We start from the raw sequence: 57,671 nt of genomic DNA, 5'->3' as shown, positions 1-57,671 counted from the left end.
CACATCACGCTGTCGGCGCAGGGCGCAGGCTCGAGGCGTCCATCACATGGGCCCGCGCGCGGCTGCGGCCGGGGGGGCGATTGATTCTGGCGATCGACAATGCCCTGTCGCTGAACGGGTTCGCTCATGGCGCCGAGGCGCCTGGACGGGGCGGCTTTCCGAGTCTCGAGGGATCGTCCGGGCCGAACGGTCTCCGACTGCCGACGCGGGTTGGTCTTCGACGGTCGCTCCAGACCTGTGGCCTGATCCATCAGGCGTGGTGGTTTCCGTTTCCGGACCGGGCGCAGCCCGTGAGCCTCGTCGCCGAGCGGGGTCTGGCTCGGCAGAGCGGCTTCGATCCCGGAGCGCTTGCCATCGGTGCGGCCGGGCCGGAGCCCGGTTCCGGCGACGAGGCGCTGTTTTCGCTGCGGCGCGCCTGGAGACAGGTGGTCGATGAGGGGCTTGCCGCCGACCTCGCGCCCGCCTTTCTGGTCGCTGCCTCAGAGGAACCGCTGCCGCAGGATGATCGTCTAGCGATCCATATCGGACTGCGTCGGCGTCCGGAATTCGAGCGGCTGGTGACCTTCGTGGCAGCGGGGTCGCAGATCCACGTGCGCCGGACGCGTCGGTATCCCGACCTGCCCCCGCACGTCGACGGGGTGGCGAACCTCCTGCCGTCGGAAGCCTACATGCCGGGGCCGCTCTGGTCGTCAGCGCTCGACACGCAACTGGCACGGGACGGTTGGTGCCTGGACGCAGTGGCTGCCTGGGCCGGGACCTGGCTCGAGGCCGTGTCGCGCAGCTTCGTGGCCGGCGCAGCGCTGAAGCTCGAGACGATCCTGCCGGGATCAGCCCTCGACGCGATCCCGAAAAATCTTGTTGCGGGGCCCATCAACACCTTCATCGACCTGGAATGGGACCTCGGCGCCCCTCTGGATCAGGGGCACCTCGCCGTGCGCGGCCTCGTCAACGCTCTGATCGACGTGCCGGACTGGGGGCGATCCGGATCGTCCGGACTGACGCTGCTGGACGCCCTTCAGGCCTTGCTGCCGCGGCTCGGGCTCGCCCTGGATGACGCGCAGCTTGCCGACCGTCTCGCCCGGGAGAGCCGCTTTCAGTCGATCGTCAGCGGCCATGCGACGGAGCGCGGCCTCGGCTGGGCCGCTGCGACGCGCCTTCACGCCGGCGGCTCGGCGGAGGCCCGCGCAGTCCAGGCGGGTTCGCCCAGGGCGATCGATGACGCCGCCGCGGAGATCGCGCGCTTGCGTGAGGAGAACGATGCCTTGCGCGCAGCGCGTGCGCTCGACGCCGCAGCGCACGAGGCGGCCGGACTGGAGAGCGCCCGCCGCACCGACCGCGTGATCGCCTACGCGGCCGAGCTTCATCGCGCGCGCGACCAGCTTGAGGCGACGCTTGCCGCTCGTCTCGCGCCATCCGGCCGCGTCGGCCGCCTGCCATTACGCCTCCGGCGCCTGCTTGGAAGAACGACCTGATGCGGCTGCTCGTGGCCTGCGATCACCTTGCGCTGACCGGCGGCCTTTTGCGCTTCGAGCGGGTCGGGCGCGTCCTTGTCCGCCGCGGGCACGACCTGGCCTTCCTGGCCCTGGGCTCAGGCGAGGACGGCTTCGAGACACAGCTCCGTGTCCTGCACCTCGAGGACGCGGCCCGTGAACATTGGGACGCCGTCATGGTGCCGGGAGGCGGCTTTCCGGATGCCACGATCGCGCGCTTCGCGGATCTGAGGGCCCCTCATTTCGGCGTGCGCGTGCAACATCTCCTCAACGGCCCGGTGCGGCGGGATGCCTACGCGCGCGTCACGCGGACCTTCGCGCCGGATCTCATCGTGGCGAACAACGACCACTGGGGTGATGCGGATCTCGACGCCTTGGGGCATCCGTGGCGCCGTCTCATCGGTGCGGTCGATGCGGGCCTGTTCGCGCCGCCTGTCCTGAGACCTGCGCGAGGTGTCCGCCACAGGCTCGGAGGCATCGCCAACAAGCGCCCCGCGGCCCAGCTCGCCGCCCTCGACAGGCTCGGCGATGCATGGGCATTGCACTGGTTCGGACGGCCGGACTGGGGGCTCGTGGGCGCGCGTGCCGATCTGGTCGCCTCGGGCCGCCTCAACGTGCACGGGCCGCTGCGCGAGGCCGACCTGCCGGCGTGGTACCACGGGCTCGACGCCTTCTGCAGTGCCGAAGCGCATGCCGGCTGGTGCAACCCGGCCGCGGAAGCCATGGCCTGCGGCACGCCGCTCGTCACGACCGTGCACGGCACGCTGGCCTTCGCCAAGGACGCCGTGACCGCCCAAGTGGTTCCGGACGGTTCCGACGAGGCACTCGGGGCGGCCATCGCGGAGGCGGCGGACCGGATCGTCGCCGATCCGGCTGGGGCAGCGGTCCGCGCGGAGGCGGGTCGCGCGCGCATCCGGGCGCTGGACTGGGACACCTACGCCGATGGACTCCTTCGCGCCATCACAGACGCCGTGTCCTCGCGCGCGCAGCGGGCCGCCGCAGCCAGGCCGCCCGAGACGCCCACCCGCGAGACCGTGCAGCGCCTCTCAGACCTTGCGACCGCCGAAGGCCCGTTGCCGGACGATTTCGATGCGCTGGGCTACATCCAACTGCATCCGGACCTCGCGGCGCTGTTCGAGCATCCCTGGCAGGGGCGGTTGCATTACCTTGAGCACGGCCGGCGAGAAGGGCGGATCTACCCATCGAACCTCACGCGGGCACAGCAGAAAGCCGCTCAGGCCTCGCGGATCGCGCTCGCCGTGGACGGACTGGACGGCTCCGGCAAGTCAAGCATCGCGCGGCACGTCGCCGAGGCTATCGGCGCGACCGTGCTGCACCCGTTCGGCGGTCAGGTCGGCGCCATCATGGTCCACCTCGCCCGGACCGGTCAGCACGCCCTCGCCGACGACGTGGCTCATGCCGCGGTTGCGACGGCGATTGCCAACGCACCGCCGGGGCCCGTCGTCTTCGATCGGCACTGGTTCACGGCCTCGCAGCTCTTGTCGCCCGCCTTCCGTCCCGGCTGGGACCCGCGCCCGTTCACCGTCATGTGCTGGGCCGATCGACCCACCACCATCGCCCGGATGGTCGCGCGCGGCACTCCCAACCCGTCCCAGCACATGACCGAGGCCCGAATCGTCGGCTACCGGGCGCTCGCGGACGAGTTGAACGTGCCGCTGCTCGACACCTCACGCATCACGCCCGAGGAGGGAGCGGCGCAGGTGCTGGCAATGCTGGCAAGGTCCGCACCGCATGCCCCGGCCATCAGAAACCGGTAACATCCTGTCCGCTGTTCTGGCCGACCTCCCCTGCAGTGAGCGGTCGGTTTTCGGCCAGACTAGGCCATGCCGGATCGCCGGTGCGCGCAAGACCTGTCGTTCGGCTTGCGCCCATACCGGACACTCTAGTCGTCCAAATCACAGCCCCGGAGCAGACGGCACGATAGGTGGAGGTCACGGTGCCGGACAGCGCCTCATTGCGCGGGGGCCCGATCCCGATTGATCGCCCTCAGGGCACGGGGATGCCGCGCCGCCCGGGTGCGACCGGCCGGTCGGGATCGACCTGCCGTCGGCCGGCTGCCCGAGATCCGAATGCCCGCCCGATCAGGACGTAGAAGAGCGGCGTGACGAAGACCGCCAGCACGGTCGCCGTGACCATGCCGCCGAGTACGCCCGTCCCGATAGCCCGCTGGCTGTTCATACTGGCCCCGGTCGCGACGGCGAGCGGCACGACGCCGAGAATGAAGGCAAACGAGGTCATCACGATGGGGCGGAAGCGCAGCTGGCACGCCTCCAGCGCCGCCTCCTTCACCGATACGCCTTTCGCCACGAGATCCTTGGCCACCTCGATGATGAGGATCGCGTTCTTCGCGGTCAGGCCGATCACCGTGATCAGGCCGACCTTGAAGTAGACGTCGTTCGGCATGTCGCGCATGAGCATCGCGAAGACCGCACCGACCACGCCGGTCGGTACCACGAGCAGCACGGCGAGGGGGATCGACCAGCTCTCGTAGAGCGCAGCGAGGCAGAGGAAGACGCAGACCAGGGCCAGCGCGAGCAGGTAGATGGCCTGGGACCCCGATAGCTTCTCCTGTAGCGACTGCCCGGTCCAGGCGAAGTCGAACCCCGGCGGGAGTTGCCCGGCGAGGCGTTCCATCTCGGCCATCGCGTCGCCACTGGCGTAGCCCGGCGCGGCACTGCCGGAGATCTTGATGCTCGGGTAGCCGTTGAAGCCCACGACCTGCGACGGTCCCATCGTCCACTCCACCCGGGCGAAGGATTGCAGCGGCACCATCTGCCCCTTGGCGTTGCGGACGTTCAGGTCGAGCAGGTCCTCCGCCTTCATGCGCCGGGACGCCTCGGCCTGGACGATGACCCGCTGCATCCGCGCCTGGTTCGGGAAGTCGTTGACGTAGGCCGAGCCGAGGCTCGTCGAGAGCGCGTCGTTGATGTCGGCGAAGGTCACGCCGAGCGCGTTGGCCTTCTGCCGGTCGAGGATGAGCTCGATCTGCGGTGCGGTCGGCAGGCCCTCGACATAGACGCCCTGCAGGATCGGGCTCCGGCTCGCCGCCTTCAGCAACTGGTCGCGCGCGGCCGCCAGCGCCGCATGGCCCTGCTGGCCCTTGTCCTGGAGGCGGAAGGCGAAGCCGCTGGAATTGCCCAGCGAGTCGATGGCGGGCGGCGACAGCGACATGGCGATGGCGTCGGGCAGGCCGCCGAGGGCGGCGTTGGCGCGGGCCGTGATGGCGTCGGCGCCGTCGTCCGGCCCGCGCTCGCCCCAGGGCTTCAGTCCGACGAAGTTGAGGGCCGCGTTCTGTCCCTGGCCCGAGAAGCCGAATCCGAGAAGCAGCGTCTGGCTGTCGATGCCGGGCTCTTTGGCGAAGTGCTCCTCGATCCGCTTGGCCACGTCGAGGGTGCGGCCGGTGGCCGATTCCGGCGGCGTCTGCGCGTCGACGATGACGTAGCCCTGGTCCTCGATGGGCAGGAAGCTTCCCGGCATGCGCAGGTAGCCCCAACCGAGGGCGGCGACGAGGAGGGCGTAGACGAGCAGCGCCCGCACGGGCCGGCGCAGCACGCTAGCCACACCCGACCGATAGGCTTCCGTGCCGGAGCGGAAGCGGCGGTCGAACCAGCCGAAGAAGCCGCGCTTGTCGTGGCCGTGACCCTTCTCGACGGGCTTCAGCAGCGTGGCGCAGAGGGCGGGTGTCAGGGACAGGGCCAGGAAGGCCGAGAAGGCGATGGAGGTCGCCATGCTCACGGCGAACTGCCGGTAGATGACCCCGACCGAGCCCGGGAAGAAGGCGAGCGGCACGAAGACGGCGATCAGAACCGCGGTGATGCCGACGATGGCGCCGGTGATCTGACCCATGGCTTTCCGGGTCGCCTCCCGCGGCGGCAGTCCCTCCTCGGCCATGATGCGCTCGACGTTCTCGACCACGACGATGGCGTCGTCGACGAGGATGCCGATGGCCAGCACCATGCCGAACATGGTCAGCACGTTGATCGAGAAACCGGCGACGAGCAGCACGCCGCAGGTGCCGAGCAACGCCACCGGCACGACGATGGTCGGGATGAGCGTGTAGCGGACGTTCTGCAGGAACAGGAACATCACGGCGAAGACGAGCGCCATCGCCTCGGCGAGCGTCACCAGCACCTTCCTGATCGACGCCTCGACAAATGGCGTGGTGTCGTAGGGCACCGTCACCCGCACGTTTACCGGAAGGGTCCGCTGCAGCTGGGCGAGCTTTGCCCGCACGCCGTTGGCGGCGGCGAGCGCGTTGGCGCCCGGGGCGAGCTGAATGCCGATGCCGGCGGCGGGTCGCCCGTCGAGGCGGGTCTGCATCGCGTAGGACTGGCCGCCGAGTTCGACCTCGGCCACGTCGCGCAGGCGCACGAGCGAGCCGTCGGGGTTGGCGCGCAGCACGATCTCCCCGAACTCGGCGGGCGTGGTGAGTTGCCCCTTCACCAGCACGTTGGCGGCGATGCGCTGGTCCGGCGTCGCCGGCTGCGCGCCAACGATGCCGGAGGCGACCTGCGCGTTCTGCGCGCCGACGGCGGCCGTCACGTCACTTGGCGTCATCCCGAACCCGACAAGCTTGACCGGGTCGATCCAGATCCGCAGCGCCTTCTCGGAGGAGAACAGGGTGGCGCGGCCGACGCCCGGCACCCGCCGCAACTCGCCGAGCAGGCGGCGGGCGGCGATGTCGCCGAGGTCGGTCTCGCTGAGGGAGCCGTCCTTGGAGGAGACGGTGACGAACTGGAGGAAGCTGGTGCTGGCCTCCTCGACGGTGACGCCCTGCTGGGTCACCGCCCGGGGCAGGCGCGCCTCGATACGCTTGATCCGGTTCTGCACCGCCACGGTGGCCTTCGACGGGTCCGAGCCCGGCGCGAAGGAGGCCGTGATCTGCGCCATGCCGGAGGTGTCGCTGGTGCTCTCGAAATACATCAGCCCCGGGATGCCGTTGAGCTCCTCCTCGATGATGCGGGTGACGCCGTCGTAGAGCCGCTCGGGCGGGGCGCCCGGGTAGGTCGCGGTCACCTGGATCGTGACCGGGGCCACGTCCGGGTATTGCGAGACCGGCAGGGCGGCGATGGAGATCGCGCCCACCAGCATGATGAAGATGGAGATCGCCCAGGCGAAGATCGGGCGCGCGATGAAGAAGCGGCTCATGTCGGTTCGATCCCGGCGACGTCAGGGCTTGGTGGCGGCGGCCGTCCGGGCGGCCTGCCAAGGCATGGGGTTCACCGCCATGCCGGGCTGCAGCCTCTGAAAGCCCTCGACCACGACGGTGTCCCCGGCCCTGAGGCCCTCCTCGACGACCCAGCCGGAGTCCGTCAGCGCCCCCGCCCTGACGGGGCGCAGGGCGGCCGTCCTGTCCTCACCGACGACGTAGACCTGCGCGACGCCGGCGCTGCTGCGCTGGATGGCCTGGGCCGGGACGATGACCGCGCCCGGCAATTCCCCCTGCGCGACGCGGACGCGGACGTAGGTGCCCGGCAGCAGGGCGACCTTCGGGTTGGGGAAGCTCGCCCGCAGCGAGACCTGCCCGGTGCCGGGGTCGACGCTCACATCCGTGAACAGCAGACGCCCGGCGTCGGGGTGGAGCGAGCCGTCCGGCAGGACCAGGCGTACCTTCGTCTCCCCCTGTCCCGGACCGAGGCCGGCGAGCCGCCCGGCGTCGGCGGCGGAAGCGTTGAAGTCGGCGAAGATCGGGTCGACCTGCTGGATCAGCGCGAGCTTCGTCGCTTCGCCCTGGCCCACGAGGGCGCCCTCCGTGACCATGGCCCGGCCGATGCGGCCGGCGATGGGCGCGCGGACGGTCGCGTAGTCGAGGTCGATCCGGGCCCGAGCGAGTTGCGCCTTCGCGCTCGCGACGTCGGCCTCGGCCTGCCGCAGGGCGGCGGTGGTGATGTCGTGCTGGGCGGTGCTGGCCGCCTGGCGCTCCAGCAGCGTCTCGGTGCGTTCCGATTGCCGCAGTGCCTGCACTCGCGTGGCCTCGGCCCGGTCGAGGGCGGCGGACTTGGCATCGACCTCGGCCCGGTACACGGCGGGGTCGATGCGGAACAGGACGTCGCCCTTCCTGACGAGGCTGCCTTCCTCGAAGGCGCGCTCCTGGATGATGCCGGCGACCTGAGCCCTGACCTCGGCGACCCGCGTCGAGACGAGGCGCCCCGGCAGGTCGAGGGTGCGCGGCACCGTCGCCGCCTCGGCCGTGACGGTCGAGACATCGGGGGGCGAACCCGCGATTCCGGAACCGCCCGCCGCCTGGCCGTCCGCCGCCGGCTTGCAGCCTTGCAGGATGAGGGCGACCGCGAGGGCGAGGGCCGGCATCCGCCGCATGTGTGTGCTCGGAGACATGGAATCCGTCCGTGGGTCGAGTCCGTCAGGCCGCCTTGCGCACGAGGCGCGCGTAGGCGCCGTCGCGGGCGAGCAGGGCTTCGTGCGTCCCGCACTCGACCACCGTCCCCCGGTCGAGCACGACGATCTGGTCGGCGCGGCGCACGGTCGAGAGGCGGTGGGCGATGGTGATGGTCGTACGGGGCTTGGCCGGGCGGGCGAGGGCCTCGACCATCGCCCGTTCCGTCGCCGTATCGAGGGCGCTCGTCGCCTCGTCGAGCAGCAGCACGCGCGGGTCGCGCAGGATCGTCCGGGCCAGCGAGAGGCGCTGCCTCTCGCCGCCCGAGAAGCGGTGACCCCGCTCGCCCACGGCGGTGTCGTACCCGTCGGGGAGCGCCGCGATCAGGTCGTGCAGTTGGGCGATGCGCGCCGCCTCGACCATCTCGGCCACCGTCGCCTCGGGCCGGGCGAACAGCAGGTTCTCCGCGACGCTGGCATGGAGGAGGAACGGGTCCTGCGTCACCACACCGAGGATGTCGGAGAGCGAACGCGCGCTCAGGTCGCGCACGTCGACGCCGTCATAGAGCACGGCGCCCGCGTCGACGTCGTAGAGGCGTGCCAGGAGATAGCCGAGGGTCGACTTGCCCGAGCCGGTCGCGCCGACGATGGCGGTGTGCGAGCCGGCAGGGATGTCCACCGTGACGCCGCGGAGCGTGGCGGGTCCCGACCGGTCGTAGGAAAACGTCACGCCGTCGAGGCGCACGTGGCCGGCGACCCGCGCGGGTTCGAGGATGACGGGATCGGGCCGCTCGGTGATCCCGGCCGGCTTGTCGAGGTACTCGAAGATGCGCGCGAACAGCGCCCGCGTCTTCCGGACCTCGACGCCCGTGCGCAGCACCTCCTCCAGCGGGAACAGCATCTGCTCCTGCAGCGCGATCATGGCGACGAGCGTGCCGACCGTCATGGCCGTCCCGGCGTTCATCATCCAGCCGCCGAGGAACAGGGTCAGGGCCGGCAGGGCCTGCAGAACGAGATCGATGACCGACCACTGCCACTGGCCCGCGGTGTGCGAGCGGACCTCCAGGGTCGCCACCTCGCGCGAGGCCCGCGCGAAACGCTGCGCCAGGTGCGGCGTGCGCCCCATCGTGCGGGCGAGGACGATGCCCGAGACCGACAGGGACTCCTGCACCGCCGCGGTCATCTCGGCGATCCGCTCCTGCTGCGCGTAGGTGGTCTCCTCGCGCATCCGACCGACGCGGTTGCTGATCCAGGTCGCCAACGGCAGAACCAGGAACGAGAACAGGGCAAGCCGCCACTCCAGCAAGAGCATGGCGGCCGCGGTCATCGCGACAGCGCTGGCGTTGCGCGTCGCTTCGCCCGCGGTGTGCGTGACCAGCGCCTGGAGGGCGCCGATGTCGCTCGCGATGCGCGCCTGGATGTCCCCGCCCCGGGTCGCCGTGAAGAAGCCGAGCGGCAGCGACTGGAGGTGGGCGTACACGCGGACCCGGAGGTCGTGCATCAGCGTCTGCCCGACTTTCGCGGTGACGAGGGCTTGGAGCACGCCGATGCCGGCTGCCAGCGCGGCGAGGCCGACGAGGCTCCCCGCGAGCAGCCCGAGCAGGCGCACGTCGCCCCGCGGCAGCGCGACGTCGATGATCTCCCGGAGCAGGAACGGGGCGGCGAGCCCCGCCGCCGTCGCGAGCGCGATCAGCCCGAGGACGAGCGCGATCCGGCCCGCGTAGGGGCGGAACAGACCGAGGACGCGCCCAGCGGAAACGTGCCGGGCGGCCAGGTCGCCGTATCCCGTGAGGTCATCCGGCCCGTCCGTCCCGTGGGCGGGGGCGAATCCGTGCATCGAAGTCGATCCCATCGCTCAGCCCCTGTCCCCGCCCGAGGCTGGCTTCGGTTCGGCCAGGGTCATCGCGATGAGCCGTGCGCGGAGCGCGCCGAGTTCCGGCACCGGGTCGGTCGGCTTCTCGCGCACGAGGTAGGCGATCCATGCGCCGTCGGCGGCGAGCCGAACGAACTCCAAATCGGCGTCCCCGTCGGTATCCCGGTGGCGGTGAAGGCGCTCCGCGAACCAGTCCGACACCATCCGGCGCAAGGTGGGCTCGGCGAGAATCGAGATGTGTAGGGCAGCCCACTGGCCGCCCTCGGTGATCATCGGGTCGTGCAGGGTGATGTCGACGTAAGCCCGCGTGTACCGCCCGTACGGACGAGGATCCTTCGCCATGGCGGCGTCGATATCTGCGTCAAGCTGCGCGATGAGGTCGGCGACGACGCCCTCGACCAGCGCCTGCTTGCTTGGGAAGTGGTGGAACAGCGCCCCCTTGGTCACGCCGGCGGCGTGGCTGACCGCCTGCACCGTGACGGCGGCCAAGCCCTGTTCCAGCGCGAGCTTGGCGGCGCAATCGAGGAGCGTCCGCCGGACGAGCTCTGGCTGCTTCTTGCGGTTGTAGGCGGTCGCCATGCCCCCTCCTTGACGCACGGCAAATCGGCGCCGCCTCAAAGATACCTACCCAACGGTATCTTTCAAGTCGAGTGCTCCATCCAGTGCTTCCCAAGGCTTCCCCCTCGGCGAGCGAGCCTGCCGATGTTCGCACTGCGTGACGTGACGAGGAGTTTTTAAAGCCCACCCGACTGCATCCAGCCGGTATCTTCTGGCGTCCGGAAGCCGCCGAGTGGCTCGGATCGGCCATTTTTTGGCGCGTCAGGTTTCCGGCCAAGCTGCGCGGTAGTTGCCGGAGCAGATGAGCCAGAGGACGCAGTCAACTGCCTCCTGGGGTTGTGTCGCCTGTCGGTTCTGGCCTGTCGCTCGCTGTTGCAGCAGCAGTCCTCGTGAGGGGGGGACGGGATGCTGACGCAGTCCATCACAGGGATGACACGGCGGCGCTGGCAGGCTGACCGGCCGTTTGAAGGGCACACCAAGGCAAGCCTACAGCGGAAGCTCAAAAACCCGGCCGTGCGTGTTACCGATAGGGAGCAGGTGCACCAAAAGATCGACGCTTCGCGAGCGGGACCCGATCTCCACGTAGCGCGTCCTGGTCCGCGCTGCTCTTCGGCGTCCGTGTCCGCTTTCGAAACTAAAACATAATGATCCAAGCGGCCGGGTCGGGTTGGGTCGGGAGCGAGAGGACGGCTTGAGGTGGTTTTCTGCCCGTCCGCTTCCGCTCGAAGATGAGGCGGAAGCGGACGTTCAGGGATTCGGTCGGCCTCTTACGTGCTCGCGACGAGAGGCTCGTCTCAGGCGGCACGCACGGTTGCGAGGAAGCGGCTGACCTCGGCGCCGAGATACTCGGATTGCCGCGACAGCTCCGAGGCCGCCGACAGGACCTGCGAGGCCGCCGCCCCCGTCTCCTCCGACGCCTGCGCTACGCCGGCGATGTTGCCCGTCACCTCGTTGGTGCCGGTCGAGGCCTGCGCAACGTTGCGCACGATCTCCTGGGTCGCCGCACCCTGCTCCTCGACGGCGGCGGCGATCGAGGTGGCGACGCCGCTGATCTCGCGGATCCGCCCGGTGATGCCCGCGATCGACGTGACCGCCTGGCCGGTCGAAGCCTGGATCTGGGCGATCTGCCCCGAGATCTCGTGCGTGGCCCTGGCGGTCTGCTCGGCCAGCGCCTTCACCTCGGAGGCGACCACCGCGAAGCCCTTACCCGCAGCCCCGGCCCGCGCCGCCTCGATGGTGGCGTTGAGGGCGAGAAGATTGGTCTGGCCGGCGATGTTCGAGATCAGGCTGACGACGTCGCCGATGCGGGAGACGGCGGCGCTGAGTTCCTGCACGCGCAGGCCGGTCTGATCGGCCTCGCTCACCGCGAGATGGGCGAGGCTGGCCGACCCCTGCACTTGGCGGGCGATCTCCTGCACCGACGAGCCGAGTTCCTCGGCCGCCGCCGCCACCGTGCTGACGTTGGAGGCGGCCTCCTCGGCCGCCGCCGCCACGGTCGTCGACTGGCTGGCGGTCTCGGTGGCCGTGGCGGTCATCGCCTGCGCGGTCGCCTGCAGCTCGGTCGCGGAGGACGACACCGTGCCGATGATCCCGCCGACCGCGGCCTCGAAGCCGTCGGCCATCTGCCGCATGCCGGCCTTGCGCTGCTCTTCGAGGGCCGAGCGCGTCTGCGCGGTCTCCTCTTCGAGCCGGCGCGTGCGGATCAGGTTGTCCTTGAACACCTGAACGGCCGCCGCCATCGCGCCGATCTCGTCGCGGCGCGCGCGGTGGGGCACCGCGCCGCTCGTATCGCCCGCGGCGAGGATCGTCATCGTGCCGGTCATCGCCTGGATCGGGCGGGACACGCGCAGCAGCACGAAGGCGGTCGCGCCGCAGGCCGCCAGCAAGCTCAGCACAATCGAGAGATAAGCCGTCACGGTCGCGGAATCCGTCGCCGCCATGGCGCTGTCCGCATCCGCGCGCGCGCCGCGCTCGTTCAGGGCGACATCCTTGACCAGGGTGTCGCGCGCGGCGTTGTAGAGGTCGATGTTGGCCGGGTCGGCCATGAGCCGGGCACCGTCGGCGCTCTGGCCTGCCTCCGCCAGGCGCGCCGCCTCGCGGCCGACGGTCTGGTAGCGCTCCCAGGTGGCGCCGAACGCGTCGTAGAGAGCCCGCTCCTCGGCGGACGAGATCAGGGGCTCGTAGGTCGTCCGGGCGGCCGCGAGCGCCACGACGGCCTCATCGATCTGCCGCGCGTTCTCGGCCCGCTGCTCGGGGCTGCCGGACAGGGTCAGAGTCCGCAACTGCTTGATGCGCACGTCCGCGGCCGCGGCGCGGATGTTGGTGATCGCCACGACGGAGGGGAGCCAGTTCGTGGCGACGCCCGTGACGTTGGCCCGGATGCCCGAGAGCGTCAGAGTCGTGAGAACGGCTTGGCCGGCGCACAGGAGCGCGAGGAGGCCGAAGGCGGCGAGGAGTGACGCTTTGACTGTCAGGTGAAGGCGCATGATCCGGTCCTGGACGGGGCACCCCGCACGGCCGCCCAGCGCCTGCCGGAGTGGAGGCGGTGACGCGGCCACACGGGCAAGATGGGGGAGCCTGGATCGGCTTCCCGCCCTCACAGGCAGCCCACCAAGCAACCTGCTCTTCGCCGGGAGAGCCTTAATATTTATATTCGAACCGGCTATAGGTTGCTTCTTCGGCGATCAACCAATGGTGATTGACCCCGTCAATGTCCTGCACTCAGATCTTATTAGATCCATCAGAAGTTGTTACCCGTGGAGCCGCGAATCGACGCGCAACCGTCATCCGATCGGCGCTCGTGCGCGTCTAGGGGATGAAGCTGCACCTTAGCGTCGAAGCAGTCGGTCATGTGCCGGCATCAAGCGTCCGCTTGAGGAGTGCCTGACCGGCAGCTTGAATGCCTCCACTGGGCCGGAAGCGGGAGGGCCTCTCAGGATGGGTTCGGGACGATCCGCTCCCCGTTCTGTCTGGGGCGTAAGCGGACGCCCTTCAGACGTGCGCGGTTTATCGCGTCGGCCGAACGGCAGCGCGGGCGGTTGCACGGAAGCGTGCAACCGCGTCACCGACAGACTTGGACCGGCGCGACAGCACCGAGTCTGCCGACAGGATGGCCTGCCGCCGACCTCGTTTCTTCCGACGCCTGCGCGCCGTCAGCGATGGTGTGGAGCGCAGCATCCCTGCCGGGTGAGGCCTGCGCGACGCAAGGCATCAACGGGCAGTCAATGCGGCCGGCATGTCTTCCCTGATCCTCAGCCCGAACCGATTGGCAAAGATGTCAGCCGGCATCGGCTTGCCGAATAGGTAACCCTGCCCCTCTTGGCAGCCCTTCGTCCGCAGGCGCGTGTACTCCGCCTCGGTCTCGATTCCTTCGGCGATCACGTCCAGCTTGAAGCCGTGGCCAAGCTGCAGGATCGCCCGCACGATCGTCATGTCCTGATGCGATGCCAGCTTTCCCGTGACGAATGAGCGGTCGATTTTTAAGCGTGTCAGCGGGAAGCGCTTCAGCAGGCTGAGGGAGGCGTAGCCGGTGCCGTAATCGTCGAAGGCGATGCCGACCCCGACCTCGCGGAGGTTGCGCAGCGCGACGACCAGTTGCGCGTCGTGGCGCAGCACGATGTTCTCTGTAATTTCCAGTTCGAGACCGTCTGCCTGCAGTCCGCTTTCGGCCAGAGCGACTTGAACCGTCTCGGCGAGGTCCCCGCGCTGCACCTGGGCACTGCATAGGTTCACGCCGATCCGGAAGCGTGCGGCGCCCACTGCGCGCCACGCCACGGCCTGTCGGCAAGCGGTGCGCAGCACCCAGTCACCGACTTGTGCGGCGTAGCGACTCTTGTCCAACACGTCCAGAAACGCCCCGGGCGCGAGGAGGCCGCGCTCGGGATGCTGCCAGCGGATCAGCGCCTCGGCGCCGGTCAGTGCTCCGTCCCGCATGCGGACCTGCGGCTGATAGAACAGCACGAACTCGTCATTCTCCACGGCACGGCCGAGCTCGTCCCGCAGCGTACGCGTGCGCTGGGCCCGCTCTCGGAGCATGGGGGCGAACAACCTGTAGCAATGTCGCCCCTCGCTCTTGGCTTGGTACAAAGCAAGATCCGCACAGGAGAGGAGATCGTCGGCATTCTCGCCATGGGCCGGCGCGAGGGCGATGCCGACGCTCGTACCGACCCGGAGGGTCTGCCCCGCGTGCTCGAACGGCTCCGCGACCGCCGTGATGATCGCTTCGGCGACCGCGGCCGCACGCAGAGGATCCCCGATGTCAGGCATGATGAGCACGAACTCGTCACCGCCCAGCCGGGAGACCGTGTCGATGGGGCGCACGCAGGCCAGCAAGCGTGCAGCCATCGCCTTGAGGGCGGCGTCGCCCGTGGCATGCCCGTGGCTGTCGTTGATCTCCTTGAAGCCGTCGAGGTCGAACATCAGCACGGAGACGGCCCGCATGGCCGTGACGATCTCGGTCAACCGCTCGCGCAGCACGGCCCGGTTGGGCAGTTCGGTCAGGGGATCCAGATGGGCGAGGCGGAACAGGCGCTCCTCGTTGGCGCGCCGCTCGCGAATGTCGCGGATGATCGCGCCGAAAGCGGGTTGTCCCTGCTCCTCCCAGCGCGACAGCGACAGCTCGATCGGGAATTCCGTCCCGTCGCGGTGCCGCGCGGGCAACTCGACGGTCTTGCCGAGGAGACGGGGTTCACCGCCGGCGGCGATCCGGTGCAGACCGCCGTCATGGCCCCTGCGCATGCGCTCGGGCACGACCAGATCGATCGATTGCCCGACCGCCTCGGTGGCACAGTAGCCGAACAAGCCTTCGGCGGCATCGTTCCAGAAGGTGATATGGCCCGCAGCGTCCGCGCAGACGATGCCGTTCGGCGAGGTGGATGCAATCTGGAGGAAGCGCGCGTGACTTGCCTGCTCGGCAACCTGCAGCCGCCGCAGTTCCATGCGGTCGAGGGCGAGGTCCGCCAGATTCCGCAGGATCGTCTGATCCGCGGCGGAGAAGCCGTGATGTGGCCGCGTATCGACGAGACACAATGTGCCGACGGCGTGGCCCGACGGTGCGACGAGCGGGATCCCGGCGTAGAAGCGAATATATGGCGGTCCAACAACCAGCGGATTGTCGCAAAAGCGTGGGTCGAGGGTGGCATCGAGGACAACGAGAGTGTCGCGCTGCGCGATGGTATGGGAGCAGAACGCGACCTCCCGGTCCGTCTCACACAGGTCAAGGCCGACCTTGGCGTGAAAGATCTGCCGGCTGCGGTCGACCAGTGAAACAAAGGCGGTAGGGACGTCGAACAGGCGGGTGGCCAAGCTGACGATCTGCGTGAAGGCAGGTGCCGGCACCGTATCGACGAGATCATACGCGGCGAGTGCTGCCACGCGGTCGTCTTCTTCGATGAGGACAGGTGGCCTCATAATGGTTTCCGAGTGTGTGTTCGTCTGTTTCTAATTTAAAATTGTTAAAAAAATACCTAAGGTAGGCAGCGCCGCGAGTGTCGCGGACGCTGTAGCGGTCGCAGAATTGCCTCCAGGACTTTTGCATCAATCGGTATAAAGCTTGAATTTTTCAGAAATAGGTCAATTTTGATTCAACAAGCTGGCGAATGATCTAATGCATGTTAGGTCATGACCCCTTCAGTGAATCATTTCGACGATGGCAATCGGCGCTTGCGAGCCGCCGAAACCTCGCTCCACGGTGCATCGGATACCTCCCGAGAGGATAGAATCCGCACGCCGTTTCGTAGCCCTTCCTCCATCAGTCTGCCGGAGTTGTCGGTGGTCTAGCGGGGCGTCTGCTCACGGAAACGACAGGGAGCCGTCGGGGCGGCCGGGTTGGGTCGGACACGGGACGGCCGCTCAGGGTGATTTCTGCCGGTCCGGTTCTGAGCGCGACGGCATCGAAGCGGATGTTGCCGCTCGCCCACTAAAAGCCTGCCCCGATGATCAGAAGATCAGATTACGGACAGCCCGATCCCGACTGTGCTCGATCGAGACTGAGGCTGACTTCCGAAATACCAAAGAAGCAACGGAGAGAGTCGACAGGCCTGTTTGACCCAACCCGATCACGGAAATTTGAACCACACTACTTGTAGTAGACTTGGTAAACACCCAAGAGGTCCAAGAATATAGTTTTATAAAGGCTTTATATAAGATTTTGGGGCGATAGGGGCGAAAGAATCTCTACGACCCATACATGAAAGAGAATGACGCAGGCTCGGCCGATTTTTGACCCGCCCGGACGACCCATTCGACCGAGAGGCGCAAACAGCATCCTCGTCGGCGGCTTCATCCTTCTCTGTGGGCTCGGCCCTGCCACCCTGTCGCTCAGCCCGCGGCACGATGAGCCTGTCGCGGTCTTACGCCTCAGCCCTGATGAACTGACGCCTGCGGCGATCGCTGGTGTCGACGTTCGGATTCTGTGGATGTCGCCGCGCGGGCACATCCTGATCCTCAGCTCTGCCCCACCGAATCTTGTGTGGGCGCTCTACCGAGAGGGCGCGACCCTTGTCGTTGCAGCTACCGCGGTGAGCGGCTGCTTGCCCAAGGCCTCTGCGTCATCATCCACGATTGGAACTCACCAGCTATGACGCCTGTCAGTAACCTCGCGGCGCTGCGCCACGCCTTCATGCCTGTGATGCTTGGGGGGCTGGGCCTGCTCTATATCGTGGCCGTCCTCACGGCCTGGGCCACGGACGCCAATCTTGCTGCTGCGGCTGCTTTTGGAGGCGCACTGATCGTCGTTGTCGGACTGGTCGCACGCGTCAATGGCCCAGCGGCGATCACACGCCAGCTCTCTTCCGCTGCAGCCATGTCGCTCGTTGGCTTGGTGGTGTTCGGCACGGCAGGAACGCATCTGCAAATCGACATGCACATGCTGTTCTTCGCTGCTCTCGCCGTCGTGGCCGGCTGGTGTTGCTGGAGCGCCATCCTTGCAGCCACGGGTGTGGTCGCTATCCATCATCTCGCTCTGAACGTGCTCTATCCGGCAGCCGTATTTCCGGACGGCGCTGATTACACCCGCGTCGTCATCCATGCCGTGATCCTTCTTGTCGAGGCCGGCGCGCTCATGCTGGCGGTCAATCAATTGGCGAAGGCGATGACGGCATCCGAGCATGCCACGGCGGAAGCCACGCGCAACGCTGAACTCACCCGGAAACTTGCTGAGGCGCAGGCTGTCGAGAACGAACTCAAGTTGCGCCGGGTGAGCGTGCTGGCCGTGATGATGACGGAGTTCGAGCACAACGTCTCCGCCCTTGTTCAGGGGCTGGCAGGCGCGGCCACCGAAATGGAGGCCACCGCGAACGCTATGGCGGTTACGGCTGCCGAAACCACAGAGCAGACTGTGGCCGCCGCCGGCTCGGCGCTCCAGACGTCGGTCAACGTCCAAACAGTCGCCGCAGCCAGCGAGGAGATGTCCGCGTCCGTGCAGGAGATCGTCCAGCAGGTCGGCCATTCAGCCGGTGTCGCCTATCAGGGCGTCGACAAGGCGAAGCAAACGGACCTTACAGTTCAGAAGCTTACCGTCAGCGCCGAGCGCATCAGCTCAGTCGTGTCGGTAATCTCCAACATCGCGTCGCAGACCAATCTGCTGGCGCTCAACGCCACGATCGAGGCGGCACGCGCTGGCGAGGCTGGGAAAGGCTTCGCCGTCGTCGCCGCGGAGGTAAAGCACTTGGCTGGTCAGACCACGAAGGCAACCGGTGAGATCGGTGAGCAGGTCGCCGAGATCCAAGCCGTGACGCATCAAGCGGTCTTGGACATCCAGGACCTGGAACGCGTCATCGGCGAGATCTCAGACACATCCATTGGGATCGCAGCAGCAATGGAGCAGCAGGGCGCCACGACGCAGGAGATCGCGCGGAATGTGGCTCATGCCGCGCAGGGGACGAGCCTCGTGACGGCGGCCATGACCAACGTGCGCGAGGGTGCAGGCCAGACGAGCGCCGCGGCAACTCAGGTGCTCGGTGCGGCCCGGGAGCTTGCACATCATGCGGAGAACCTGACGCAGGAAGTCTCGCGCTTCCTGGCAGGCGTGAAGGCCGCCTGATCTGCGCTCACTGATGGTGTCCGATGTCTCGCGCTGTTTGTTTCGAGACGACAAGTTGAAGTCGGCTCCCACCCCGAGCCGAAATTGCCGGACGGCCGACGAAGGGCTGCTTACGGGAAGGGCGCATGGCGCTCGATCGGCGACGGGTTTTCGCTCTTGGAGAAACGTGAGCGGGAATTCGGCGCCTTCGCTCGCCTGCAGGCACTGGTGGCCACGAAGGATTTCGCGGCGGGGCACGACAGCGAACGCGATGCACGCCTGAAACGCGAAGGCTTCAGCTTGACGGAGCGTGGAACCATCCGGCGGTGCGTCGAGAACGGTTCTCTGCGTGATCTCGGGCGCTCGGACGAGACCGGTCGGCAGCGCATCCACGCCGTGGCTCTGCGGTATGGCGACCAACGCGGAGGAGGGCGCGAACGGCTTCGAGCTCCGGCACACCCCCTGCTCGGCCGACCAGATCTCCGTCGTCCTCCGTCAGGTCGTCCGGAGCCGCCGGAGGATCAGGTCGGGCGGCCGGCCCATGTCGGCAGGCCAGGCCGGTCGCGTCACGAAGACCTGACGCGGCGAACGCCCAGGACAGGAGCAACCCTCTCTTCCATCGACGGCTCGCCTCCGTTCAAGCAATGTTCATTTTCGTCATCGCGGAGCATCGACGCGAACGGATCGTCATTCTGTAGTATGCCTCGGAAATTCAAGTGGTGAAATTCATGGAAATTTGCACCACGGCATCTTCATGACGCGCTCTGAATACCCAAATCGTCGTTGCGGCCACGGAGATGCCGCGGAGGGAAGATTATCATGATGAAGCGTGTCGCTGTGGCCGCTGTGGCGGCGAGTGCCCTTCTGGCCGCCGGTCAGGCGGCCGAGGCGAAGGGCTGCATCAAGGGTGCCATCGTCGGCGGCATCGCCGGCCATTATGCCGGGCACGGCGTCCTCGGCGCCGTCGGTGGCTGCGCCGCCGGCCGCGCCTTGGCCAACCGCCAGGCCGAGCGCCAGCGGGCAGCCCCGTCCGTGAATACCGGCGGCCGGGTGCGCCCCTCTCAGGGCGCCGGCGGCTACGTCAGCTACTGAACCGGAGTCGGCGCCGCGCCAGCGCGGCGCCGCACGGGCGCGGCCTCGCTCTGCAACACGCAGGCGGCTGGAGCATCGACAAGATGCGTCCATCGCACGCGCCCGGACCGTCGAAGCCGACAGAGAGGCGCCAGGGGCCGGCACGGAGTGCTCGGCAGCGCCTGTCGATGCCATCCGGCCCTGTCACGTCGCACAGGTCCGATTGGTCGCTGTATCGGACCGGCCTAGCGGCGTCATAGCCGTCCCGAACCGAGGTTGACCCGCCGCCCAGACGAACCCGGACAACCCCGCCCACGCGGCGAAACCAGTCTTCGCAGCGTGGGAGATGACCTAGTCAGTCGCGCTTGCCGGTCTGGCCGGCGTCGACGACGTCCTTGTCCGGGAGCACGAGGACCTGTCCGGGATAGATGAGGTCCGGATCGCGGACTTGGTCCTGGTTGGCGTCGAAGATCAGCGTGTAGCGTTCGCCCTCGCCGTAGGTCCGGCGGCTGATCGTCCAAAGATTGTCGCCGCGCACGATGCGGGCTGTCTCGATCCGGGGGACGTAGACTTCGGCCGAGTCCGCCATGGCCCCGGACGGAACGTCAGCCGCCAAGCTGCCGGTGCCGGTGGGTCGCGCCGGGTCCGCGCGCAGCGCCGCGGCATCTCCGGGGGGCCCTCGCTCCGACGGGTTTGGCACGGTGGTCTGCGGAACTCCGCCCTGTTGGGTCGCCGCGTATTCCACCCCCTCGTCGTGGCCGGCACCGGGCGCCGTGAACGGCACCTCTGCCCGATCCCGGACCTTGCCCGTCACGGGATCGACCAGATCGAGCCGGACCCTGTATTTGCCGGGCTTCACGCCCTGGCCGATGGTGAATGTCACGGTGCCGTCGCGGCCCACCGTTGCCGGGGCGACCGGCGAATCGTTCAGGTAGAGCCGCAGGCTGGCCCCGGGGGCTGCCCGTCCGGTGACGAAGAGCTTGCCTCCGTCCTGGGCATCGATGCTGACGACCTTGGGCGATGCCGTCGTCGCGTCGGCGACGGGCTTCTCGGCCGGGCGAGCCCCTCGGGGTGTGGGATCGGTCGGCGACGTCGCCCCGCCTGCTCGGCGCGCGCCGGTCCCGATACCCGTCGTCGGGATGCCGGCATCGGCGCCCGGCTCGTCTCGCCCGGCGTTCGGCGCATCCCGACCCGGCACCGTCGTGGGAGCCGGGTTACCCGGGGCCGGGCCATCCGGCCGGGACAGGACCTGGGTCGGCGCGTCGGGCGACGACAGGGCGACGAGGGGTCTGGCATCCCGGGCCGGCGCGACCACCACCGCGACGCGGGTCGACGACCGTTGCGTGTCGCCCTTCGCATCCGTCGCACGCAGCCCGATCTCGCTGCTCCCGGCCGGGAGGGGCGGTGGCGTGAGGGTGAAGTGCCCTCCGGCATCGGCCTGCGCGCGCGCCACGGGTTGGCCATCGACGAGCACCTCGACGGACGCGTTCGGCGCCGCCCGTCCGGCGATCACGGCGTCGCCGTTCGGCTCGACGCGCACGACGTCGAACCCCGGCGCGGCCGATGCCGACGGGCGCGAAGGCGGACGGTTGGCCGGTGGGCCGGACTCTTCGCGCGTCCGCGCCGACTGGGTCGTCCTCTCGTCCGCTTGGCTCGGCGTGCGGGCGGTCCCGGCGTCGGCCGGCGGCAGGGCGGCGAGCGGCTGGCCCGCGCCGTCCGGCGCGCGAGCCCCGACCCCGAAGGTCGCGTCATGGCGCTCGTAGACGAGCCCGGCCAGCCCCGTCAGGATCAACAGGCACACGAGCCCGATAGCCAGCCCCCGCCCGCCGCCGGTCGTGCGGGGGGCCGGCACGGGAGCCGCAACCGGGACCGGGACCGCGGTCCGTTGCATGAGGCGTGTCCGCGGGCGCCGGCCGAGCAGGGCCACGACCACCCCGAGGCCGGCAAGCGCGGCGATGAGCGCCGTGATGAGGATGCGACGCAGGGCGGTGATCATGGCGTGACGGTTCCCCCGCATCGTGCAAGCTGCCGCCTGATGCCGGCCCTGGTCGGCTGCCCGACCGCCCCATGGGACGACCGGGACGTTCGGGTCCCGCTGTCAGGCGAAGCGGCGGCCGTCCGTCGCGTAGCGGTCGATGGCCGACGGCAGTTCGCGCGACAGGCGCGAAAGGATCTCCGAGCGGCTCAGGCCGGTCTGCTGGGTGAGGTGCTCCAGGGTCAGCGGGCCGATGGCGCGCTCCAGGTCCGGCTCGGCGATGTCGCGGTTGGCACCCTGATTGACCCAGGACTTCGCCGTCTCGCCGTGGCCGCCCTTGGTGAAGTGCTCGACGAGCTCGGCCAACCCGCTGGCCAACAGGCCGCCGACCCCGGCCGAGCCGACCCCGCCGAGCACGCGCTCGAGGTTGGAGGGAGCCGCGGACCCGGTCGCCGGGGAGGTCCGCGCCACCGGCGGCACGACCGACCCATGGGCGTCCCGGGCGGGGGTGCCGAGCCACTCCGCGATCTTGTCCCTGTTCTGGTAGCCCGCCACCGCGAGCAGGCCCAGCAGGGCGGTCATCGAGGGGTATCCCTTGCTCATGTCGCGTCCTTTCCGTGATGGATCGGCAGAAATCGCCGGGCTTGGCGGTCAGTAGCCGCGACGTGGCGGCGTGGTCGCCCGGCCGGTGACGCGGCGCGTGACGAAGGCGATCACGCGCGGCAGCAGGAAGGCGGTCAGAAGCTTGCGGATCATCGGGATCTCCAGGTTGGCGCGGTGTCAGCGCGAGGAACGGGCGAGCCAGCCGAGCGCGAAGGCCACGCCGACGAAGGCGAGCAGCGTCGTGGTGCGGTTGGCATCGGCATAGCGGATCGCGCGGCGGCCGTGGGTCTGCACCCGGCGGCGGGCCTCCTGGGCGACATGGCGGCCGTCCTCGACGAGGTCGTCGGCGCGCTCCCAGACCTCGTGAGCGAGGTGACGGCCGTCCTCGGCGAGGTCCTCGGCCCGGTCGCGGGCGCGGCCGTAGGCGTATTGTGCGCCGCCGGCCACTTGATTGGCGGCGCCGCGCACTTGGCGGATCGGATCACCGGTCAGGCCGCCGACGGCGGTCTGGGCGCGACCCTGGAGGTGACGGGACGCGCCACGAATCTGGTCGCGGTTCATGGTTCACTCCTCTGCTCATCGGACACGGCTCTCTCGGGCGGCGCCGGCCGTACCGGCGCCGCTGGAGTCGCGATCAGTGCTTGCCGGTGACCTTGTCGGCGAGGTTCTTGGCGCCGTCCTTGACGTCGCCCACGGTCTTCTGCGCCTCGCCCTTCAGCTCCTGCGCCTTGCCCTCGGCCACGAGCTTGTCGTTGCCTGTCACGTTGCCGACGCTCTGCTTGACGTTGCCGACGGCCTCGTTGGCCAGACCCTTGAGCTTGTCGGTGGTGCTGCTCATCGTGCGCTCCTGCTTCGCGAGTGAGGCCGGATGCTCCGGCCGGTGAAGACCCCCGCCCGTGGGCGGGGGCCGGTGAAGGGGTTCAGACGCGGCGGGCGTCGTAGGAGGAGAGGAGCGTCGCCGGCTTCGGGGCGCCGAGGCGACCGCCGAAGAAGGCCGCCAGCGCGCCGAGGATCAGGGCGATGGCAGCGTAGAACGCGCCCTGGGTGGCGGCCGACTTGGCCGTCACGGCCGCGGCCTCAGCCTTCTGCTTGGCGGTGGCCACCGCCTGCTCGTACTGCTTCTGGTAGTCGTCGATCTGCGCCTTGGCCTGGTCGGGCGAGATACCCTGGGCCTTGGCCAGCGCGTCGGCGGCGCGGTTCTTGGCCTGCTCCTTCTGGGCGGGGTCACCGGTCAGCACGGCGCGCACCGCCGCCACCGCGGCATCACGAGCCGCCTGCGGGTCCTGGCCGGCGGCCTGCTGGCGGACCTTGTCCTCGATGCCGTCCAGCGGGTTCGAGATCTTCGACAGCGACGGCGCCGCCGCCTGGGCCGCCGTCTGCACGGTGCCGCCCACGAGGTTGCCCGCGCCGCCGAGCGCCCCCGAGACCGTGCTCAGCGTGCCGCCGACCAAGCCGCTGGCGGCCGAGGTCAGCAGGTAGAGCACGACCAGCGTCGTCACCGCCCAGGAGACGAGACCGTGCAGGGCGGCGGCGCCCGGCAGGGGCTTGCCCGAGAGCCGGCCCGCGATCAGCCCGCCGGCCAGCGAGGCGACGATGCCCGAGGCCACGAACCAGATGCCGGCGCCCATCGAGACGGTGGAGGCCGACGGGTTGTCGGCGGCGGTGGTGCCGACGGAGGCCAGGCCCACCCCGACGCCGACGAGGTTCACGATGACCTGGGTCACCAGGGCGGTGACGGCGCCGGCGAAGATGGCCCCCCAGGACACTTGGTTGAGCAGCACGGCACGCGTGTCGGCCTGCGTGGCTGTCGTGGCGAGGGGGGAAGCGGTCGTCTGGATGGTCACTCTTTCACTCCGGGTCTTGGGTCGTTCGAAGTCGTGGGTCGGCGGCTCAGTCGCGGGTGCCCGAGACGAGCAGGCCGAGGCCGAAGCCGACGGCGCCGGCGATCAGCAGGGAGGCGAGGGGGTACTCGGCGACCTGGCCGCTCACACCGCCTTGGCCATGGCGCAGGGCGCGAGCGCCGCGCTCGTAAGCGTCTTCCGCGTAATCGGAGGCGTCGTCGGCGGCGCGGCGCACGGAGCGACGGGCCCGGTCGAAGTGATCCTCGGCGGCGCCCTGCGCGCGGCGCGCCCGATCCTCGACGTCGTCGGAGCCGACGAGGCCGCCCACGGTCTCGCGAATTCGGCCGCCGATATCGCGGGCGGTGTCGGCGACGTGCTCGGCCGCGTCACGCACGGTGTCCTTGGCCTGGCCGTAGAGGTTCTCGGCCTGGCCGGCCGCCTCGCGGGCGCGCCCCTCGACCGAGTCCCGCCGCGAGCCGGTCAGATCGCCCACCGCGCCCTGCACCTTGCCGCCGATTTCCTTGGCGGCGCCCGTGATCCGATCCGTGTCAACCATGTCGTTCTCCTTGCGTGATAATGGTGTGGGTCGGCGCCTCCGCGTCGGGGCGCCGGTCGAATTCGCGTCAGTCCCCACCCGGCTTGGCGGGCTGGATCCCGACGGACTTGGCGGCGCGGGCCTCGCGCTTCTGCCGTCGCCCCTCGGCCTCGACCCGGATGTCGCCGGTGAGCTTGCCGAGGGCTTCTTTGACCGAGCCCTTGAGGTGCTCGGCGGAAGTGGAACTCCTGTCTTCGGCCATGGGTGCTCCGTCGTGTTCGAGAAAACCCTGCACCGACGATGAGATGATCGTCCCGTCTCCGTGTTCAATGAGCAAATTATACCAGTACGGTAATCATTTTGCTCCAGAGACTTGTATCGGAAATCCGTTTCCTCGACCCCAGACGACCGCCTCCGACCCTTTGCGGACGCCGATCTTGCGGTGGATCGCGGCGTCGTGATTGCGTGAGAGGTTGAGCGTGCGGGCGTTGGCTGCGTTATTCCGGCCCGCGCAGACGAGGTTCAGGATCTGGCGCTCGCGCACCGTCAGGTTGACGGCGGATATCTTCGCCCGACCGACCTCCCGCCTTCGCAGGTTGGCGAGATTCTCGATGGCGCCACGGTCGCTGCGGTCGCGCAGGCAGAACCGGTCCCGGTACGCGTCCATGGTCGGCCCGAGCTCGTTCAGGCTCTCGGCGCCCTGCATCGCCGGTGCGGCCGCGTTGGCACACCACGCCATGGCCCGGTCGGGCTCGACGAGGATCTCGCCCTCACTCAGGCCGGCGATGATGGGCCGGAGTTCATGCCTGTCGACGTCCGCCGTCACCGCTTCCCAACCCCGTCCCGCGCTCACTGCCCCTCCGGCAGCCGGGCACAAACGGGTTGCGCACAAGCAGGTTCCAAAATTTATGTTATTATCCCGGTACGCACGTATCATTGACGCGGGGATTTGCGACTCAAGATTGATGCACATCGCGCCTGCGGGACCGCCGGATGGTCCTGGGCGCCGCCCTCAAGACGACGGCGAGCCCACTCGCGTGCCCCATGTCGCCGAACAGTTTCGCTCGCCTGCCGTACACGGTGCCGTGATCTCGCCTGCGCGCGACGAACTCCGGCGAGGTCTGCGGAATTACTACTTAGACGTCGCGCTGCCCGATGAGAAATTCCCGTTGGCGGCCTCTTTCCGGCGCCCCTTGGAGGCGCTGGACACGGCCGAGACGCCGTCGGGCCACGGCTTCGCGGCCGAACTTGTCGCGGGGGTGCCGCATCTGCGCCGGTCTGCGCTGTCGCTGAACCGCGACGCCACCGAGAACGACGACCTCGTGCAGTACACGTTGCTCAAGGCCCGGGAGCATTGAACCAGCTAGCGGCCCGGCGCTGCCTCGAAGGCGTGGCTTTTCACGATCCTGCGCAACAGGCACCGCGACGACCGGATCAGGCACCGGCGGGAGGTTCCCGACCCGGACGGTTCGCACGCGGCGGGATTGTCGAGCCTCGCCGATTAGCAGCACCGGCTCACCGTGCAGGACGTCCAGGGGTGCGCGACCGGCTCGAACTGGCCGGGGGAGCTGGCCCTCGTTTTCCGTCTCCAGCGGGGCCGGGATACTCAGGATGAAGGCGCTCGCGTCGGACTTGGCCCTCGCGCCTTCCCGGCCCGCAATCCTTCATCAGGGTCCACGACCCCGAAGCGCAGGTTGACGGCGTCTTTCGTGTCCCTCGGATCGAAGGCGCCCGCGTCGCCACGCGCGACCGCGCAAAGCCATCCGATTCCGAACACGCGCAAGCCGTGGCCATTGGTCCGCGCCCGACATCCATGGATGTCCGCGCTCGATCCATGTGGATGCAGCCTCGGTCGAACGCAGCTCTCGGAACATCCGTCGATCAGCCGCGCGCGGTCATCACTTCCTCAGCGGCACGCCCTTCGTGGTGAAACGCGGCGCACCCGGATGGCGCATGGGGCGCGGCTGGCCACCCGCCTTGCCCGCACCGGCGCCCGTTCCCGGCGGCTGCGAGAGCGGAACGAGCTGGTCCGGCCTCGGCCCGATGAGATCCGCGCGACCCATCGCCCGCAGCGCCTCGCGCAGCAGGGGCCAGTTCTCGGGATCGTGGTAGCGCAGGAACGCCTTGTGCAGCCGGCGCTGCCGCATCCCCTTGATCGCGTCGACCGGCTCGCTGCCGCCGCGCCGCACGCCCTGCAACGGGTTGATCTCGGTGTGATACATGGTCGTGGCGGTGGCCATCGGCGAGGGCAGGAACGTCTGGACCTGATCGGCGCGATAGTCGTTCTTCTTGAGCCAGAGGGCGAGGTGCATCATGTCCTCGTCGGTCGTGCCCGGATGCGCCGCGATGAAATACGGGATCAGGTAGTATTTCTTGCCGGCCTGCTTGGCGGCGGCGTCGAACATCTCCTTGAAGCGGTCATACGTGCCGATGCCCGGCTTCATCATCAGGTCGAGGGGGCCGCGCTCGGTGTGCTCGGGCGCGATCTTGAGACGGCCGCCGACGTGATGGGTCACGAGCTCCTTGACGTATTCGGGGCTCCGGACCGCGAGGTCGTAGCGCACGCCGGAGGCGACCATGACCTTCTTGACGCCCTTCACCTCCCGGACCTTGCGGTAGAGCCGGATCAGGTCGTCGTGCGAGGTGTTCAGGTTCGGGCAGATATCCGGAAAGACGCAGGACGGCAGCCGGCACGCCGCCTCGATCTTCGGGTCCTTGCACGCCATCCGGTACATGTTCGCCGTCGGCCCGCCGACATCCGAGATCACGCCCGTGAAGCCCGGCGTCTTGTCGCGGATCTTCTCGATCTCGCGCAGGATCGAGCCCTCCGAGCGGTTCTGGATGACGCGGCCCTCGTGCTCGGTGATGGAGCAGAAGGTGCAGCCGCCGAAGCAGCCGCGCATGATCGTCACCGAGAACTTGATCATGTCCCAGGCGGGGATTTTCGCGTCCCCGTAGGACGGATGGGGGGCGCGGGCGTAGGGCAGGTCGTAGACCGCATCCATCTCCTCGCTCGAGAGCGGGATCGGCGGCGGGTTCAGCCACAGGTCGCGGTCGCCGTGGCGCTGGACGAGCGGGCGGGCATTGCCGGGATTGGCCTCCCGGTGCAGCACCCGCGAGGCGCGGGCATAGGCCTCCTTGTCGTCCTTGACCTGCTCGTAGGCGGGGAGCCGGATCACGGTCTCGCCGGGGCGACGGGCGGCGGCCTCGTCGGTCGAATCGAGATCGTCGGCGGGCAGCTCGGTGTAATGCGCGGGCACGCGGCGGAACAGGGCGACGCCCCGGACGGCGTCGAGTTCCTGCGGCGCCTCGCCGGCCGCGAGGCGGTTCGCCACCTCGACCACGGCGCGCTCGGCATTGCCGTAGATCAGCAGATCGGCCTTCGCGTCCGCGAGGATCGAGCGGCGCACCTTGTCGGACCAGTAATCGTAGTGGGCGATGCGGCGCAGCGACGCCTCGATGCCGCCGAGCACGATCGGCACGTCCTTGTAGGCCTCGCGGCAGCGCTGCGTGTAGACGATGGTCGAGCGGTCCGGCCGCCGGCCGCCTTCGCCGCCGGCCGTGTAGGCGTCGTCGTGGCGCAGCCGGCGGTCCGCCGTGTAGCGGTTCACCATCGAGTCGAGATTGCCGCCGGTGACGCCGAAGAACAGCTTCGGCTTGCCCAGAACCTTGAACGGCTCGGCCGACTGCCAGTCCGGCTGGGCGATGATGCCGACCTTGAACCCCTGCGCCTCGAGCAGCCGGCCGATGATGGCCATGCCGAAGCTGGGGTGATCCACATAGGCATCGCCCGTCACCAGCACGATGTCGCAGGCGTCCCATCCGAGCGCCGCCATCTCGGCGCGGCTCATCGGCAGGAACGGCGCCGCCTTTCCGGCGGGCGGCGGTTGGCAGACGATGGGTGCCAAGGGTCGGTTGGCGGGCGCGTGGAGTTCCATGGGGTCTATGCATAGGCCGCCGAGGCCGCGAGCTCAACGAACCGCCAGAGGGAAGGCGGCCGTCGCCCCTGCATCAAACGCCAAGAGGCCGCCGGCACCGCCGCGGCCAAGGTCACGCGCCGATCCGGCCATGCGTGGGCGACGACGCCCCTCGCCGAGACCGCGCCTGAAGCGGGACCGGAACCTGGGGCTCTCCCGGAAAATGGCGCGATCCCTCCCGACCGTGATGCCCCCTGCCGTCGGCGCGGCTGCGCCCGACACGGGCCAGGGCCGTCGGGGGCGGCGCTCGAACGCCTCCGGCGTGTGGTCATCACCCGGTCGGCTCCGAGGCCCGTCTTGCCCCTCAGGCCTGGCAGGAAGGCCGCTCTCGGGCCGAGCGGATCGCTCAGGGCACGCGCAGGCCTAGCTGCGCCTTGTCCGTGAGCCTTTCGTTGCGGAACGTGAGCGTGAGATTGGCCCCATACGTGCCCCGCCCGGGCCAGGAATAGGTCGCGCGCCGGACCCGGCCGATCGTCAGGTGCGAAATGCGACGGCCATCGCAACCCAGGCGTGCCCGCACCTGCCGATAGGTCATGCCTGTCTTGAGGGCCGCGTACCGCGCATGATCGACACGGCAGCCCGCCGCCGCCGCCGTCGAGGCCGATTGCGCGGCCGATGCTTGCAGGAGCGCCAGGGTCAGCCCGAGCGGGAGGATGGCTCGCATGGCGCGGTCAGCCCCGATCGTCCGCATCCCGGACCCCCGTCTTCGTCGCCGGAGGCTTGGACGGGCCGTCGGCCTCCGCGGACCGGATCTCAACCTTGAGGTCCTGCCGCATGTCCTGAAGGTGGTCGGTCACCACCCGCTCGCCGGCCTTGAGCCCGGCCAGGATCGCGGTGTCCTCGCCGAAGCTGTCGCCCGTCGTCACGGGCTTCTGGCGTACGACACCCTGATCGTCGACCACGTAGACGATCTGCTGAGCGAGTCTGGCCGACAACGCGATCGTGGGGACCAGAAGCTTCTCCTCGGTGCCGGTCTTCACCCGGGCACGGATGAACTGACCCGGCAGGAAGCGCTCGTCGGTGTTCGGCAATAGGGCGCGCACGAGGCGACGGGCGGTGCGGGGGTCAAATCGGTTGTCGAGCTGATAGACCTTCGCGTCGCGCATGGGTTTGCCGGCCTCGTCCAGCACCTCCACGGTCACGGGGCCCTTCTGCATCGCCTCGCGCAGCGCCTCGGAATCCTCGGAGGAGAGCGCCATCTGCACGTCGATCGGGTCGAGCTGCACCACCGTGACCAGCTGCGTCTGGTTCTCGATGACGAGGTCGCCGGGGTTGACGATCGACAGGCTCGCCCGCCCGTCGAAGGGGGCGTTCACCACCGCGTAGTCGAGGTTGAGGTTCTGCCGCGCGATCGCGGCCTCGGCCCCCTGGACCTGGGCGGCGGCGGAGGCGGCGTTCGACTGAAGCTGCTGGAGGCGCTGCTCGGAGGCGTAGCCCTTGTCGGCCAGCGTGTCGGTCCGGCTCACCTCGGCCTGCGCGAACTGGAGCTGCGCCTTGGCCTGCGCCTCCTGGGCCTGCGCCTGGGCGAGCGCCACCTGGAACGGACGCGGGTCGATCCGGAAGAGCACCTGCCCCTTCTTCACGTGGCCACCCGGCTCGAAGGGGCGATCGGTGACGTTGCCGGTCACCCGGGCCCGCAGGGCCGCGTCCTGCTGCGCGATGATCGTCCCCGTATAGGTGAAGCTGATCGGCACCGCCTGCGTCCGCGCCGTCGTCACCGTCACGGCGATCGGCGGCTCGGCCTCAGCGGTCTCGGGCGGCCGGTCCGACCAGGGCAGGGCCGCCATCAGCACGGACGGGTCCGGTCGGCCCATCGCGAACCAGCCGCCCGCCGCCAGGACCAGCGCGGCGCCACATCCGAGTAAGCCGTACCGAATCCCCGCCCGCACGCCGCCTGCTCCCCGCTGCGGCGCGCTCGACGCCGAACCGGACAGGGAACACGCCAAACGCGCTCGCGTTGCACGCCCGGTCCTCGCGGCCACCGACCACCGTCGAGGTCCGATGTTCGCCCGCTTCGTCGATCGGCCGGTCCTCGCGGTCGTCATCTCGGTTCTGATCACCCTGATCGGCGCGGTGGCGGGCCTGACCCTGCCGATCGCGCAGTTTCCCGAGATCGCGCCGCCGATCATCAACATCCAGGCGACCTATCCGGGCGCGAGCGCACAGCAGGCCTACGACGCCGTCACGACGCCCCTGGAGCAGGAGATCAACGGCGCCCAGCACCTCCTGTACATCGCCTCGACCAGCAACACGGATGGCAGCGTCAACCTCGACGCGACCTTCGAGATCGGCTCCGATCTCGACGCCGCCGCCGCAGAGGTCCTGACCCGCGCCAACCGGGCCGAGTCGAAGCTCCCGGCCTCGGTGCGCGCGCAGGGCCTGGAGATCCAGAAGAGCTCCCGCCAGCGGCTCGGCAACATCGTGCTCTACGCCGATCCGGGCTCGCCCTACGACGAGCTGTTCCTGGCCAACTGGGCCGAGACGCAGGTGATCAAACCCCTGCGCCGGGTCGACGGCATGGGCCGGATCCAGAACTTCTCCCAGAAGCGCTACGCCATGCGCATCTGGCTCGATCCGGTGAAGATGGAGGCCCTGGCGATCAGCCCCGATGCGGTGATCCGCGCGGTGAGCCAACAGAATGAGCAGATCACCACCGGATCCCTCGGCAAACCGCCGACCGATGGGCAGCCCACCGCCTTCGAGCTGCAGGTCGTGACTCAGGGGCGGCTGAGCCAGCCCCAGGAATTCGCCAACATCCTGCTGCGGGCCAACCCCGACGGCTCCGTGGTCCGGGTCCGAGACGTGGCGCGGGTGGAGTTGGGTTCGGAGCAGTACGGCGTGCGCTCCGGCTTCGACGGGAGGCCCTCGGCGACGCTCGGCCTCTACCAGACGCCCGGCGCCAACGCGGTCCATGTGATGGACGGGGTGAAGGCCACCATGGAAGAGCTGGCCCGGCGGTTCCCGCCCGGGCTCAAGTACAAGATCGCCCTCGACCGCACCGAGTTCGTCCGCGAGGCGATCCGCGAGGTGGTCCACACCCTGTTCGAGGCGCTCCTCCTCGTCGTCATCGTCACCTACCTGTTCCTGCAGAACTGGCGGGCGACGCTGATCCCCTCCATCGCCGTGCCGGTGGCGCTGGTCGGGACCTTCGGCCCGATGGCGCTGCTCGGCTTCTCCTTCAACACCCTGAGCCTGCTCGGCATGGTGCTGGCGGTGGGCCTCGTGGTCGACGACGCGATCATCGTGGTCGAGAACACCGAGCGGCTGATGGACGAGGGGATGGAGCCGCGGCCGGCCGCCCGGGAGGCGGTGAACGAGGTCGCCGGCCCGGTGATCGCCACCACCCTGGTCCTGGCCGCCCTGTTCGTGCCGGTGGCCTTCATCCCGGGCCTGACCGGCCAGCTCTACAACCAGTTCGCCCTGACCATCGCGATCTCGGTGATGATCTCGGCCGTCGTCTCGCTGACCCTGACGCCGGCGCTCTGCGGCCTGATCCTGAGGCACCGGCCGGAGGGGGCGCAGGCCCGGCAGAGCCGGTGGAAGGCGCCGCTGCGCTGGTTCAACCGGACGCTGGAGCGGGCCGCGGGCCTCCTCACCGCGATGATCGGGCGGCTCAGCCGCCATCTGGTGCTCGTCGGCCTCGCCTTCGCGGCCTTCGCGGCGCTCACCGTGCTCCTCGTGATGCAGCGCCCGACCGGCTTCGTCCCGAACGAGGATCAGGGCTACTTCTTCGCCGACGTCGCCCTGCCCAAGGGCGCCGCCGTGGCGCGCACCGACCGCATGGTCGAGCGGCTCGGCAAGAGCCTGCGGGACATGCCGGAGGTCGATCACACGATCGGCGTCGTCGGGCGCAGCATCCTCGCCGACGCGGTGGCGCCGTTCTACGGGTTCCAGATCCCGGTCCTGAAGCCCTGGGGCGAGCGGACGGCCTCGGCCGACGCCATCATCGCCCGCGTGCAGAAGCAGTTCCGGCACGATCCGGACGGGACGGTGCGGGTGGTCAACCCGTCGCCGCTGCCCGGCCTCGGCACGCGCAGCGGCCTGACCCTGGAGATCCAGGACCGCAGCGGCACCGGGGGCCTCAAGCTCGCCGCGGCGGCGCAGCGCTTCATCGACGAAATGGAGAAGAGCCCCAACATCGCCCAGGCGCTCCCGACAACGAGCTACGGCGTCCCGCAGATCCGCCTGGAGATCGACCGGGCCAAGGCCGAGCAGCTCGGCGTGCCCCTCCAGAACCTGTTCGACGCGCTCGGGACCTATGTCGGATCGAGCTTCGTCAACCTCTTCAACCGCTTCGGCTTCGTCTACCAGGTCTACGTGCAGAGCGAGGCCGCGGGCCGGCGCACGATCCAGGATCTGGAGGCCCTGCCGGTCCTGAACAGCCGGGGCGAGCCGGTGCGGATCGGCTCCCTGGTGCGGGCGGAGTTCACCACCGGCCCCACCGCGGTCCTGTCCTACAACACCTACCCGGCCATCGAGGTGGCGATCGAGGTGGCCTCCACCGCGAGTTCCGGCACGGTGCTCAAGGAGGTCGAGGCGCTCGCCAAGAGCCGCCTGCCGGCCGACTACGCGGTGGAATGGACCGACGTCGCCTATCAGGAGAAGGTCGCGGGCGGCTACGCGCCGCTGATCTTCGGCCTCGGCGTCCTGATGATCTTCCTGCTGCTGGCGGGCCAGTACGAGTCGCTGCGCCTGCCCTTCGTGATCCTGCTCGCGACGCCGATCGCGATCTTCGGCGCCGTCGGCTTCCTGGCGGTGCGGGGGCTCGAACTCGACATCTTTGGCCAGATCGGGCTCCTGCTGCTCGTGGGCCTGGCCGCCAAGAACTCGATCCTGCTCGTGTCCTTCGCGGAGGATCTGCGCCAGCAGGGCGAGGACGTGCTGAAGGCGGCCCAGGACGCGGCGCGCCTGCGCATGCGCCCGATCCTCATGACCTCCTTCGCCTTCATCACCGGCTCGATCCCGCTCGCCATCGCCAGCGGCGCCGGGGCGCATGCGCGCGTCTCCATGGGGACCGTGGTGATCGGCGGCCTCGTCGTGGCGACCTTCATCACCCTGTTCATCACGCCGACCTTCTACGTCGCCTTCGAGCGGCTGTTTGGGCGCCGCGATCCGGCCGCGCCCGAGCCGTCCGGGGCCGGAGACGCGGCACTGCCGGCCGAGTAGCGGCGTTGGTCCGTCGCAGGATCGGTGGCGCGGACATCGGCGCGGACATCGGGATCGGCGGCGGGAGGGGGCCGAAGCGCGCATGAAGACCGTCATGCCGCGCTGGCGGCTGATCCTGTCCCGAACCCTCCGCCAGGCCTGGGTTCGCGCCGCGCTCTACTGCGTCGGAAGCGTCCTGGCGGCCCTGGTGGCGTGGCGCTTCCAGTTTCACGTCGAGGAGAACTTCGCCCTCAGCGTCGGTGCCGACGCCGTCGGCAACGTCCTGAGCATCCTGGCCTCCTCGATGCTGACGGTGACGACCTTCTCGCTGACCGTGCTGGTGAACGCCCTGGGGGCCGCCTCGTCGGGCGTGACGCCGCGCGCCACGATCCTCTGGAGCGAGGACCGGCGGGCACACGACGCGCTCGCCACCTTCCTCGGGGCGTTCCTGTTCTCGGTTGTGGGGATCGTGGCCTTGTCGACCCGCCTCTACGGGCCGGGCGGGCGCCTCGTCATGCTGGGCGCGACGGTGGTGGTCATCGGCCTGATCGTCGTCACCCTCCTGCGTTGGATGCAGCAGCTCACGCGCTTCGGCCGGGTCGGCGAGACGATCCGGCTGGTCGAGCAGGCGGCGGCCCAGGCGCTGCGCTGCCGGCGCGACCAACCGCATCTCGGTGGCATCCCCCCGGATCCGGCGCACCGCCACGCGCGGCCGGTCCTCGCGGATCGGATCGGCTACATCCAGCACGTCGACCTGGCGGTGCTGACGCGGGCCCTCGGCGGCCGCGACGCGATGCTGGACGTGGCCGTGCTCCCCGGCGCCTTCGTCCACGCCGCCACGCCCCTCGCCTTCGTCGACCCGGAGATGGAGGCCGCCGCCCTGGCGGCCGTCCGCCGGGCCTTCCTGATCGCCGACGATCGTGCCTGGGAACAGGATCCGCGCTTCGGCCTGTCCGTCCTCGCGGAGATCGGATCGAAGGCGCTTCCGCCGACCGCCGCCGATTACGGGACCGCGATCGCGGTGATCGGTGCAGGCTTGCGCGTGCTCTCGGAGTGGATACCGGACCCGGACCGGCCGCCGCCTGAACCCGAACATCCGCGCATCCGGGTCCCGGCCCTGTCGACCGATGACCTGATTGCGGATTTCTTCCATCCGCTGGCCCGTGAGGGCGGCGGGATCGTGCAGGTCGGCGTGCGGCTGCAGAAGGGCCTGGCGGCCCTGCGAAGCATGTCACCGGAGTGCTTCTCCGCCGCAGCCATGCGCGCCTCGATCCTGGTCACGGAGCATGCGGGCTTCGCCCTGCTGGTCCCGTCCGAGAAGGCCGCCGTGGAGGCCCTGACCCTGCGCTGATGCCCAAGCGGGCTCGGCCGTCTCGACCGCCGTTCGCCTCATGCGCGCAGGGTGACGCCGAGGCGACGCGCCGGAGAAGCCTCGGCGCGGCACCGGTCATCGCCGGTTCGGAACTGCCGATGCGCTGATCCATTGGCTTACCGGACGCGGAGCGACCGGCTTTCGAGGATGACTGGATTGATGATCCTGATGCACGCTCTCCCTGTCGGCTTCGCACGGACTGCCATGCGCCGCGCGGCCATGGGGGTTTGCGCGCTGATCGCGCTCTCTGGACCGGTGCTCGCCCAATCGGCGGCGAGCCGGATCGATCAGCCGACGCCGGCGACGCTGCCCCCCGGGGTCAGCACCACGCCGGGCGGCCCTTCCCCCGCCGATCGACCGAGCGGCCCTGTCTCACCCCCGAGCGCCCTCTCTTCATCGACGGACGTCATGCGCGGGGGGAGCACCGGGACCGTATCCGGCCGGAACAAGGACGCGCGCACCAACCCGCTCGATCATCTCTCGCCGGAATACAGGCGGTAGATCGAGGGTTCCCTCGGGGGACGTCTCGGGGTCCCGAACGGCACCGGCGGTCGGATGTGCGGTCCATCGTCGGTCGCCGCACGCCGCCGATGACGGCACGGCGTTCTGGACCGGCCCCTCTGTCGGGTTCTCGTTCCGGTGTCTCTCGGCTGACATGCTTTCGCCGCCTCGCTGTGCGACGGGCTGCGCGAGCGGCATCACAGCCTCGCGGGCCGATCGCGCCCGCGGCAGCCCGAGTTCGAGAAGCAACGATGAACACGCAGGTCGAGAAGGCGGGGGGCAGGCCTTCGAAAGGCATCGACCGGAACAAGGTGATCGCGCACTCGCTGCGGCAGTTCGCACGCCTGCCGGGCCTTCCCGACACCAAGAAGGGCGTGCGCTCCTACCAGAGTCACGTCAAAAGCGATCCCTGGCTACCGCTCCTCTTCGTCGTCTGCTTCGTCCTGCCGACCCTGGGCGGCGCGATCTTCTACGGCCTGATCGCCTCCGACCGCTTCGTGACCGAGGCACAGTTCGCGATCCGGCCGACCGTCGGGACGGCCGACAAGGCGACGCCGGACACGGTCGGCACGAATGCCGGCGTGATCAAGGCGACGGTCGCCCAGGAAACGCTCATCGCACAGGAATACATCCACAGCCGGCCGCTGGTCGAAGCCGTCGCGGCGGAGCTTCCGATCCGCGACTGGTTCGGTCGCGACAGCATCGACATGTTCTCGCGGTTCAGCCCGGAAAAGCCGGTCGAGAAGTTCCTGAAGTACTGGAAGCGCCGCGTCGACGTCGACGTCGAGTCGGCGTCCGGCATCATGTCGCTGACAGTCGAGGCCTTCGACCCCGACGAGTCGCTTGCCATCACGAAGGCCGTGATGGCGGATACCGAGCGGATGTTGAACGACCTGAGCATGAGGTCCCGCCAGGACGCGCTGGACGTCAGCGCGCGTGTCCTGAAGCTCGCCGAGGAGCGGGAGGCGCAGGCCAACGCCGCATTGAACGATCTGCGCAACCGCGAGGGCGTGCTCGACGTCGTCAAGTCGAATACCGCCACCATCAAGGCGATGTCGGAGCTGCGGGACTCGCGCACCAAGCTCGCCATCCAGCTCGCCGTGCTTCAGCGGGATCTCGGCCCGCAATCCCGCAGCATCATCGACCTGAAGCAGCAGATTGCCGATCTCGATGCCAACATCGCCAAGGTTCGGCAGCAGCTGGCCGGCACCGCACCGACGGAGAAGCGGCGCCTCTCGGACGCGCTCACGCGGTTCGAAGACCTCGAGCACGAGCGCGAGAACGCCGAGAAATACCACCGCGACGTGCAACTGGCCTATGACCGGGCCCGGATCGTGGCCCAGCAACAGGTCGTGGCCCTCGTGCCGATCGTCGAACCCGTCAAGGCCGGCTCTTCCACGGAGCCGAGACGGATCCTGATGACGAGCCTCGTCACGGCCGGCGCCGCCGTGCTGTTCGCGGCCGCGATGTTCACCCGCCGGATGATCACGAGCTGACGGGGGCCCGGATCGGTTCTCGTCCGTGACGGTGGACGAGCCGATCGCAGCGGAACCTGCCGTGCAGCCGGCGGCGGTATCCCGCGTCGCACCGACGAAAAGGCCCGCCGCGGCGAACCGGGCGGGCTGAGGGAGTGCTTGGGAGGAAGCGCAGCTTTACGAGGCTCGTATCTGGCATACCAGCCCTGGGAACGCAGGGCAGGTCTGCGAAATCACGAGGCATTCCTCAGGGGCATTGGCGCCCACTGCCCCGCGGGTGGGCGACGGCGGGCGACCGTGACATCCCCCAAGCGCCCCGCCTCCAACGGGCCGGCGGATGCGCGGATCGGCTGAGGGGCGGATGTCCCGGGCGGAGCGGGCCCCGCTGCTCCGGCCCATCGGCGCAGGACATCGCCGATCCGGTGTCGATCTCAGGCGGCCACCGCCTGGGCGCGCGTCCGTCCCTCGAGGTCGCGGATCGTCGCGGCGAGAAGGGTCTCCAGCCCGTCGCAGGCCTCTTGCGGCTCGGCGCAGGCCGCGTTCCGGGCGGAATCCTCGATGGCGCGCAACCGCGCGACGAGGGCGCGGGCGCCAATATTCGCACTCATCGACTTGAGGCTGTGGGCCGCCCTGGCGATGGCAGGCTGATCCGAGACGGCGAGGGCCGATCGGAGGGTGGCGAGCGCGACAGGGCCTTGCGCCCGGTACAGATCGAGGACGCGGTCCAGGAAGGCACCGTCTCCGAGGCCGAGGAGCCCGTCCAGCACCTCGGCGTCGAGCAGATCGCTATCTGGCGATGCTTCGGGTGCTGCTCCGGGTGATGCTCCGGTCGGCAAGGCGGCCCGGGCCTCTTCCGATCCCACCGCAGCCTCCCGTGCCGCGTCCCGGAGGGACGGGACATGCGCCTGCAGGAGATCGGCGAGCTGCCGCAGGGTGAAGGGCTTCAGGAGCGTCCCGTTCATGCCGGCGGCCTCTGCGGCTTCCGCAGCCTCGCCGAGGACGTGGGCCGTGAGCGCGACGATCGGGGTGCGCCGGTCCGTGGCCGCCTCGCGCTGCCGGATCGTCCGGGCGGCCGTGAAGCCATCCAGGATCGGCATGCTGCCATCCATCAGGATCAGATCGAAACGCTGCGCCCCGGCCGCCGCCACGGCCGCGGCCCCGTCCTCGACGGTCACGACATCGGTCACGCCGCAACGGGCCAGGGCCTCGAGGGCGACCTCGCGGTTGACCGCGCTGTCGTCGGCGACGAGCACCCGCGCGCCCGAGAACTGCGGCAGCAGATCGGTCGCGACGGCGACCGCCGCGGACGCGGTGAAGGGATCGCCCGCGGCCAGCGCCGCCAGGAGGGGCCGCCACTCCGCCTGGATCACGGGCCAGCGCAGCACCGCGTCGGCGAGGCCGGACCGGAGAGCCTGATCGGCCGCATTGTCGCCCGCCCCCGCCAGGACGAGCACGCGCCCGGCCCGATCCGGCCGGCGACCCGCCGCCACGAGGGCGGCCGCGTCGAGGACCCAGTGGGCGGGGGCCGCGCCACGGTCCGCCGCGACCGGCGCGAAGCCGGCCCCGCTCAGGCTGGCGGCGAGGGCAACCCGGGTCGCGGTACCGGCGGTGTCCAGCACGATCGCGGCCGGCACCGTGCCGTGGCGCAGGATCGGCCGGGCGGGTTCGGCGACGGTCACGGGAATGCGCGCCGAGAAGGTCGAGCCCGCGCCGACGCGGCTCTCCACCGCCACGGTGCCGCCCATCGCGGCGATGATCTGCTGGGCGATCGAGAGCCCGAGGCCGGTCCCGCCGAAACGGCGGGTCGTGGATTGATCGGCCTGCGAGAAGGCCGAGAAGATCGTGGCCAGCTTGTCCTGGGGGATGCCGATCCCGGTATCGGTGACGGCAATGACGAGGCATCCGTCCCCGGCATCGAGCGCCATCCGGACGGAGACGTGCCCGGCCTCGGTGAACTTCAGCGCGTTCGACACGAAATTGCTCACCACCTGACCCAGGCGGACCGGGTCGCCGAGGATCGCCTGCGGCACCTCCGGCGCGATGTCGGCCGCGAGGTCGAGCCCGGCCGCGCGGGCCCGCTCGGCGAAGAGCGTCACCACGGTATCGGCGATCTCGGCGGGGCACACCGGCACGTGTTCGAGATCGAGCTTGCCCGCCTCGACCTTCGCGAAGTCGAGGATGTCGTTGATGATCGCCAGGAGCGACCGGCCGGACCGGGCGATGACTTCGGCGTAGCGGCGCTGGCGCACCGGCAGGTCGGCACTCGCCAGCAGTTCGGCCATGACCAGGACGCCGTTCATCGGCGTCCGGATCTCGTGGCTCATCGTGGCCAGGAAGGTCGACTTGGCGGCGTTGGCGGCGTCGGCGGCCTGCTTGGCCTCCCTCAGATCGGCTGTCCGCGCCTGGACCTCCGCCTCCAGGTGGGCGCTGTGGGCGGCGAGGCGGTGGTCGCGCTCGTTGACCGCGGAGAGCAGGTCATTGAGGGTGCGCGCCAGCGCGCCGACCTCGTCGTCGCTCTCCACGGGGGCGCGCTGCGTGTAATCGTGGCGCAGGCGGACCGCCTCCATGGTCCGGGTGAGGGCCCCCAGGGGCCGCGTGACGCTGCGCTGCAGGTAGAACGACACGCCGATCCCGATCGCGACGGCCAGCAGGGCCGCCAGGGCGGCGTTCTGGCCGGCGGCCCAGACGTGGTCGCGGATGTCGTCGGTCTCGCCGATCAGGACGACCCGACCGACGGGGCGCCCGTTCTCGAGGATCGGCGCGGTCGCCCGGAGACTCTGGGTGGCGAACAGATGAAGGAGCGAGAGATCCGCCCCGTCCAGGGCTGCGTCCTGCGTCAGCCGCAGGCCGATCCCCTGCTCGGCGAGGACGGACCCGTCCGGTCGCTCGATCGCCCCGTAGACGATGGACGGCACGTTGCCGATCGCCCGGAGGGAGGCGGCGGCCGCGGCCTCGTCGTTGGCGGCCGTGGCCCGGGCGCCCCCGTGGGCGAAGACCTGGGCGACGGCCTCCAGCGCCGCTTGCTTGTCGGCGGCGTAGCGGTCGACCTCGCGCCAGACCGAGAGGGCCGCCGCCAGGACGAGGGCCGCCGTGACGGCGCCGGTCACCGCCAGCGCCAGCCGGCCGGCCAGGGAACGTCTCGGCCTGAGCCACGCGAGATGCACGCTCTTCTCCTTCAGGCGGCCCGGAGGGGCCCGGTCGCGGGACGGGGGCGGCGGAAGAGACGGGATCAGGCGGCGGCGCGGATGCAGGTCCGCGTCACCATCTCCCAGCCCGCCAGGAAGGCCTCCACGCAGCGCGGATCGAAGTGGCGGCCTGCCTGGTCCGCCAGGAAGGCCCGTGCGCGCTCGAGGGGCCAGGCCGCCTTGTAGGGCCGCTCGGTCACCAGGGCGTCGAACACGTCCGCCACCGCCACGATGCGACCGGAGATCGGGATCGCCTCGCCGCGCAGGCGCTTGGGATAGCCGGTTCCGTCCCAGCGCTCGTGGTGGCTCTCGGCGATCTCGGCGGCGAGGCGCACGACGTCGGAGGTGCTGCCCTCCAGGATGCGCCGGCCGCGCTCGGCGTGCTTCTCCATCTCGGCGCGCTCCTCGACCGTGAGCGGCCCCGGCTTGAGCAGGATCGCGTCGGGAACGCCGATCTTGCCGACATCGTGCATGGTGGAGGCGAGCTTCAGGATCCGGATCTCCGCCGGATCGAAGCCGAGATTGGCGGCGATGATGCCCACGTAGCCGGCCACCCGGGCGATGTGATCGCCGGTATCGGTGTCCCGGTGCTCGGCGGCGCGCATCAGCAGGGCGATGATCTCGCGCTCCCGCGCCTCGATGACCGCGACCGCCGCCGCGACCTCGCGGGCGAGCACCGCGGCCCGGTCCTGCTCCTGCCGGTGGGCCGCGCTGATCGTCATCAGGTTGGTGATGCGCGCCTGGATCTCGACGGGATCGCAGGGCTTGCCGAGGAAATCCGTCGCGCCGGCGCGCAGGGCCTGATGGCGCAGGCTGCGCTGGTCGAGACTCGTCACCATGACGATCGGCACGTGCGCGAAGCCCGGGACCGCCCGCGCCGCCGCGATGACGTCGAGGCCGGTCAGGCCGGGCATGTCGTAGTCGGTGACGACGACCCCGATCCTGTCGACATGCGCCCGCAGGAAGTCGAGCGCCGCCCTGGGGCAGGTGAAGGCGACCGGCTCGCAGCCGGCCACGGGCTTGAGCGCCTGCATGACCAGCAGGTTGTTCATCTCGGAATCGTCGATGATCAGTGCGAGCACCGCGTCACTCCCAGACGAATGGCCGGCAGCGGAGGATCGGCATCGTGGCTTCCGCTATTGCGAGAGCAGCAGCTTGCCCGAGAGGGGGCCGACCCCCTTGGGCACCGGCACGCTCGTCGCGTCGTAATTCGCGTTCAGATAGAGATTCGGACCCTCGTAGAGGTTGACCTGCTGGGCCACGATCACCGTGTAGGCCGATTGGTCGGCAACGGGTTTGCTCGCGTCGATCACCACGCGGCCCGCCGGCAGGTAGAGCGTGCCCAACATGGTCCGCGCATTGTCGCTGATGATCCGGTAAGTCCGCATCGGCTTGGTCGCGGCCAGCGGCGGCGGCGTCGGCGCGATCGGGCTCAACAGATCCCCGAGAACGGCCTGGGTGGGGTCGACCGGATCGCTGACCACCCGCTCCTCCATCATCAGCAGGCCGGCCATGGGACCTGTGGTGGGCGCCGACAGACTGACCGTGGTCTTCTTGTCGAAGACGAGGCCGCCCTTGTTGCCGGTGAAGTAGAAGGCGACGTCGATGCCGGTCATGGCGGCATCCTTATCGACGATGAGCGGCCCGTCCTTCATCACATAGGTGCCGGCGCGCAACGCGACGGAGGCGCTCTTGGTGATGTGCAGGCCGCCGCAATAGGTGCCCGGATCGAGGGTCACGCTCTGATCGACGAGATTGCCGCTGGTGTCGCGCTTGCTGTTGGCCGAGGCCGGGATCGCCGTGCAGGCGCCGATCGGCGGTGGCGCCCGGTCCTTCAGCGGATCCTGGATGGGCGGACAGCTCGTCTGCGGCGGCGGGGCAAAATTCGCGCGGGCGCCGTCGAAGCCGCCCGCGGTGCAGATGGTCTGTGCCCGGGCATAGGCGTTGTCCTTGCCGACCATGCCGCGAGGGCTCAGCGAGTTGCTGTAGAGCGAACAGTCCTGGGCCGTGACCTCGGCGCTCTTCTCCAGTTCGAAGGCCCCGTCGGCGAGCGGATCCAGCGTGAGCAGGCACAGGCGCATCTTGCCGACGACGCGCGCCTTCGAGCGCACCGCGACCTTGACCATCGGCACGCCGACGAAGCCGCCGAAGGCGAGCTTGACGGTCTCGTCGACCGTCACGGCGACGCTGGTCCTGTCGTCCGCCACGTCGACCTGGAGCGCATACGGGCTCTCGGTGCGGGGCGCCGCCTGGGCCTGGATCGTGTCGACCACGATACTCTTGGCCGCCGCCGAGGTCGCGACAGCCAGCTTGAGGTAATTGCCCGCCGCCAGAACGCCGGCATCGGCCGCGTTCTGGAGCTGGCTGCGCCGGGAGGCGAGGCGGGCATAGTCGATGCCGCCGCCGGTCAGGCCGAGCAGCACCACGGCGCTCAGACCGAAGGTCAGGGCCACCGAGCCGGACCGGTCCGCCAGGGCGCGCGAGCCGATGCGGAGCGCTCTCCAGAAGGGTAAAATGGGCAGTTCTCCCCGGGCGGGATCGGTGCGGCCATCGCGACTGCACCAACCGCCGACCCGACCTGGCTAGCGCCCAGCTCCTAAGAATCCGTCGCGTTGGAACGCCAAAATGCCAGCGCCGCCCGTCCGGCCACGCTTGGCTGTGAAAATCGTCGGACCCCTTGCAGACCGAAGACCGCTCGCCCCGGAACACAGGGCCGCGATACAAGCAGAAGAGTGTATAATCGAATTATATACAACTAAAGCGCGAAAAGACAGTCCTCCACAGACTCGTCGCCGCCGAACCTCGATAAGGTGGCAAATTCTACTCATGTTTGAACGTTTTCTAAACGAGCCGATCTTACATCTAGCTTCGTCCGGCCGTTGAGCTGGGACGGCAGCAGGCACAGGACCTGCAGAGTTCGTTTGTCATGATGGGCATCTTGCGGCGCGTCGCGACTGACTGGCGCACACGCGAGCCGGGCGGCCGGGCTGGCACCGACGGAGGGATCCGACGGCTGCGCGGCCACCGCGGCGGCGCCTCGGCGGTGGAGTTCGCGCTCCTGGCGGCGCCGTTCCTGGCACTTCTGGGCGTCGTGGCAGAATCCGGCGTCGTCGCCATCGAGCAGCAGACCCTCGATATCGCCGTCGACCGCAGCGTGCGCCAGCTGCGCACGGGCGCCTTTCAGGACGGCGCCGACGGCAGCGATCCAAGCCAGCGCTTGCGCAAGCTCGTCTGTGCCGGCCCGTCGGCGCTGTTCCCCTGCGCCGATCTGCGCCTCGACGTGTCGCGGACGGCTTCGTTCTCGGCATCACAGCCGGCGGAGCCGTTCGACAAGACCACGAAGACGTGGACGACGGGCTTCGGCACCCGGTTCGAATGCCCGCAGGGCGGCGATACGGTGACGGTCCGGGTCGCCGTGCCGGTGATGCGCCTCTTCCAGATGCTGGACTTCACCGGGCGGATCATGTCCGACAAGTCGCAGCTGCTCGTCACCACCGAGATCTTCCGGGCCGAGGATTACGAGCCCAAACCGTGCTGAGCCTCCGTCCCCGCGCGGGCCTGACCGGCCTGATCGGCAGCCGGGACGGCGTCAGCGCGATCGAGTTCAGCGTGATCGCGCCGATCCTGCTGCTGATCCTGATGGGGTCGATCGAGCTGCCCCGCGCCTTCATGATCGGGAAGCGGCTCGACAACGCGTCGGCCACGATGGCGGATCTAATCGCCCGCGGCAGCTACGCCGACCTGAAACCGGTCTTCGCCGCGACCAGCGCGATCTCCAACCCCTACGACGTGAGCGGCGCGAGCATCGTGCTGACGGCCGCGGGCACCTACAGCGACGGCAGCTCGGCGACGACCAAGGTCTGCTCGAGTGCCGAATCCAACGGGCAGGCCTACGCGGCCGGCACCTCCCTCGGCCCACCGCCCCCGGGGATGACCCGAAACGGCGATCGCTTCGTCGTGTCGGAGGTGACGATGATCTATAATCCGATCTTCCCGGTGCTCTCGAAGCTGACCCGGTGGACCTTCCGATCCAGAAAGGTCTGGCCGGTGCGCGGAGGCGAGATCTACAACGGACAGAGCGAGGTGGTTCTGCCCGGCGGCAAGCCCTGCCCGGCCTGAACGGGCGGACGGCGGCAGGCCCGTCGAGCGGAGGCCGGTCCTCCGCGGCAATCCGGTCGGCGATGGAGCATGGCGCCTGCGGCACGCGGGACGGGGTGCGCGGGCGCGGCGGCGGTCTTCCAAGCGCGGCGCGGGCGATCCGGCGACGCGGCCGGCGCCACCGGATGGACCCGGTGGCGCCGGATCGCGGCCATCGCCCGCCTCAGCGGGTCGAGACCGCGGTGGCGACGACCCGCCGCGAGGCCGGGCTCGCCGGGACAAGACGCGGCGTCGTGGTCAGCTCCGAGGCCGGACGAACCGCGGCGGTGGGACGCGCCTGCTCACGGTAGAGCGGGGGAGTCAGCGCGATGGTCTCGTCGGCCAGGGCGGTGCCGATCATCGGAACGGCGGCGAGGGCGGCGAGAACGATGGTGCGAACGGTCATGATGCGAAGTCCTCTCGTTATCCGGGTCGTGCCCGGCTTCGAGGGGGTATTTACGTTGCAGAGCAACATGATCCAAACAGATGCAATCGATACCGCATATCGATACGATCAATGTTTGCCGTGCCGATTCCGTTTCCGAGCGACTGGGCAGGCGGACCTTGCCGCCTGCGCCTCATCGACCGGTCGGCTCGAGGAGACCGCGCTCCGGGAGCCGGCCGATGCATCGCCAAGGTTCGGCCGACCGGAAGGACGGACCGAGTTCATACAATATTAAACCGCACCCCCGAAGGTCGGTCAGCCCATTGAATGTTTGTGAACCCACAGAGACTTAACGCGTAAAAGTTTATCTTTTCGCGCGGAAGGAGACGGCCCGTTGCTGGTTGCTGCCCTGCTCTTCGCGGTGGGCGTATGGGAGGGCTGGCGGTATCGGGCAGCGGTTCTGATAGCCAGCTCGATGCTGGTCAGCATCGGGTGGCTGGGCCTGTGGGCCTTCGTATGGACGCATCTCGACGCCGAGAAGATCCTACTGCTGTTCGCCTATCTCACCGCCCATCAGGCCGGGTATCTCGTCGGCGCCTATCTCGGGGCGGATTTCGGCGAAGATTCTTGACCGAACGGATCGTCGGCCCGCGGGCTGCAATCATCGTGGCGACGTCGACGCCAGGTTGACGCAGCGGCGCAGACAGGCCGGCGGGGCGATCGAAGACGAAGCCGGGATGCACAACCCGTTCTCCGGGCGCCGCCACCGGCTGCCGGAGCTCAGTGGCCGAGTTCCACCGGGATGCTGAGATCGACGATCCCGTCCCCGCTCAGGAGAGCGGGCGGCGGGGCGGAGGTCGGGCTGATCCCCTGCAGGGCGCGGAGCGCGCGCTGATCGAGTTTCGGCGAGCCCGAACTCTGCTCGATCTCCGCGCTCTGCACCGCCCCGTCCGGACCGATCTGGACGTGGACCAGCACGGTTCCGCCGCCCCGAGCCGTACCCGATCCCCTCTGAGCGCGGTCGGCGGCATCGATCCGCGTGACGAGGTCCGAGAGCCAGGCCCGCACCGCGGGTCCTGGAGTCGCCTGCGCTCCGCTCGCCAGAGCCAGACCGAACACAACAGCACCGGACATCAGAACGCGCGGCGACATGGGAAACGGTGGCTCCCTGAGCCCAGGATCGAGGGGCGACCCTACGCCCCGAACGGGCCGCTTGCGACCCCGATCCCGTGTCGCCGTCACGCGACGGCGGCGGTTTTCCAGCCTTTCGGGCCGGCGGCGGCCAGCATGACGTCGTCGCTACCGATCTCGAGGCCGGTATAGCCCAGCATCTGCGCGAGTTGCGTCCGGGCCCGCCAGACCCGGCTCTTCACCGTGCCGATCCGGCACCGCATGATCGCGGCGGTCTCCTCGTAGGTCAGGTTCTCGATCGCCACGAGCACGAGCGCTTGCCGCATCGGCGGCGTGAGACGACCGAGGGCCGCCTGGACGTCGCTCAGGTCGAGATGGCCGCCCTGCTCGGGCAGCGAGACCATCCGCTCCGCCTGCGCTCCATCCTCGTCCTGCACCTCGCGCCCGTGCCTCCGGTGCTCGTTGTAGAACGCGTTGCGCATGATCGTGAACAGCCACGCTTCCAGGTTGGTGCCCGGTACGAAGCTGGCGCGCGAGCGCCAAGCCCGCAGAAGCGTGTTCTGCAGCAGGTCGTCGGCACCGACGTGGTTGCGCAGCAGCGAGCGCGCGAAGCGCTGCAGATTCGGCACCATGCCCAGGAGCGAGGCCTGGAATTCCTTCTCACGGCCGTCTTGCGCCTCGCCGAAGGCACCGTCCAGCAACCTCAGCAGTTCGGCGAAGCGCTCCGCGATCGTCGGCTCAACGGCGTCCTGCGCGTAAGTCGCCGCCAGCAGATGGCCGAGATGAGATTGCACGCTGTCGGGGAGCCGGGGCGCCGGTGGGTCGATTGTATCAGCGTCCAGCAAGACTCCGAGCATGATAGCCGATCACCTGAACAGGATGAAAACATGATTTCGGATATTAATCCCGGAATATGTCACACTCGCCGCAACATAGATCAGCCAATACGAATATATATGGACAGAAACATGCCGGTCGGCGCGGCGGACACGAGAAACGCCCCGGAACGAGGAGGGTTTCGATGGCATTGGACGCGCTGAAAAACGCTACGCCCCGGCGCCGAATCTGTGGCGACGCCGTCCGAGACCGCGCCGCTCCGCATGTCGTCTTCGACACGGGGTCAGGCGCGGCGGGTTGAACACAAGGATCGACTCCATGACCAGACTCTCGGATCTCGAGATGGATCCCGCCTTCCAAGAAGCCGTCAGCGCCGTACGAGGCGCGGCCAGCACCTTGAGCGGTCGCTCCGTGACGGCCGCTGAGGCCCGCTTTCTCGTCGGCATCGCCCTGACGACCTTTGCGCATGCCGGTGGCCTCGAGGAGCCGAGCCGTGGCCGGCTCGCCCGCTTCGCGGCGCGCAGCGGCCCGGACACGGCCGTCGGGACGCGGACCCGGCACTGAGCCACCGCCGGCCAACGGGAGACGCCCGGACCGCAGATCCGAACGCCGCTCCGGTCTCAGGCATCGCGGGCCGCCGACGCCCGACCCGGATCGCGCGCCACCACGCGCAAGCCCGCAGTGCCCCCCTCGGTGCCATGCGGGCCGACGATCGGGAGGTGCCCCTCGGGGGGCCCGGCCGCCGCCCGGATCCGCCGGATCTCGTCGCGGCCGTGCCGACCGGCCGCGACCCTCGCCGACTGTGCCGCGTGGTCCGCCCCGCGCCCCGACCGATGGACCGCAGGGCGCGGATCCCTCCGAGGAAAACGCCTCGACCGGAGGGCGCGCGGATCGGAGCGTCCGGTCGATCAGCCGATCTGCTGGGACTCGGCGCCGCTGTCGGGCCGCGCCGGGCCGAGCACCGGCTCCTCGCCCATCGGCTGGTTCTGGACGACGCTGAACGTGCCCTTGCCGTCGAGGGAGGGGCCCTGCGTCCAGCGGCCGGCCGGCGGCGGCGAACCGTCCGCCGACGTCCCGAAGAAGGCGTAGTTGAACTTCTGGTTCTCCTTCTCCTGCGGGAAGGAGTTCGGGATCGGCAGGGTGCCCGCGTGGCCGCTGAGTTCCTCGATCACCGCCAGCCATTGCTGCTGGTGCATGGTGTCGCGGGCGATGAGGAAGCTCCACATGTCCCGCATGCCGGCGTCGGTCGTGGCGTTGTATAGCCGCACTGCGAGGACGCGGCCGGTGCTCTCGGCGGCGACGTTGCAGTACATGTCGGCCGCAATGTTGCCGCTGGCGTAGACGTGGCTCATGTCGAAGGGCAGGCCGTCGGAATTGCCCGGGAAGGCGGCCATGCCGGTGGACAGCAATGTCTTGTGCAGCATGCCCTCGGCGATGTGGCGCGGGTTCTCACCGCCCATGATGGCCCCCACAATCGCGTCGGCCGCCCCGGCCTCCTGCACCTTGGTCGGCGCGTTCTCAAGATTCAGCGCGACCGCCGTCGCGAGCATCTCGATATGGCCGAGTTCCTCGGTCGCGGTGGCGAGCAGCATGTCCCGGTACTTCGTGGTCGGAGCACGATTGCCCCAGGCCTGGAAGAAGTACTGCATACAGACCCGGATCTCACCTTCGATTCCGCCGATCGCCTGCTGGAGCATGCGGGCATAGATCGTGTCGGGGCTGTCGACCTTGACCGGATACTGAAGACGCTTGTCGTGATAGTACATGGTATCTGTCCCTCGCGAGAGGCACGGCGTGCTCAAGCCCACCGCACGATCGGCCGTCGGCTCGGCACCCCCGTGGGAGCATCGAGCCTCTCACCCTGTCCAACCCCGCGTCAGAACGACGGTTCGATTCCTCGATCTATTTATAACGAACAATATTTGGTCAAAGCTATTTTCTTAAGCTCGATCAGGCTATTGGCACGGTCAATCTCGATCATTCCCGCGCCAGAACATCTCGTATTACATAACGTATGTTAAGGGAGACCAACCCCGGTTCAGGGCGCTTGGCAGGCGCCTCCGGCCGGGCACCGTGCAAGCGTCCCCGGTCCGGCGGTCGCGGCCCGTGCGGCCTCACGAGGATGCCGCACCGACGTCCCGGAGCTCAGAGGAGCCCGGCTCGGCGGGCGAGCATGATCGCGAAGGCAAGGCAGGCGGCGAGGCTGACCCCCAGCATGGCGACGTTCGTCCAGAAGCGCACCGGCCGGCTGGAGCCTTCGATCCCGCTGGCGCGCAGCCGGACCCACGGCACATACAGGTAGAGGGCGATCAGCGTCAGGATCAGAAACGCGAAGGTGGCGAGCCGGCCGGTGATCAGGGCCGCGCCGGCCAGGACCGCCCAGCCGAAGACGAGGCCCAGCATGGTGAACAGGGCTGTCGAGTTCACGTCCGCACGTCCCCTTCCGCGGATGATGTCGGCAGGGCAGCCGCTGCGATCCTCAGTCTGCGCCGGGACCCGTCGAGGAACCCGCAGCGTCAGCCGGACCGGTGATCAGATCGAGAAGGTTTCTGGTGCTGCGAGAGAGGATTGAACTCTCGACCTCTTCATTACCAATGAAGTGCTCTACCACTGAGCTACCGCAGCAGGTGACCGGGGCGCCCCCGCGGGGGGCGTGTCCGTCCGGCCGAGTGGGGCCATAACGGATCGCCGCAGCGTTGGCAACGCCGTGTTGCGCTTCCGCGCATTTTACGTGCGCGATGCGGCTCGGATCAGGGCGGCGAGGCCCGGCTCGGAGACCGCCTCGGCGGCTTCCACCGGCGTGAACCAGCGCAGGTCCCGTTGACGTGCCTCGGGAAAGTCCTTGAGCTGCTTGCGCACCTCGAGGGGAAAGACCTTCACTTGGCACAGGACGGTGTCGAGGTTCCTCAGGCGCTTCTGGTAGAGGTAGAAGCCGATCGGACGCTTGCCGACCGCACCGCGCAGGCCCGCCTCCTCGTAGGCCTCCCGCGCGGCCGCCTCGAACGGCTTGCGCCCCTTCATCGGCCATCCTTTCGGGATGACCCACCGACGGCTTTCCCGCGACGTCACCAGCAGGATCTTGGGCTGGCCGTCCCGCCCGCGCCGGAACGGCAAGGCTCCCACCTGCCGACGCGGCTCCCCGTCATCGTCGTTGAGGGTCATGGTCGCACCGCGCGAGGCGGAAGGCTGCCCCGACCCGGCGTCATCGACGCCGCGTGCGGGCTCTGTGCAGTCTGGCGGATGATCGGACCCTCGGTCGACGGCTCTGAGCACACGCTATAGGGCGAGCCGGCACATTCAACTGCCAGTAGACGAACGGCGCGACCTCTCCGTGAAGTCGCGCCGGTCCTGTCATGATCTGCGGGGATGATCGGCGCTTGGCGCGGCCGGTCATCCCATCCGACGAACGGCGCGATCCGCTGATCCCGGCGGCAGCGCTGCGGCCGCCATCCCGGCCGAGACCGGATCGGCGCCGGCGGTCTTCGCGCTGGATGCCTTCGCCGGCAGGACGGTGGGCACAGGCACCGGCGTTCCCGGTCCGGTGGCGACCGGTGCAGAGGCCGATGCAGAGGACAGTGCAGAGGCCGACGGGGCGACCGATCCGGGGACGGGTGCAGAGGGGCGCGTCGCGGCCGGGACGAGGGCCGGGGCGGCCGACTCCGCTTCCGGCTCCACCGCGGGTGCGGCGGCCAGAGTGTTCGGCGGCTCGCGCCACGTGAAGGCGTCGAGGCGTCCGGTCACCGGCGAGACCGGCGCCCAGGTTTCGGTGGCGATGCCATCGGCGATCCAGACGCGGTCGCGCGGGGCGCGGGCGGCCCGGGCCAGCCACTCGCGGGCCTGGCCGGAGGCGGCGCCGTGTTCGGCCTCCTCGATGGCCGCCATCATCAGGCAGGCGCGGGCGGTCGGCCGGTCGGTGAGCAGGGGCTTCACGGCCTCGCGGGCCCGCTTGTAATCCCGCGCGTCGAGGGCGGCCTGCCCCAGGGCGAGCCGGGATTCCGGATCCCAGACGGACAGCTTCGCCAGGACCTCGGCGCGGGCGAGACGGTCGCGGACCGAATCGCCGGGCCGCAGCCCGAGATAGACCTTGGCGAGGTCGGGATGGGGATTGGCCTTCCAGGCCGCCTCGACGATCCGGGCCGCCTTCTTGACGTCGCCGCGGCGGGCGAGGAGGCGTCCGGCGATGCAGGCCGCCGGGACGAGATCGGGGGCGAGCTTGACCGCCTGCAGGATGCGCTCCGCGGCGAGTTCCGGCTCGCCGGCCTCGCGCTCGCCGGCGATCGCGGTCAGCAGCACGGCCCGCTGCCGCCGGGCGGTGGCCTTGTCGATCAGGCCGAGGGACGAGCGGCGCTCGATGGTCTCCAGGGCGGCGGCCCAGTCGCCGTCGGCGCTCTGCGCCTCGAGCAGGGCCTCGTTGGCCCAGGTGACGCTCGGGGCGAGGCGGGCGGCCTCGGTGGCGTAGGCGCGGGCGGCCGTCTCGTCCTCCCGGCGCCGGGCCTCCACGAACAGGCCGCGCAGGCCCAGGACCCGGGTCTCGGGATCGTCGACCATGCGCTGGAAGGCGCTTTCGGCGGCGTCCCGGTCGCCGGAGATCTGCGCGGCCTGGGCCTTGAGCAGCAGGGTCAGCGGCTCGGTGCCGAGGAGCCGCTCGGCGTCGCCCGCGAAGCGGCGGGCCGCAAGGGGATCGCCCGAGCCCACCGCCACCATGCCGCGGGACAGGGCGGAGAGGCCCTTGGCGCGGCGCCGCTCGGCGGAGCCGCGGACCAGGGCCTCCGGCAGACCGATCACGCCGCGCACGATCGCCCAGAGCACGCCCAGGACGATCGCCGCCGCGATCACGCCGACGAGGGCGACCGCGAGGCTGGTGCCGATCTGGTAGCCGTTCCAGACGACGGTGACGGTACCGGGCCTGTCGGCGATCCAGACCGCTCCGAAGGCGGCGAGTGCGAGCAGGGCCAGGAAGGCGAGGGCGCGCCACATGGGGTCAGTGTCTCCTGTCGGCGGCCGGCTGGCGGCCGTCGCGGGGGGCGGGAGGAGCGGGGCGCCTACGCGTCCGCTCGGAGAGGGTGCGGCCGCGCAGGGCGCGGATCGGGTCCGTCACCGGACTAGCGCCCGGGGGCGGCCTGGGCCGGTTGGGCGGCACCGACCGGCAGGGCCTTGAAGGCGCTGTCGAGGAGGGTGCGCACGGCCTGCTCGGCCTCGGCCCGGGCCTTCAGCTTGGCACCGAAATCGCCGGCCGGCTCCTGGGCCTCGGCCGGGAGCGCCGCGAAGGCCGCCGAGGCCGCCGTGAGGTCGCCGCGGTCGAGGGCCGCCTGGACCTTGCCTTCCGGAGCGTCGGAAGCCTCGGGGGCGGGCGCGTCGGCCTTGCGGATCTGCACGAGACCGTCGGCCATGCTGAGGAGCTTGGAGCGGAAATCCCCGGTCTCCGCGGCGCTCTTGGCCCGCTGCGCCTGCCGCTTGGCCGCGATCCGCTCGGCGATCGGCCGGAACGTGTCGGCGAGATCCGCCGCCGAGGGTGCGCCGCCCTCGGCGAAGGGGGCGAGGGCCTTGGCCTGCGCTTCGGTGCCCGGATCGAGCTTGCGCAGGGTCGCGAGCGGCTCCGCATAGGCCGTGCCGGATTCGAGGGCGGCCGCCACGCGATCGGCGACCACGACCCGCAGAGCCGCCTGGACGGTGCTGGCCTCGGCGCGCTGCGCCACACTCTTGTCCAGCGCAGCGATCTGATCGGCCTGCTCCTGCAGACGCCGATCCACCGCCTTCGCGGACTCGGCGGCCTGGGTCTGCCCCGCCTCGGCGGCGGTGCGGCTCGCCTGGGCGGCGGCCTGGACCGCCTCCGTGGCCGCCTTCACCCGCGCGTCGAGGGCCTGTTGCAGCGCGTCGAGGCGTTGACCGAGCGCCGCGTCGGCCTCGGCATTCGCCCTGGTCTTCTGCTCCACCTCGCCCTGCAGCGCCGCGATCTTCCGGGACGCGTCCTCGGCCGCCCCCTTGTCGCCGCCAGCGTCCTCCACCGCCTTCAGGCGGGTCTCGAGATCGGCGATCTGCTTCGCGTTGTCCTGGACCACGCCGAGCTTCGCGCCCGCCGACTGGTCCCGGCCCGGCTCCTGGCCGGGCTCCTCCTGGAGCGCGGCGACGCGCTGGTCGAGGTTGTCGAGGCGGGCGACGAGATCCGGCGGCACGGCCGGCGCCGCACCGGAGGCCTGGCCGTCCGTCGCGGCCGCCGGCGCCGCGCCGGCCTTGTCCAGGGCCTGCTTGGCGCTCGATTCCGCGGTGGCGACGCGCTTGTCGAGGGCCGCCAGCGCATCGCGCGGGGCCAGCCCGTCAAGGCGCTTGTCAAGGGACGCGATCTGGCTGGAAAGCCGTTGATCCAGGGCGTTCAGGCGCGGATCGGGACCGATCCCGGCCTTCTCGGCACCGAACAGCAGGCCGGCGCCGATCACGCCGCCGAGCAGCCCGGCAGCGGCGATCGATCCGAACCCGGCCCGCGCCCGGGCAGACGATCCAGCCGCAGGTCTGGCCGGATCGACGGAGGGCGCCGCGGGGATCGGCCCCTTTGGCGCCTCCTTGCCATCCCTCGGGGCATCCTTGGAGGCATCCTTGAAGGTGTCCTTGGCCGCATCCTTGCCGGCCGACGGCGGATCGGAGATGCGCTTGGCCTTGAGGTCGATGATCGGACCGGCGGTCACCGCACTGGCGGCCGCCTGACCCGCGGCACCCGAAGCGGGACCGCCCGGACGGGGACCGCCCTGGGGGCCGGTGCCGGGCTGTGCGGCCTTCGGATCGGCCGTCGCCCCGGTGGCCGCCGACGCGGTGGCGGAGGCCGTCGATGACGATGCCGTTGCCGACGACGAGGTGGTCGTGCCCGGCCTCGTCTCGATCCTGTCGGACCCGGCCTTGAGCGCGTCGGGCTTGGCGCCGGGCGGCTGGGCGGCCGGGCCGGACGACGGCTTCAGGCCGTCGGTACCGGGCCCCGGCTTGCCGCCGTCGGGGCGGGCGTCGCTCGTACCGGGCTTGGCGGACACGACGGGCTCGGTCGCCGGCTTGGGCGGTGTTCCGAGCGGGGATCCCTGCGGTCCCTTCACGGTCTCGGCCGGACCCGGGGCACTCGGCTTCGCACCGGCGGCGGTGGACGCCGAGGATGTCGAGGCCGAAACCGAGGCGGTGGACGCCGATGTCGCGGGCGACCGGGACGCGCCCCCGGGCGGCGTGGACGATCCGGGCTTGCCGGGCGCGGCGTCCGGCCTCCGACCGCCGGGACCGGGCTTGTCGGCGTCGCTGGGTGGTGGCGTCACGGGCAAGTCCTCCAACTCTTCGGCGTCGCCGCGCCCCCCTAGCACCGCGGCGGCGCCGGGCGCGAGGGCGAGATACGGCGGCCCGGCCTCCCTGTCACCGCACGGCTAACCCGGTGGCGGCGCCAGGGCGTCGAGCAGATCCGCTTCGCGCGGGCGTGTCGCGACGAAATGGACCGGAACACCGGCGGCTTCCAGGGGGGCCGCGACATCCGACGATAGGCAGTAATGCCCCAGGCGGCGGAAAGCTCCGCCATGACCCGATCCATCCGCGAGGGCGAGGGCGACGGCGGCGCTGCGCCGGGAATAGTGAAGGGCGGCTTCGAGGCGTCCCGCGGCGAGCTCGAGGGCCACCGCCTGCGGGAGCGTCCGCAGCGCCTCGGCCCGGTAGGCGACGAAGGTGGTGATCCGGAACCCCGCGGCCATCAGCGTTGCCGCCGGCTCCGGCTTTCGCTCGGCCCCGGTCGCGTGGAGAAGGGATTCGCCGGGCGCCAGGGCATCCCCCACCAGGGCGGCGAGGCCGGCGGCATCGCCCGGCCCCTCGCGCACGGGACCGAGGCCGGCCGCGCGTGCCAGCGCAGCCGTCCGCGCACCGACGGCGAAGACCGGGAGACCGCGCAGGGGCGGCGCGTCCCGGATCGCCGGCACCGCGTTGGCGCTGGTGAGGAGCAGGGCGGCGAAGGGTCCCGCGGGCGGTGCCGCCGCGGTCGGCCGCACCGCCAGAACGGGCGCGACGAGCGGCGCGTGGCCCTGCGCCGCCAGGGCCGCTCCGGTCCGTGTCGCCCCCGGCTCGGGCCGTGCCACCCAGACGCGCACGGGCTAGGTGTCCAGCGTGAGGCGGACGCCGTGATGCGCGGTGCCGCCGGGGGCGAGCAGACGCTGCGAATCGCGCTCGGCGAGGTCGCCCGCGAAATCCGACCAGTCGGCGTAGCCGGTCCAGCATTCCAGCGACAGGAACGGCGCGGTAGGCTTGGTCCAGACCGCCAGATGGGGAAAATCCGCCATCTCCATGCGGATCGCCCGTCCGGGGCCGGTGAAGCGCATCCAGCGGCTGCGGGCGTTCCGGAACACGAAGGCCTCGGTGAAGAGGGCCGGATCGAGGGGCAGCGTGTCCCCGGCGAGGGGGATCGGCTGCTCGTCGCGCAGCAGCAGGCCGCCCGGGCCGACCTGGGGCGCGAAGGGCCGCTCCGCCTGCTCGAAGGCCACCGCGTAGCCGCCGTCCCGGGCGCGGGTGCCCCCCGCGAAGGGCCACGGGAAGGCCGGGTGGAAGCCGAGGGCGTAGGGCAGGGGGACGTCGCCGGGATTGGCGACGGTCACGTCGAGGTCGAGACCCGCCGGACGGACCCGCGCGGTGATATCGAGGCGGAACGCGAAGGGATAATGCGCCCGCGTCTCGGGCCCGTCGGTCAGGCGCAGGGTCACCGCGTCGGCGCTCCGGTCGACCACCGCGAAGGGCAGGTCGCGGGCGAAGCCGTGCTGGGCCATCGGGTAGCGCTCCGACCCGACCGTCACGTGCCCGCCCGCCGAGGCGCCGACGACCGGGAAGAGCCAGGGCGCGTGCCGGTTCCAGTGCTCGGGATCGCCGCTCCAGAGATACTCGGTCCCGTCGACCCGCCAGGAGACCGGCTCGGCCCCGTGGGTCGCGAGGGTCGCGGTTGTGCCGTCCGGTGCGGTCAGCTCGATGCGCGTGGTCACGGTGCTCTCCCGGTCTGCCTCGGAGAGCCGAGGTAACGGAGGCGGGGCCGGACGCAAGGGGCCAGCAAGGGCCGGCTCACGCCGCCGTGCCGAGCCCCGGCAGGACCGCCTCGGGCGGCCCGGAGGCGACGATCCGGCCCGCCTCCAGGACGTGGACCGCGTCGGCGCCCTCCAGGGTCGACAGCCGGTGGGCGATCAGGATCAGCGTCCGCCGGCCCGACAGGGCGCGGAGTGCCCGCATCACGGCGCCCTGCGTCTCGTCGTCGAGGGCGGAGGTCGCCTCGTCGAACACGATGACGTCCGGGTCGTGGTAGAGCGCCCGGGCAATGCCGATGCGCTGGCGCTGGCCGCCGGACAGCCGGGCCCCGCGCTCGCCGACCCGCTCCGCGTAGCCGTGGGGCAGGGCGGCGACGAAGTCGTGGGCGCCGGCGAGCCGCGCCGCCCGCTCGACGGCGGCGCGGTCCGGCGCGTCGAGGCCCAGGGCGATGTTCTCCGCCACGGTGCCGTCCACCAGGAACACCTCCTGCGGGACGTAGCCGATCCGATTCTGCCAAGCGGGCAGGGTCCCGGCATCGAGGGGGCGGCCGTCCACGGTGATCTGCCCGGCGGTCGGGCTCAGGACGCCGAGGATCAGTCCGGCGAGCGTCGACTTGCCCGAGCCGGTCCGCCCGGCGAGGCCGACCGTGGTGTTGACCGGGATCGTCAGGTCGATCCCGGCGAGGGCCGGACGCCCGGTGCCGTAATCGAAGCCGAGACCCTCGAGCCGGATCGCCCGGGCGAAGGGCAGCCTGTCCGCGGTGCGGGGCAGGGGCTCCCGCTCGTCGGCGAGCTCGTCGACGATGACCCGCACCGCCGGCAGGGTGAAGCGCATCAGCGCCACCGAGGTGAAGATGTTCTGGAAGGCCGGCAGCATGCGGTAGCCCGCAAAGGCGAACAGGCCGAGGAGCGGCAGGATCCCGGCGACGTCGAGACCCTGGGCGAGCGCGAACAGCACCACCACGATCACCCCGCCGAAAGCCAGGGCCTCGATCACGAAGCGCGGCATCTGGCCGGTGAGCTGGCTCGCCGCGGTGGCGAGGGCGTAGGCCCGGGCCGGGGCGTCGAACCGAGAGGCGAACGCCTCCGCGCGCCCGTAGAGCTTCAGCTCGGTGAGCGCGCCGAAGGTCTCCTGCACGATCCGGAAGCGGGCCTCGTTGTCGGCGACGGTGCGGCTGCCCAGCCGGGCGAGCCGGGCGCGCATCACGAGGTAGATCCCGACATAGAGTCCGCCGAAGCCGCCCCCGAGGATCAGCGCGAGCTGCGGCGCGTAGGCCAGCAGGAAGGCGATCACCGCGAGTGCCGAACTCGCCCGCGAGGCGAGCACCGTGGCGGGCGTCAGCGCGCCGATCACCAGCCGGTCGGTCTCCGACAGCACGTTCTTGGCAAGCTCGGCGCTGTTGGCTTTCGCGAAGAACAGCCGCTCCCGGTCGAGGTAGCGGAACAGCAGCCGCCGGCTGAAGCCGTAGCCGGCCAGATGGGTGAACCGGAGCTGCGCGTAGGTCAGCCCGGCATTCACCAGCGCGGTGACGAGGATCGCCGTAAGCGCCGCGCCGCCGGTGACCAGCAGGAAGCTGCGCTCGTCGGTCAGGCCGAGGACGCTCCGGGCCTGGGCCAGATAGGGGACCCGGGTCGCCGCCGACGGATCCCCGACCAGCGTCAGGAACGGGATCACCGCGGCGACGCCCACGACCTCCAGCAGCGCCGCCGCCGCGAGCCCGAGAGCGATCAGGGCGAGGCGCCGCCGGTCGGCGGCCCGCATGGCCCGGACGAGGTCGATCAGCGCGCGCATGGCGTCGCGGGTGTCAGCGGGACGGCTCGCATGGTCGGCCGGGCTTAAGCGCGCCGTCCCGGCCTGTCCACGCCGGGGCTCAGCCGAGCTTCTTGAGGGCGCCGAGATCCACGTCGCCGTCCTGGCTGGTGAAGGTCAGGGTCTTGGCGGTCCCGTCCGCCTGCGCGACGCCGCCGATCCGGTGGTCGCCGCTGTCGTAGGTCGAGACCTGCCCGTCGCGGTCGATCAGCAGGCGGCGCTTGTCGGGGAAGAAGGCATATTTCATCCCGTTCTGCGCGCCGCTGGTCGCGGGCTCGCCGAGATCCTTCGGCCACCAGGGCTCCATGCCCTTCATCGGTTCCATGGGCTTCATGGGTTCCATCGGCTTCATCGGTTCCATCGGCTTCATCGGTTCCATGGC

Annotated in this window: 44 protein-coding genes, 1 tRNA gene and 1 pseudogene (2 of these 46 only partly in view); 12 read left to right on the top strand and 34 right to left on the bottom strand. The window is 70.0% G+C overall.

The annotated features are described in order from the left end of the window. Both GGQ91_RS15225 and GGQ91_RS15220 read left to right on the top strand, forming a co-directional pair. A protein-coding gene (locus GGQ91_RS15225) for a class I SAM-dependent methyltransferase (RefSeq protein WP_246410695.1) crosses the window boundary here: on the top strand, positions 1–1,472 show its 3' portion. It extends 175 nt beyond the left edge of the window; the window shows 1,472 of its 1,647 coding nt (coding positions 176–1,647); the start codon falls outside the window, past its left edge; it ends in the stop codon at positions 1,470–1,472. Further along, entirely contained in the window at positions 1,472–3,268 is a 1,797-nt protein-coding gene (locus tag GGQ91_RS15220; RefSeq protein WP_182592306.1) for a glycosyltransferase, read from the top strand. Before GGQ91_RS15225 ends, GGQ91_RS15220 begins: the two co-directional genes overlap by 1 nt. A 229-nt stretch (positions 3,269–3,497) precedes the next feature. Here the strand turns inward: GGQ91_RS15220 and GGQ91_RS15215 are convergent, their stop codons facing one another. From GGQ91_RS15215 to GGQ91_RS15190, 6 genes are all read right to left on the bottom strand, one after another. Then, positions 3,498–6,659, bottom strand: coding sequence for an efflux RND transporter permease subunit (locus tag GGQ91_RS15215; protein WP_182592305.1), 3,162 nt, complete (start codon positions 6,657–6,659; stop codon positions 3,498–3,500). 21 nt (positions 6,660–6,680) lie between these two features. Continuing rightward, on the bottom strand, positions 6,681–7,847 hold the full coding sequence (locus tag GGQ91_RS15210; RefSeq protein WP_179696608.1) for an efflux RND transporter periplasmic adaptor subunit: 1,167 nt from the start codon (positions 7,845–7,847) through the stop codon (positions 6,681–6,683). Positions 7,848–7,872: 25 nt separating this feature from the next. Continuing rightward, entirely contained in the window at positions 7,873–9,681 is a 1,809-nt protein-coding gene (locus tag GGQ91_RS15205) for an ABC transporter ATP-binding protein (RefSeq protein ID WP_182592304.1), read from the bottom strand. An 18-nt stretch (positions 9,682–9,699) separates the two neighbouring features. After that, positions 9,700–10,296 carry a TetR/AcrR family transcriptional regulator gene (locus GGQ91_RS15200; RefSeq protein WP_043757309.1) on the bottom strand — a complete coding sequence of 199 codons (597 nt, stop codon included), beginning with the start codon at positions 10,294–10,296 and terminating at the stop codon, positions 9,700–9,702. Between the two features lie 773 nt (positions 10,297–11,069). After that, positions 11,070–12,761 (bottom strand): methyl-accepting chemotaxis protein, encoded by a 1,692-nt coding sequence (locus tag GGQ91_RS15195; protein WP_182592303.1) that lies wholly within the window; start codon positions 12,759–12,761, stop codon positions 11,070–11,072. A gap of 724 nt (positions 12,762–13,485) precedes the next feature. Next, positions 13,486–15,684, bottom strand: coding sequence for a putative bifunctional diguanylate cyclase/phosphodiesterase (locus GGQ91_RS15190; RefSeq protein ID WP_182592302.1), 2,199 nt, complete (start codon positions 15,682–15,684; stop codon positions 13,486–13,488). Between the two features lie 1,168 nt (positions 15,685–16,852). On the opposite strand from GGQ91_RS15190, the gene GGQ91_RS15185 reads away from it, so the two are divergent. Beyond that, complete coding sequence (locus GGQ91_RS15185; RefSeq protein WP_053608518.1) at positions 16,853–18,316, top strand: methyl-accepting chemotaxis protein; 1,464 nt, start codon at positions 16,853–16,855, stop codon at positions 18,314–18,316. Between the two features lie 798 nt (positions 18,317–19,114). Further along, entirely contained in the window at positions 19,115–19,387 is a 273-nt protein-coding gene (locus tag GGQ91_RS15180; RefSeq protein WP_374701287.1) for a hypothetical protein, read from the top strand. 334 nt (positions 19,388–19,721) lie between these two features. On the opposite strand, the gene GGQ91_RS15175 is transcribed toward GGQ91_RS15180, so the two are convergent. From GGQ91_RS15175 to GGQ91_RS28595, 9 genes and pseudogenes are all read right to left on the bottom strand, one after another. Next, complete coding sequence (locus tag GGQ91_RS15175) at positions 19,722–21,362, bottom strand: LysM peptidoglycan-binding domain-containing protein (protein ID WP_182592301.1); 1,641 nt, start codon at positions 21,360–21,362, stop codon at positions 19,722–19,724. Between the two features lie 102 nt (positions 21,363–21,464). Next, the gene (locus tag GGQ91_RS15170; protein ID WP_043346035.1) at positions 21,465–21,944 is read right to left on the bottom strand and encodes a YidB family protein; all 480 of its coding nucleotides are present in this window, start codon (positions 21,942–21,944) and stop codon (positions 21,465–21,467) included. Positions 21,945–22,121: 177 nt separating this feature from the next. Next, positions 22,122–22,505 (bottom strand): CsbD family protein, encoded by a 384-nt coding sequence (locus GGQ91_RS15165; protein WP_053608516.1) that lies wholly within the window; start codon positions 22,503–22,505, stop codon positions 22,122–22,124. Positions 22,506–22,578: 73 nt separating this feature from the next. Next, complete coding sequence (locus GGQ91_RS15160; protein WP_182592300.1) at positions 22,579–22,782, bottom strand: CsbD family protein; 204 nt, start codon at positions 22,780–22,782, stop codon at positions 22,579–22,581. An 82-nt stretch (positions 22,783–22,864) separates the two neighbouring features. Then, positions 22,865–23,788, bottom strand: coding sequence for a PhnA-like protein (locus GGQ91_RS15155; protein WP_075380196.1), 924 nt, complete (start codon positions 23,786–23,788; stop codon positions 22,865–22,867). 46 nt (positions 23,789–23,834) lie between these two features. Next, complete coding sequence (locus tag GGQ91_RS15150) at positions 23,835–24,341, bottom strand: CsbD family protein (RefSeq protein WP_043346042.1); 507 nt, start codon at positions 24,339–24,341, stop codon at positions 23,835–23,837. Positions 24,342–24,408: 67 nt separating this feature from the next. Continuing rightward, the gene (locus GGQ91_RS15145) at positions 24,409–24,582 is read right to left on the bottom strand and encodes a CsbD family protein (RefSeq protein WP_081948643.1); all 174 of its coding nucleotides are present in this window, start codon (positions 24,580–24,582) and stop codon (positions 24,409–24,411) included. 93 nt (positions 24,583–24,675) lie between these two features. Continuing rightward, positions 24,676–24,864 carry a LuxR C-terminal-related transcriptional regulator gene (locus tag GGQ91_RS28600; protein WP_374701288.1) on the bottom strand — a complete coding sequence of 63 codons (189 nt, stop codon included), beginning with the start codon at positions 24,862–24,864 and terminating at the stop codon, positions 24,676–24,678. Between the two features lie 75 nt (positions 24,865–24,939). Further along, positions 24,940–25,146: pseudogene (locus tag GGQ91_RS28595) on the bottom strand (helix-turn-helix transcriptional regulator); the annotation flags it as partial. Positions 25,147–25,489: 343 nt separating this feature from the next. Here GGQ91_RS28595 and GGQ91_RS15135 point away from each other — a divergent pair. Further along, positions 25,490–25,678 carry a hypothetical protein gene (locus GGQ91_RS15135; protein WP_182592298.1) on the top strand — a complete coding sequence of 63 codons (189 nt, stop codon included), beginning with the start codon at positions 25,490–25,492 and terminating at the stop codon, positions 25,676–25,678. A gap of 540 nt (positions 25,679–26,218) precedes the next feature. Here GGQ91_RS15135 and GGQ91_RS15130 read toward each other — a convergent pair. The 3 genes from GGQ91_RS15130 to GGQ91_RS15120 all read right to left on the bottom strand — a co-directional run bounded on the left by GGQ91_RS15130 (position 26,219) and on the right by GGQ91_RS15120 (position 30,186). Then, complete coding sequence (locus tag GGQ91_RS15130) at positions 26,219–28,171, bottom strand: YgiQ family radical SAM protein (RefSeq protein WP_043381846.1); 1,953 nt, start codon at positions 28,169–28,171, stop codon at positions 26,219–26,221. 472 nt (positions 28,172–28,643) lie between these two features. Continuing rightward, a complete protein-coding gene (locus GGQ91_RS15125; protein ID WP_182592297.1) occupies positions 28,644–28,961 on the bottom strand; it encodes a hypothetical protein in 318 nt (105 codons plus the stop codon). 7 nt (positions 28,962–28,968) lie between these two features. Further along, the gene (locus GGQ91_RS15120) at positions 28,969–30,186 is read right to left on the bottom strand and encodes an efflux RND transporter periplasmic adaptor subunit (RefSeq protein ID WP_343066797.1); all 1,218 of its coding nucleotides are present in this window, start codon (positions 30,184–30,186) and stop codon (positions 28,969–28,971) included. A 112-nt stretch (positions 30,187–30,298) separates the two neighbouring features. Between GGQ91_RS15120 and GGQ91_RS15115 the strand changes: the two genes are divergently transcribed. From GGQ91_RS15115 to GGQ91_RS15105, 3 genes are all read left to right on the top strand, one after another. Continuing rightward, complete coding sequence (locus GGQ91_RS15115; protein ID WP_182592296.1) at positions 30,299–33,463, top strand: efflux RND transporter permease subunit; 3,165 nt, start codon at positions 30,299–30,301, stop codon at positions 33,461–33,463. Between the two features lie 82 nt (positions 33,464–33,545). Then, entirely contained in the window at positions 33,546–34,793 is a 1,248-nt protein-coding gene (locus GGQ91_RS15110; RefSeq protein ID WP_182592295.1) for a DUF2254 domain-containing protein, read from the top strand. A 773-nt stretch (positions 34,794–35,566) separates the two neighbouring features. Further along, entirely contained in the window at positions 35,567–36,811 is a 1,245-nt protein-coding gene (locus tag GGQ91_RS15105) for a KpsE/RkpR family capsule polysaccharide export protein (RefSeq protein ID WP_043381856.1), read from the top strand. 410 nt (positions 36,812–37,221) lie between these two features. On the opposite strand, the gene GGQ91_RS15100 is transcribed toward GGQ91_RS15105, so the two are convergent. From GGQ91_RS15100 to GGQ91_RS15090, 3 genes are all read right to left on the bottom strand, one after another. Continuing rightward, positions 37,222–39,954: an ATP-binding protein gene (locus GGQ91_RS15100; protein ID WP_182592294.1), complete on the bottom strand. Its 2,733-nt coding sequence runs from the start codon at positions 39,952–39,954 to the stop codon at positions 37,222–37,224. Between the two features lie 65 nt (positions 39,955–40,019). Further along, positions 40,020–41,057, bottom strand: a complete 1,038-nt coding sequence (locus GGQ91_RS15095) for an HD-GYP domain-containing protein (protein WP_043381861.1) — start codon at positions 41,055–41,057, stop codon at positions 40,020–40,022. A 54-nt stretch (positions 41,058–41,111) separates the two neighbouring features. Further along, positions 41,112–42,422, bottom strand: a complete 1,311-nt coding sequence (locus GGQ91_RS15090; RefSeq protein ID WP_053608540.1) for a TadE/TadG family type IV pilus assembly protein — start codon at positions 42,420–42,422, stop codon at positions 41,112–41,114. 479 nt (positions 42,423–42,901) lie between these two features. Here GGQ91_RS15090 and GGQ91_RS28140 point away from each other — a divergent pair, with 479 nt between their 5' ends. Then, on the top strand, positions 42,902–43,513 hold the full coding sequence (locus GGQ91_RS28140) for a TadE/TadG family type IV pilus assembly protein (protein ID WP_182592293.1): 612 nt from the start codon (positions 42,902–42,904) through the stop codon (positions 43,511–43,513). Next, positions 43,507–44,094, top strand: a complete 588-nt coding sequence (locus GGQ91_RS15080) for a TadE/TadG family type IV pilus assembly protein (RefSeq protein WP_043353026.1) — start codon at positions 43,507–43,509, stop codon at positions 44,092–44,094. Before GGQ91_RS28140 ends, GGQ91_RS15080 begins: the two co-directional genes overlap by 7 nt. Before the next feature lie 202 nt (positions 44,095–44,296). On the opposite strand, the gene GGQ91_RS15075 is transcribed toward GGQ91_RS15080, so the two are convergent. Continuing rightward, complete coding sequence (locus GGQ91_RS15075) at positions 44,297–44,518, bottom strand: hypothetical protein (protein ID WP_078946968.1); 222 nt, start codon at positions 44,516–44,518, stop codon at positions 44,297–44,299. Positions 44,519–44,891: 373 nt separating this feature from the next. On the opposite strand from GGQ91_RS15075, the gene GGQ91_RS15070 reads away from it, so the two are divergent. Continuing rightward, on the top strand, positions 44,892–45,128 hold the full coding sequence (locus tag GGQ91_RS15070; RefSeq protein ID WP_043353028.1) for a hypothetical protein: 237 nt from the start codon (positions 44,892–44,894) through the stop codon (positions 45,126–45,128). A gap of 149 nt (positions 45,129–45,277) precedes the next feature. On the opposite strand, the gene GGQ91_RS15065 is transcribed toward GGQ91_RS15070, so the two are convergent. Both GGQ91_RS15065 and GGQ91_RS15060 read right to left on the bottom strand, forming a co-directional pair. After that, entirely contained in the window at positions 45,278–45,649 is a 372-nt protein-coding gene (locus tag GGQ91_RS15065; RefSeq protein WP_043353029.1) for a cell envelope integrity TolA family protein, read from the bottom strand. Between the two features lie 86 nt (positions 45,650–45,735). Further along, entirely contained in the window at positions 45,736–46,485 is a 750-nt protein-coding gene (locus tag GGQ91_RS15060) for a sigma-70 family RNA polymerase sigma factor (protein ID WP_051044873.1), read from the bottom strand. Positions 46,486–46,783: 298 nt separating this feature from the next. Here GGQ91_RS15060 and GGQ91_RS15055 point away from each other — a divergent pair, with 298 nt between their 5' ends. Then, on the top strand, positions 46,784–47,029 hold the full coding sequence (locus GGQ91_RS15055; protein WP_043381866.1) for a hypothetical protein: 246 nt from the start codon (positions 46,784–46,786) through the stop codon (positions 47,027–47,029). A 344-nt stretch (positions 47,030–47,373) separates the two neighbouring features. Here the strand turns inward: GGQ91_RS15055 and GGQ91_RS15050 are convergent, their stop codons facing one another. From GGQ91_RS15050 to GGQ91_RS15005, 10 genes are all read right to left on the bottom strand, one after another. After that, positions 47,374–48,231, bottom strand: a complete 858-nt coding sequence (locus GGQ91_RS15050; protein ID WP_182592292.1) for a manganese catalase family protein — start codon at positions 48,229–48,231, stop codon at positions 47,374–47,376. A 379-nt stretch (positions 48,232–48,610) separates the two neighbouring features. Further along, positions 48,611–48,892 carry a hypothetical protein gene (locus tag GGQ91_RS15045; RefSeq protein WP_043353034.1) on the bottom strand — a complete coding sequence of 94 codons (282 nt, stop codon included), beginning with the start codon at positions 48,890–48,892 and terminating at the stop codon, positions 48,611–48,613. Between the two features lie 123 nt (positions 48,893–49,015). Beyond that, a tRNA-Thr gene (locus tag GGQ91_RS15040) sits at positions 49,016–49,090 on the bottom strand. A gap of 102 nt (positions 49,091–49,192) precedes the next feature. After that, on the bottom strand, positions 49,193–49,627 hold the full coding sequence (locus tag GGQ91_RS15035; RefSeq protein ID WP_043353036.1) for an NUDIX hydrolase: 435 nt from the start codon (positions 49,625–49,627) through the stop codon (positions 49,193–49,195). Between the two features lie 228 nt (positions 49,628–49,855). Next, the gene (locus GGQ91_RS15030; RefSeq protein WP_182592291.1) at positions 49,856–51,442 is read right to left on the bottom strand and encodes a heme biosynthesis protein HemY; all 1,587 of its coding nucleotides are present in this window, start codon (positions 51,440–51,442) and stop codon (positions 49,856–49,858) included. Positions 51,443–51,567: 125 nt separating this feature from the next. After that, on the bottom strand, positions 51,568–53,481 hold the full coding sequence (locus tag GGQ91_RS15025; protein WP_343066796.1) for a translation initiation factor 2: 1,914 nt from the start codon (positions 53,479–53,481) through the stop codon (positions 51,568–51,570). A gap of 375 nt (positions 53,482–53,856) precedes the next feature. Further along, the gene (locus GGQ91_RS15020) at positions 53,857–54,564 is read right to left on the bottom strand and encodes a uroporphyrinogen-III synthase (protein WP_182592289.1); all 708 of its coding nucleotides are present in this window, start codon (positions 54,562–54,564) and stop codon (positions 53,857–53,859) included. A gap of 3 nt (positions 54,565–54,567) precedes the next feature. Beyond that, a complete protein-coding gene (locus GGQ91_RS15015; RefSeq protein ID WP_182592288.1) occupies positions 54,568–55,443 on the bottom strand; it encodes an aldose epimerase family protein in 876 nt (291 codons plus the stop codon). A 76-nt stretch (positions 55,444–55,519) separates the two neighbouring features. Beyond that, positions 55,520–57,271: an ABC transporter ATP-binding protein gene (locus GGQ91_RS15010; RefSeq protein ID WP_182592287.1), complete on the bottom strand. Its 1,752-nt coding sequence runs from the start codon at positions 57,269–57,271 to the stop codon at positions 55,520–55,522. A gap of 79 nt (positions 57,272–57,350) precedes the next feature. Beyond that, positions 57,351–57,671, bottom strand: partial view of a hypothetical protein gene (locus GGQ91_RS15005; protein ID WP_236952929.1) — the 3' portion only. Its footprint extends 57 nt past the window's final position; the window shows 321 of its 378 coding nt (coding positions 58–378); the start codon falls outside the window, past its right edge — the gene reads right to left on this strand; its stop codon occupies positions 57,351–57,353.

Origin of the sequence: Methylobacterium fujisawaense (assembly GCF_014138435.1) — a bacterium.
Classification (GTDB): domain Bacteria; phylum Pseudomonadota; class Alphaproteobacteria; order Rhizobiales; family Beijerinckiaceae; genus Methylobacterium; species Methylobacterium fujisawaense.
This window is presented reverse-complemented; position numbering and strand designations above follow the sequence as displayed.

What these genes read in the sequence shown, in the direction of transcription:
- GGQ91_RS15170 (WP_043346035.1), bottom strand. Translation starts at nt 21,944, where the DNA reads ATGAGCAAGGGATACCCCTCGATGACCGCCCTGCTGGGCCTGCTCGCG.
- GGQ91_RS15180 (WP_374701287.1), top strand. Translation starts at nt 19,115, where the DNA reads ATGATGAAGCGTGTCGCTGTGGCCGCTGTGGCGGCGAGTGCCCTTCTG.
- GGQ91_RS15200 (WP_043757309.1), bottom strand. Translation starts at nt 10,296, where the DNA reads ATGGCGACCGCCTACAACCGCAAGAAGCAGCCAGAGCTCGTCCGGCGG.
- GGQ91_RS15065 (WP_043353029.1), bottom strand. Translation starts at nt 45,649, where the DNA reads ATGTCGCCGCGCGTTCTGATGTCCGGTGCTGTTGTGTTCGGTCTGGCT.
- GGQ91_RS15060 (WP_051044873.1), bottom strand. Translation starts at nt 46,485, where the DNA reads ATGCTCGGAGTCTTGCTGGACGCTGATACAATCGACCCACCGGCGCCC.
- GGQ91_RS15010 (WP_182592287.1), bottom strand. Translation starts at nt 57,271, where the DNA reads ATGCGCGCGCTGATCGACCTCGTCCGGGCCATGCGGGCCGCCGACCGG.
- GGQ91_RS15220 (WP_182592306.1), top strand. Translation starts at nt 1,472, where the DNA reads ATGCGGCTGCTCGTGGCCTGCGATCACCTTGCGCTGACCGGCGGCCTT.
- GGQ91_RS15105 (WP_043381856.1), top strand. Translation starts at nt 35,567, where the DNA reads ATGAACACGCAGGTCGAGAAGGCGGGGGGCAGGCCTTCGAAAGGCATC.
- GGQ91_RS15190 (WP_182592302.1), bottom strand. Translation starts at nt 15,684, where the DNA reads ATGAGGCCACCTGTCCTCATCGAAGAAGACGACCGCGTGGCAGCACTC.
- GGQ91_RS15175 (WP_182592301.1), bottom strand. Translation starts at nt 21,362, where the DNA reads ATGATCACCGCCCTGCGTCGCATCCTCATCACGGCGCTCATCGCCGCG.
- GGQ91_RS15195 (WP_182592303.1), bottom strand. Translation starts at nt 12,761, where the DNA reads ATGCGCCTTCACCTGACAGTCAAAGCGTCACTCCTCGCCGCCTTCGGC.
- GGQ91_RS15210 (WP_179696608.1), bottom strand. Translation starts at nt 7,847, where the DNA reads ATGTCTCCGAGCACACACATGCGGCGGATGCCGGCCCTCGCCCTCGCG.
- GGQ91_RS15035 (WP_043353036.1), bottom strand. Translation starts at nt 49,627, where the DNA reads ATGACCCTCAACGACGATGACGGGGAGCCGCGTCGGCAGGTGGGAGCC.
- GGQ91_RS15110 (WP_182592295.1), top strand. Translation starts at nt 33,546, where the DNA reads ATGAAGACCGTCATGCCGCGCTGGCGGCTGATCCTGTCCCGAACCCTC.
- GGQ91_RS15055 (WP_043381866.1), top strand. Translation starts at nt 46,784, where the DNA reads ATGACCAGACTCTCGGATCTCGAGATGGATCCCGCCTTCCAAGAAGCC.
- GGQ91_RS28140 (WP_182592293.1), top strand. Translation starts at nt 42,902, where the DNA reads ATGATGGGCATCTTGCGGCGCGTCGCGACTGACTGGCGCACACGCGAG.
- GGQ91_RS15115 (WP_182592296.1), top strand. Translation starts at nt 30,299, where the DNA reads ATGTTCGCCCGCTTCGTCGATCGGCCGGTCCTCGCGGTCGTCATCTCG.
- GGQ91_RS15165 (WP_053608516.1), bottom strand. Translation starts at nt 22,505, where the DNA reads ATGAACCGCGACCAGATTCGTGGCGCGTCCCGTCACCTCCAGGGTCGC.
- GGQ91_RS15160 (WP_182592300.1), bottom strand. Translation starts at nt 22,782, where the DNA reads ATGAGCAGCACCACCGACAAGCTCAAGGGTCTGGCCAACGAGGCCGTC.
- GGQ91_RS15050 (WP_182592292.1), bottom strand. Translation starts at nt 48,231, where the DNA reads ATGTACTATCACGACAAGCGTCTTCAGTATCCGGTCAAGGTCGACAGC.
- GGQ91_RS15130 (WP_043381846.1), bottom strand. Translation starts at nt 28,171, where the DNA reads ATGAGCCGCGCCGAGATGGCGGCGCTCGGATGGGACGCCTGCGACATC.
- GGQ91_RS15030 (WP_182592291.1), bottom strand. Translation starts at nt 51,442, where the DNA reads ATGTGGCGCGCCCTCGCCTTCCTGGCCCTGCTCGCACTCGCCGCCTTC.
- GGQ91_RS15125 (WP_182592297.1), bottom strand. Translation starts at nt 28,961, where the DNA reads ATGCGAGCCATCCTCCCGCTCGGGCTGACCCTGGCGCTCCTGCAAGCA.
- GGQ91_RS15205 (WP_182592304.1), bottom strand. Translation starts at nt 9,681, where the DNA reads ATGCACGGATTCGCCCCCGCCCACGGGACGGACGGGCCGGATGACCTC.
- GGQ91_RS15185 (WP_053608518.1), top strand. Translation starts at nt 16,853, where the DNA reads ATGACGCCTGTCAGTAACCTCGCGGCGCTGCGCCACGCCTTCATGCCT.
- GGQ91_RS15145 (WP_081948643.1), bottom strand. Translation starts at nt 24,582, where the DNA reads ATGGCCGAAGACAGGAGTTCCACTTCCGCCGAGCACCTCAAGGGCTCG.
- GGQ91_RS15215 (WP_182592305.1), bottom strand. Translation starts at nt 6,659, where the DNA reads ATGAGCCGCTTCTTCATCGCGCGCCCGATCTTCGCCTGGGCGATCTCC.
- GGQ91_RS15075 (WP_078946968.1), bottom strand. Translation starts at nt 44,518, where the DNA reads ATGACCGTTCGCACCATCGTTCTCGCCGCCCTCGCCGCCGTTCCGATG.
- GGQ91_RS15150 (WP_043346042.1), bottom strand. Translation starts at nt 24,341, where the DNA reads ATGGTTGACACGGATCGGATCACGGGCGCCGCCAAGGAAATCGGCGGC.